Consider the following 57,671-nt stretch of genomic DNA (forward strand, 5'->3'; position numbering starts at 1 on the left):
GCAATTATGAATGGGACGTCTAAAGCTTGGCTGACGCTCATTCTTCGCTAATTTTAGCCAAGCTTAATACGCCCCATATTGCGGCGTATTTTGCTAAGGAGAGTTCTTATATGACTCAGTATTTTCCTGTGATATTCGGCATACTTATGGTACTTGTTGTAGCTTGGTTTGTTTTGATTTTATCCATATTTAGTATCCTTAAAACTAACCATGCATCTGTGTTCGAATCATTAAAAAGCCCAAGCCTATTTTCGAATAAAGACCCGAAATCCATGCTTCTGTTTGCCGGATTTTTACTTAGAAGGAACTATCGAGGACTAGATGACGCTCGGCTAGTGAGGCTATGTAATGTTACTTTGGTGGTTGGGGCGGTGTATTTTGTTCTATTTTCCACAATGTTTGCTTCAGTTGTATTGAGTTCAATTTGAATTTGAATTACGCAATATAACCAGTTACATCAGCGGACGGCAGCTAGCTGTCACAAATTTTGTTCCAAAATTACCGCCAGCCGTGCCGCGGCTGTGCAAAGCGTTACGAATGACAGCTAATGGCACAAAGCGGAAGTAACCCTCTGAATTTAATTATGTATCCAGCAGTAATGAGCGATGAACGGTCGTTGATAAAACTTGAATCAGCATGCAAAATGCATGAACAAACCGCTTTAATTTTTGTAACGGATTACCTAATGATGACATTTGATACCACCCCGTGGCGTAACTTAACTGAGCAACAAAAACAAACACGAGACGAAAAGTGGCCGCTGTTTGAAGCTTGGTATTACGAACTTACTAAAGATGGTGAAACGGATGTTAATGTAAGAATTGCAGCGTTTAAAAAATTTTATGATACAGGGGTGGTAGATGAAGAATATCATCACTTTGCTTATTTGACCCTTTTGCATGCAAGTGACGATGTTAGTGCTATGCAAGAAGTGGTTAAGTTTATACAACAGGATAAACACTTTGATTTAAACTTTATAACAGCATATCGTCATATTCTCACGTATTATCATTTTGTTGAAAATGGCTTTGTCACGCGTGAACGCTTATATAATTTTATTGTGGCAGTACACGGTGAGGATTACCTCGAACATACTAAAATTTGGGATGCAGATCTTTATGATAAAGCGGGTCAAGTGGTTTCAGCTGCAGTGAATGCGCTGGGTAAATGGCGCCCATGCTATGATCCTGACCTAATACCCTATCAACTAGTATTTAAACACTTATTGACAGCGTTACCCTACTACAAGGCAAGTATTGACTCTGTAGGTGCTGAAGCGAATATCAGACCCCTTTGCCGGGTGTATTCTTGGTTGCCAAATCGCCACCGTAACCCTGAACTTGCGCTGCCCTATTACCAACAAGTGATTGATCTATTACTGAGCGATAACGTTGACCCAGAAGTAAAACGCTGGACCAGTGATTTTTTAAAAAAGCTAGAAGCTGAAAAAGAATAAGGAAATTAAATATGTCGAGTACCGTTTTTGACGCAACCATTACTAATATGGATAACAAAACCGTTGCAAACAGCATAGAACAATTACGAAGTACCACACAGCTTCACAGTGTATTACAAAACACGCACTTAACACCGCAAGCCCTAGCGCTAAGCGTGAATGACAATTTTGCAACACTCAGTGCTGAGGTTGGCTCTGAAGTAGATGTGATGGTATTTGACAACATTATCGAATATTTACAGCAAAATGGCGCTGAGGTTGAGCGTGCAGAGGTGTTTTTATCATCCACTGGCACTAACCACATTATTTGTTCCCCCATTGCTGACGATGAGGTGATTGAATTCAGTGAACAAGTCATCGGTTTTTATCAATTAGAAGAAGATGAGATGGAAGAAGTCAAAGCACAACTTGAAGATGATGGAACGCAATTCACTGATAACATTGATAATACAACAACTTTAATTATCATTGGTGAAGATACACCAAGTGACACAGAGGCATTAAACGCTTACAAAGCAAAAGGCATGAAAGTAATTGATTACGATGCGTTCTGGGATTATTTGGATATGTACTCTATCTAAAAGGAAGTTAAAAGCATGTTTGGAATAAAAATTGTGCAGTGAAGGATGGAGCGCTGAAGGTCAGCTAATGGCACAAAACGGAAGTAACCCTCTGAATTTAATTATGTATCTGACAGCAATGAGCGAGGAGCGGTCATTAGATTTTTTAAACCCTTACTTTTCAGCCTCTGAATTTAAACCTTTCCCCCATATTCAAGAAAATGCGCAAATTGCGCATTTTTATCTTTCTCAAAAATTAACCACATGTATTTTTAATAATACTGGCAACTAGTTATCAACTTTGTTAAAACTAAAGCATTCAGAAAAGTGCGCGATTGCAAATCAGAAATATGCGCAATTTGCGCACTATTAAATTGTTAGGTGTCAGGGATGAAACCGATACTACTATCATTTATTTTCATTGTATTATCTGGGTGCTCGTCAGTCACCAAAACTACTATCCATCTCCATTCCAACGGAGTTAGCGAAGCAAAGCTAACTAACCTAAGAGTCAAGTTAGAAAAAAGTGGATACACCGTAGTAATTGGCAATCAAGACTTCTCACATTTCTTAATTACGCCACTCATAATTGTTCCAAAGAAATCAAAATTCAATACCCCAGAGCTTCAACAACAAATAACTAATATTTTAGGCTCTATCCCAATTGTAAAACAAGGTAACTTTAAAAATCATAAGTATCTGGGTAATCATATTGGTGTATATATTCGGGGCGACACTACCACCTAACAAAAATAAAGTCGTTCCCGTCGGCAACTGGGACGAATAGACATGAGCTGTTTCGCATTTTAGCCTACACGCCTGCGACCTTATTTAAAAGTTACGAATGACAGATTCTGGCACTAACTTGCCATTGAGTTAGGTGTTTAGATTCACTCCTTCACCCATTAAATCAAACCTGAAAACCTAATTTAAATGAATAATGCGAGACAGGGAGCGAAGCGGTCGAGCAAGCCATGTTCAACAAGGACGTTGCTTCATGGCGTTTATGTTCACATTTAAATTTTGTTTGAAGAATAGTTTGATTTTGGGGCGTCGGGGGAATCCAAAGGGGGGCCGGCGCTTTTAAATATGTGTTAAAATTCATCCATGAAGCTGGGTTACATCGGTCATCCTTGACCTCATTTCAAAGTACTGCGAAACTCCGTTTCGGTTACTTTTCATCTTTTACTGCTGTCGCCAGCGCGACAAACATGATTTGCTAGTGCAGGATAGCTACAAAAAACTCCCAAACTACCGTTTTTGTTTTTGAGAACTTTCAAAAGCTAAGAAGTCATTAAACTGTCACTATCCCCAGCGGCTCTGCCGTCTGCCATGCACCACGAGTAAAGTCAGGAATATCTACTGACTTCGCACGGTTGTTCAGCGACTCAGCACTTAGTGGACTAATCACCGACCAGGCTGCACCATCGTAAACATCTTGGTCCAGTGGTTCGCCATTACGTAGGCAGTAAATCATACGCCAGAACATTAAGAAATCCATGCCGCCATGACCGCCATTGCGCTCGGCTTCTTTACCCATTTTAACCCACAGTGGATGGTCATATTTGTTATACCAAGACTGCATATCGTAATCCCACTCGTGGAAATTACCGCTACCGCCCTCTTCCAACGCAATGCGATTTGGGAAGCCTGCAAAAACACCGTTTGTGCCTTGAATAAGATTATGGCGAGAATATGGACGAGGCGTTGTGGTATCGTGTTGTACCATAATAGTGCGGCCTTGCACCGTTTTTATCAGCGTAGTGCTGATATCGCCATTAATGTAGTTTAACTGGTTACGCTGATGATCCGCTGGAAATTCTTTTTGTGCATACAGGGCGCGACCAAGTGCCGGTGAGCTCATTGAAGTAAGATAATCAAAACGGTCGCCACGGTTAATATTCATATATTGTGACACAGGGCCTAAACCGTGAGTTGGGTATAAATTACCATTACGTTTTGCATGCCAGCCCGTACGCCACGAACCTGTTTTAGTTTCAAGCTCTTTCATTTGCCAACGCAGCTCATGAATATAAGCCGCTTCACCGTGTAATAACTCACCGAAGACTCCTTGACGAACCATGTTCAGCACCATTAACTCGTCGCGGCCATAGTTCACGTTTTCCATCATCATACAGTTCTTTTGCGTGCGCTCAGCAGTATTAACAATGTCCCACATTTCTTCTACAGTGGTCGCAAGCGGCACTTCAACAAACGCGTGTTTACCGCTTTCCATCGACTCGATTGCCATGGGTGCATGCCATTTCCAATGGTGTAGAAATAATCACGATATCAATATCTTGACGGTTCAGCATTTCACGGTAGGCATATTCGCCATTACCGTAAAGTGCCGGCTGTTTATGACCATTCTCAGTTAGAAATTTCGCTGAGCGCTCAAGCACTTCTTGGTGGTTATCACAAATCGCAACAATTTCAGCGCCTTCAATATGGCTCATGCGTTTAACATGGCCATAGCCGCGCTGACCCACACCAATAAAACCAACACGTACCACATCCATTTTGGGCGCAATTAAGCCAATTACACTTTTGCCCTGCTGTTTTGCTGGTGTAAATTGATTATTTGACGTTGCACAAGCAGCGGTTAAACCCGCAGCTGTAGTGACAGTTGCGGCTTTTAAAAAACCACGACGATCCATATTTTTCATGTGTATTTCCTTTGAACGAACTATTTTTATTATTCAGTATTAATATCTGATTGCTTATTTCAGGGCAAAACAATGCGATTAATAAAAGCGTTAACTTTAAAAACAAAAAAGGCAGCTAGGCTGCCTTTTATCAATACAAGTTTATTTGAACAAAATTTCTTTCAGTGTTTGCTCTTTTTTAAGTAAGTCTTTATACAGTGCAAACTGATTACGCGCGCGGTCTAGATTATGATTGTCGCGGTGAATGGTAAAGTAATTATCGCCGTCTAAATAATCTGTTAAAAAGCGCACACCAATCATAAAGCTCATCACCTTAGCGCCAAGCCAAAAGCTTTGTTTTTCTTTTTCAGACAACACATTTTTAAGCGGCTCTACATAGCCCTCAACGATTGACGCAAAAATATGCTCACGTACTTTTACTTTATCTAAATTGGTTGAGTCTTCCGCCTCTGGCGAGCAAAAAGTACGTACCATATCGCCAAAATCAAACATCCAATAACCTGGCATACAGGTATCTAAATCAATAACAGCCTTTGCTTGATCTGACTTTTTACAAAACAGCATATTGTTGATTTTAGTATCATTGTGGCATGCGCGTACGGGTAAATCTGGCACTATTTCAGCTATTTCGTCGAGCAGCTGACGTTGCTGTTGGCAAAATTCAATTTCTGCTGCACAAGCATTCACACGTGCCACTTTATCGGCCGAAACCGCCTCTTCTAACGCATTAATTCGCATAGCAAGATTATGAAAATCTGGGATCACGGTTTTAAGGGAGTCGGCTTCAAAATCATTCAGTGCTTTTGCAAACTGACCAAAAGCACCGGCAGCAATTTTTGCTTTTTCACTCGATTCAACCACGTCTTCACTGTAGCTGCCGCCTATAAATTCAAGCGCGCGCCACGTATCGCCATTAAGGCGCACTAAATGCGTTTCATCTTGGGTTGCTACATGCTTAATTACATCGAGATCATACGCGTTTTTTTGCGCTTTTTTGGTCAAGTGCTTTTCAATTTTGCGCGCATTTGATACCAAGGCCTGTGAATCCGGAAACACTTGGGTATTTAGCTTTTGCACCACTAAATGCTTTTCTGGTGAACTTAAAAGTAGCGTGGTATTGATATGACCACTGCCAATTGGCTTAATTGAAATGCCTGTTTGCCCCAACCCATATTGGTTAGATAAGGCCAAGGCTTGCTCTTGATACGTCATTGTAATCTCTTGCAACTGCTCATATTTACTCATTTAATTGCTGAGCAACGCGCGCCAAATCATCGCTATAGGTTACACCCAGCCAGCAGTCCTTGGCAGGTAATAACTCGACAACTTGCGCGTGTTGCGCAACTAAATACTGGATTTGGTCTGGTAGAAAAAACTCGCTATTGATAGCGCTGTCATACTGTTCTAAAAACGCGATAAAGCCATCTTCTAATTGGTTGAATATCTCAAACCCCAGTGCCCAAATGGTCATTGATGCGTAGGTGTTTGGTGACAGGCTAATCTGCTCACCAGAAACGGTTTCACCACGAAGATCCGCATCAATATTTAAAACTTCAGTAATATTGTTTAGCTGTGAGCCTGAAAGCTCACAAATCCCACGATTTACACCGCCTTGCTCTGTCAGTGTGCTCGCTAATGGATAACCTAATAAACGCCATGCGCCATTATTTTGCCAATTTGCAAGTAAGGTACTAAAGGCTGATTTTCCATAATAATCATCTGCGGTGATCACCACGCAATGTGCTGTTACAAATTGTTTCGCAGCGAGTAATGCATGACCTGTTCCCCATGGCTTTTCACGCTCAGAAAACATGCCTTTGTAATGTGGCGGTACATCCGAAATCGATTGCACGGCAATATCAACCGTTAACTCTGGATGCAAACGAGGCAGTATTTGAGCCTCAACGGTTTGCTTAATTGCAGCATTAACAACTAACACCACATGACGTATTCCGGCATTAAATGCATCCGAAATACTGAGTTCAAGCAGTGTTTTTTCAATACCCGGTACAACGGCAAGCTGTTTATTGCCACCAAAACGTCGGCCGAGACCGCCTGCGAGAATCACTAAGCTGACATCTTTTGGAGAAATAGGCGAGTTTGATGCGATATTACCGCGACTTCCATGCATCATGAATATTACAGAACGACTAATCTAAACAAAAAATAAATTCTACAAGGCTTTTTACGCAATTGCATTAACTAATTTCACCCGCTAAGTCACGGGGGTTTTATGCTTGCTCCAACCAAACTAATGCATCGTGATGGTTATTGAATGACTCAATTTCGCCCGGCATAAACCAATTTGAAACATGCATCACCCCTTTTTGCCAACGATGTGAGCAAATAACAGCGATTTTTTCGAATTCTCGACGGTGTTTCATACCAAACTTAAAATCATCCCACGCGGCATTCATGGTCCAGCCATCCAGCTCGGTAATATCAATTAAAACATTCAGTTTTGGCTGTGTTACTTCACTAAGCGCTGATTCAATGGTGGGCACCATGTACTGATAGTCATCATGTTGCAGTGTGCCAAATGCGCGAATATGAATAAAGAATGTCGATTTAACGCGACTTAAACCAATGCTGATCCCATGTGGTTTCATAAACTTTCCCGCTCTTAATTATACTTTTAGATTAAACAAAACAGATTCAAGCATCTTTGATATTAGACAAATTTCAGGCAATAAAAAAGCGCTCTAAGAGCGCTTTTCTAAAACATTAATCACTGTGTAATTAGTGTTCCTCGTTTACAATATTCAAATTGTACTTTGGAATTTCTACGACTAGGTCTTCATCTGCGATAATAGCCTGACAGCCAAGGCGTGATTCAGGCTCTAAACCCCATGCTTTATCCAGCATATCATCTTCAAGTTCATCACTTTCTTCAAGCGAATCGAAACCTTCACGCACAATTAAATGACATGTAGTACATGCACATGACTTTTCACACGCATGCGGAATTGAAATACCATTTTTAAGCGCAACATCAAGCACCGTTTCACCAGTAGGTGCTTCAATTGCCGCGCCTTCTGGACAAAGTTCTTCATGTGGTAAGAAAATAATTTGTGGCATATTAAACCTCATCTACCGACTGGCCAGTTAAAGCCTGTTTAATTGAATCATCCATACGGCGCGATGCAAACTCACTGCTTGCTTTATCAATGGCTTCAATGGCTGATTTTAGTTGGTCTGGCGTTGTCGCCGTTTCGCGAAGTACCGCTAACTTGCTGATTTCGCTTTCTAATTCGCTTTTTTCATCAGTTGAAAGTAAGTGACCACTTTGTTCAAGCGATGCATTTAATGCTTCAATCACTCGTAGCGCTTCAACTTGTTGCTCTTTTAGCATACGTGCTTGCATATCGTTTTTAGCATTAACCAACGACGATTTAATCATATCAGCAACTTGGTTATCTGATAAACCAAATGACGGTTTAACTTGAACTTCAGACTGCACACCTGTGGATTTTTCCATTGCGCTTACGCTTAGAAGACCGTCCGCATCCACTTTAAAGGTTACACGAATATGCGCTGCACCCGCCGCCATTGGTGGAATGCCTTTTAAGCTAAATTTAGCCAGTGAGCGGCAACCATCTACCAGTTCACGCTCGCCTTGCAGCACATGCAGCGACATTGCCGTTTGGCCATCTTTGAACGTAGTAAACTCTTGTGCACGAGCAACAGGAATAGTGGTGTTGCGAGGAATGATTTTCTCAACCAAGCCACCCATAGTTTCTAAACCGAGTGAAAGCGGTAATACATCAAGCAGCAACATATCTGAATCAGGTTTATTACCTACTAATATGTCGGCTTGAATTGCCGCACCCAAAGCAACAACTTGGTCTGGGTCAATTGAAGTAAGTGGTTCTTTACCAAAAAACTCACCTACTTGCTCACGTACAATTGGCATGCGTGTAGAGCCACCAACCATTACAACTTCAAGCACGTCTTCTTTTTCAACACCGGCATCTTTCAAGGCTCGGCGCGATGCACGTAATGTCTTTTTCACAAGGCCTTGTGCTAATTCATTAAAGAACTCTTTCGTTACTTCAATTTTAAACTGCTGTTCGCCTAAATCTAAACCAACGTTTACCAGATTGTAATTAGTAAGCGCTTCTTTACATGCGCGCGCTTTTTCCATAAATAAACGAAGCGTGTCTGCGTTCGGTGCGTTAATGCCTGTTTGCTCTTTAAAGTAATTCACCAACAGTGCGTCAAAGTCATCGCCGCCAAGTGCCGAGTCACCACCCGTCGCCAACACTTCAAATACGCCTTTATTCAAACGCAGAATTGACACATCAAAGGTACCGCCACCTAAGTCATAAACCGCGATAACACCTTCTTTACCTGAATCTAAACCGTAAGCAACCGCAGCGGCTGTTGGTTCGTTAAGTAAACGCAGTACATTTAAGCCAGCTAGTTCTGCAGCATCTTTCGTGCCCTGACGCTGTGCATCATCAAAATACGCCGGAACAGTGATCACTGCGCCGGTAATTTCTTCGCCGCCGAAGCTGTCCGTTGCACGCGCTTTTAGCGCTTTTAGAATCTCGCTCGACGCTTGAATTGGATTAATGTTGCCCTGACGCGTTTGAATTGCTAATACGTCATCGTCGTTGCTAAATTGGTATGGTAGTTGGTCGGCAATCTGACTGATTTCTTGGAATGATTTGCCAAGAAAACGTTTTACCGAAATAAGCGTATTGGCAGCGTCTAGCGGTGCATCTACCTTGGCTTTTTCGCCAACAGTAATTGTGTTTTCACCATAGTGAATGGCTGATGGCAAAATTGTTTTGCCCATTAAGTCTGGCAGTACTTTGGTTTCGCCACTTTGTACTGTTGCAACCAGCGAGTTTGTGGTTCCTAAGTCAATGCCAACTGCTAATTTGTGCTCATGTGGTGATGCACTTTGGCCTGGTTCTGCTATTTGGAGTAACATGTTTCTCGCGTCCTAATTAGTCGTCGAAAAGCGAATCTTCAATGCGCTCTAATTCTTCTCGTAACTTATAAATAAATTTAAGCTTGCGTACTATATCTGCGGCAATTTTAAGCTGCTCTTGGTCGTCACTATCAATGTGCTTTTTGAGCTCTGCGTAATAATCTTTATGAAGTTCTTTTACGTGATTTTCAAACTGTGCAATTGCTGCTTCAGGGTCTGCAGCGTCAGTAATTTCGCTTAGCTCTTCTCGCAGCTCCATCTGCTGCATTAAAAACTCAGGATCTTGCAAAGTTTGTTGCTCAGCACGAATATCAATATGCTTTTCTGCTAGCATGTATTCTGCGCGTTTTAGCGGCTGCTTGAGAACCTGTAATGCGTCGTTTAATTCTGCCGTTTTTTGTACCGCAAGCAGTTGTTGCTGTGCGCCTAAACTAGCATGACGATCAGGGTGAAGAATTTTTTGCAGTTCGAGATAGCGTGCGTTAACAGTGTTGAGATCAACATCAAATTGAACAGGGATTGCAAATAACTCAAAGTATTTCATAGTAACGAAAAAATCCTCGCTCTTAATTGCACACAAGCCCCGCAATTGCAGGGCTCAATAAATTAGATCAAATAGTAAAGGTTATACGGTAAAGCTTTCGCCGCAACCACACTCACCATTTTGATTCGGGTTGTTAAATTTAAACCCTTCATTTAGGCCTTCTTTAACAAAGTCCAGCTCGGTGCCGTCGATATACACTAGGCTTTTACCATCAACAATAACGGTTACACCGTTATGCTCAAAGGTTTCATCGCCTTCCGCTAACTCATCAACAAACTCTAGTACATAGGCAAGGCCTGAGCACCCTGTTGTTTTAACACCAACGCGTAGGCCAAGACCTTTGCCGCGATTGGTTAAAAATGAGCGTACGCGATCAGCGGCTGCATCTGTTAAAGTAATCGCCATAAATTATTCACCGTGCTTTTTTTTGTAATCCGCAATCGCTGCTTGGATTGCATCTTCCGCTAAAATTGAACAGTGAATTTTAACTGGCGGTAATTCTAGCTCCGCTGTGATATCAGTGTTTTTGATTTCACCTGCTTCGTCTAGGCTTTTACCTTTAACCCATTCAGTTACTAGTGATGACGATGCAATCGCGCTACCACAACCATAGGTTTTAAATTTTGCATCTTCGATGATGCCATCGTCAGATACCTTAATTTGCAACTTCATTACGTCACCACATGCTGGTGCGCCAACCATACCCGTTGCAACACTTGGGTCATTCTTGTCGAGAGAACCTACGTTACGTGGATTCTCTACATGGTCAATTACTTTGTCACTATATGCCATTGCTTGTTACCTCAATACCCAATTCATTTAATTAGTGGTGTGTCCACTCAACAGACTCTAAATCAACGCCTTCTTTATACATTTCCCATAAAGGAGACATTTCGCGCAAACGGCCAATTGAGTCTTTGATTAGCTGAACAGTGTAATCAATCTCTTCTTCAGTCGTGAAACGACCAATACTGAAACGAATTGAGCTATGTGCTAATTCGTCGTTACGGCCTAGCGCACGTAATACGTAAGATGGTTCTAAACTTGCCGAAGTACATGCAGAACCTGAAGATACCGCGATATCTTTAAGTGCCATTAGTAATGACTCACCTTCAACATAGTTGAATGAAATATTTACGATACCTGGTACTGATTGCTCTGGTGTACCGTTAAAGTAAACTTCTTCGATATCCGACATAATGCCATCAATCAAGCGCTTACGTAGTGCACTGATGTGTGCGTGATCTTTATCAAAATCTTCATTTGCAACTTTGAACGCCTGACCCATACCTACGATTTGGTGTGTTGCCAGTGTACCTGAGCGCATACCACGCTCATGACCACCACCGTGCATTTGTGCTTCTAAACGCGCACGTGGCTTACGACGAACATAAAGTGCACCAATACCTTTCGGGCCATACACTTTGTGACCAGAGAAAGACATGAAATCTACTTTAAGTGCTTGCATGTCGATTTTTACTTTACCTGCGCTTTGCGCACCATCAACATGGAACATGATTTTGCGTTCGCGACACATTTCGCCAATGGTTGCGATATCTTGTACTACACCTAGCTCGTTATTTACGTGCATTACGCTCACAAGCACAGTGTCATCACGCATTGTTGCTTCAAGCTTCTTAAGGTCTAGTAAGCCGTTTTCTTCAACGTCCATATAAGTAACTTCAAAGCCTTGACGCTCAAGTTCACGACACGTGTCTAATACGGCTTTGTGTTCTGTTTTAACTGTGATTACGTGCTTGCCTTTTTTCGCGTAGAAATTAGCAGCACCTTTAATTGCCAAGTTATTTGATTCTGTAGCACCTGATGTGAAAACGATTTCACGCGGGTCTGCATTGATTAATTCAGCAATATCGTGACGCGCTTGATCAACTGCTTCTTCTGCTTGCCAACCAAAACGGTGAGAACGCGATGCTGGGTTACCAAAATTGCCATCCATTGTTAGACACTGCATCATAGCGTCAGCTACACGCGGATCGACAGGTGTTGTGGCGGCATAATCTAAATAAATTGGTAACTTCATATTTACTTGCTCCGAATTGCTACATTTGGCAACTAATGTTGATATTTTCAAGCTGACTGAGTGAATTTTCAACGGCTTTTTCAACCGTCTGGTCTTGGCGACCTGCAACTTGTTGCACATCTTTTTTGGCAACTAACTCAGCTAACGTAATACTGTTTAAAAATTCTTCGATGCGCTGGCTCAATTCACTCCAAAGTGAGTGTGTTAAGCAGCGAACACCATTTTGGCAATCGCCTTCACCACCACAACGTGTGGCATCTACCGATTCATTGACTGCAGAAATGATATCGCCAACTGAAATCTCTGAGGCTTCCTTACCTAGTAAGTAACCACCGCCAGGACCACGAACAGAGCGTACTAAATCTTGCTTGCGCAAACGCGAAAATAACTGCTCAAGGTATGAGAGTGAAATGTCTTGTCGTTCTGAAATTTCAGCGAGGGGAACTGGGCCAATTTTAGTATGAAGCGCCACGTCTAATAATGCAGTTACTGCATATCGACCTTTCGACGTTAATTTCATGCTAAGCCCCCATCATCAATAAGAGTGCGAATTTTAATTACCTGACTAAGATAGTCAAGTATTTATTGTTCACACTTAGGTTATTCTTTAGTCTTGCTATATATAAGCTAGAACAGAATAACCTAGTAATTTACTCAAGTATTATTTTAATTACCTGAGTAAATTAGTCAAGTATTATCTTTAAGCTATTCGCTGTCTTTTTTCATAACCGATTTATCAATCGAGGTTAAAATTCCGCGAAGAATGTTAAGCTCTTGCTCTTCTGGGCGTGCACGATTAAATAAACGACGTAGCTTAGTCATTACTTGACCTGGATGTTGCTTAATAATAAAGCCCGTGTCTGACAAGGTTTTTTCTAAATGTTGATAGAAAAGCTCCATCTGTTCAGAACTTGGGTAAACCGCATCATCTTGCTCTATTTGTTGTTCGTCTTTGGCAAGGTAGCGCATGCGTGTTTCATAACACAGGGTTTGCACAGCCATAGCAAGATTCAGTGACGAGTATTCAGGGTTAGCTGCAATACATACATGGAAATTACACAGTTGCAGCTCTTCATTAGTTAAGCCGCTATTTTCACGACCAAAAACAAGCGCTACATCACCTTCTTGCTCTGTACCAGCAAGCAGTTTTTCGCCGCACTCAACTGGGTTAACCATTGGCCAAGATAAAGTACGTGAGCGCGCACTGGTGCCAATCACGGTATTACAATCAGCAATCGCCTCTTGCAAGGTATCAACAACTACCGCATTACCTAGTACATCGGTTGCTCCCGCTGCAAGTGCACTTGCATGGCTATCGACAGGGTTAACAGGATCAACTAAATAAAGCTTGCTAAAGCCCATTGTTTTCATTGCACGTGCAACTGAACCAATGTTACCTGTGTGCGAAGTATTAACCAGTACAATACGAATTTTATCTAGCGTCATGTTACGTTCTAAACTCTGAAATTTTATCTGGCGCGGATTTTAGCCTACTCATCATTAAATTTCGACTATTACGCCGCTATTAGCGATTTTTTAGCACATCAGTTTGATTAATTGTTAACCAGAGATTAAATTTATTATTTTGGTTTACAACCGCAAAAAAGTCGCTAAAATAGCGCGGCTGAACTGAGGGGTGACCAAATTAAGGCACAACTTAGTAGTTAATGAGTTCTTTTAAAACCTAAAGGTAAAGCTATGCATCCAATGTTAAACATTGCGGTTCGCGCTGCGCGAAATGCAGGTAAAGTTATTCTTCAAAAATTTGAAGAGAAAGATAAAGTTGAAGTACTTCAAAAAGGTAGCAACGACTTTGTAACTAACGTAGACAAAGACGCGGAAGCGATGATTCGCGACACTATTTTGAAGTCTTACCCTAAGCATAGCATTGTAGGCGAAGAGCTAGGTCAACAACTTGGCAGCGACGCTGATTACCTTTGGGTTATCGATCCACTTGATGGCACGACTAACTTCATCAAGGGCATTCCACACTTCGCAGTATCTATTGCATTAAAAGTTAAAGGCCGTACAGAGCAAGCGGTTGTTTACGATCCAATTCGTGGTGAATTATTCACAGCTACACGCGGTCAAGGCGCACAGCTTAACAGCAAGCGTATTCGTGTAAATAAGGCAACTGACCTTTCAGGTACTGTGCTAGCAACCGGCTTCCCATTCAAGCAAAAGCATCATATGGAAGAATACATGAACGCATTCAGTGCATTATTCGTTCATACAGCAGATATGCGCCGCGCAGGTTCTGCAGCGCTAGATTTAGCTTATGTTGCAGCGGGTCGTGTTGATGGTTTCTTCGAAATTGGTTTAAAGCCATGGGATACTGCAGCAGGTCAACTACTTGTTAAAGAAGCAGGTGGCTTAGTAACTGATTTTGCTGGCGGCAACAACCAAGATAAGTCAGGCAATATTGTATGTGGCGCACCAAAACTTGCACAAGCGATTGTGAAAGAGCTTCGTCCACATTTAAGCGATGCATTACTTAAATAATCGCATGCTTTAACTAGGTTTTATAAATAAGGAAGCACATTGCTTCCTTATTTTTTGTACCAAAGCGCCTTATTTTGCAACAGCGCTGTATTTGTAAAATAATCATTTTCTAAATAATGTATTTCGCGCTTCGCTAAGTTTAATTGGCTCAGCCCTTCAGCAAAATAATCATCAAACAACTTATCAAATCGACCATCAGCAATCATTTCTGTTAATCCTGCTTGCAGTGCATTGGCTAACGCCGTTTTTTCTTTATTTACAAAAAAGTAGAATGCCGCAGGATAATTTATTAAATGTGCGGTCTCTATCGCTAAACCAAGTGGCTTAAACTCCAAAAGTTCATCTTGAATTTCAATGACAGAGCGGGGGAAATAGTCCACCTGCCCACGAGAGACTAAAGTGAACATGGCTTTATAATGTGCAAATGCTTTTACTCGGTAGCCATTTTGCGCAAGAATTTTAGTATCGGGCCAATCATGTTCCCTGAACCGCTGTAAACTGCTTTAGCTTGTCGCTATCAATCGCAGTAAAGTCACTTTGCCGATCGTCTTTTATCAATGCAATACGTTTACCAATCAACCCTTTAAAAATAGGAATTGGAATTGCGGTAGCAATGGCTTCGCGGTCAGGACTCGTCATACCCCAATGGATATCTACATCACCTTGGCTGAGTTTTAGTAAGGTACGCTGCTGGAGTGGGTGAACAGGCACATGTTGCAATTGGTAAGGCTGATTGGCCAGTGCCAACTCTAATAGGCTAACAATGTAATCATCTCTTGGGTATAGCTTGTGCTGCTCTTTGGCAACTTTCACGATTTCTGTTGCTGCGACTGAGCAGGTTGAAAGTGAAATAAGCGCTATAAAACAATATGGTACATTTATTCTCATATTACTTGCCCCAAACATAGCTCAAGTAATAGTAAGTTAAAAAAATTATTGCTTAGGTAAAGCGATTGTTTTTCAATCGCTACGAATAGATTATTTTGCTACCGGTAGTCTGACTATCGCCATGGTCGGGCGACGGCGTTTGCAAATGAACAAGTGACTGGTTACAAAACGCTTCGCTTCCTTTTTAGCATCGGTTGCCAACGCTGCCACTTGATGGCTGTTTTCGCAGTGCTCAATATCAGGATTAACTAAGCCAATAGACAAGGTTAACAAGGGCACAAACTTCTTTTCACCCTCGCGGTTAGTTGCCCAATACCCCCCAGCTGCGACGTGCTCTGGCGTAAAGTAGGCTCTAACGGCAGTTTCAAACTCCGATATTATTTTACGACACAGTGCTTCACCTAAGTCACTAGGACACACCAGCATAAAATCATCGCCACCAATATGACCAATAAAGCAGTCTTTTTGATTGCACACTTGGCGGCAAATTTCAGCAAGCAATTTAATTACCATGTCACCACTGGCATAACCATAGAGATCGTTAAATTGCTTAAAGTGATTTAAATCGATATAGGCCAGTTCAAAATCTTGTCGCGCATTTAAGCGCCGTTCAATATTATCATTAATTGCCACATTACCCGGCAACATAGTTAACGGGTTGGCATGCTGCGCGTTTTTAATTTTCTCGTCAGTAATATGCTTTAGAATATCGCGAATAGCAACAACACCAACGTATTGCCCTTCTTGTGTCACAATAATATAGCGGCGTATATCAAAATCAGAGTCAGTAATTTTTTGACTCACCGAGTCCAACGCTGTCAATCTATCAACCACTAAAGGCTGGTGATCCATAACCTCATCGACTGATCGCTTAGAGTGTAGCGCCGCCCCATAGGTTGACGAAAATATTTCGGCAAGTTGATCTCGGTGTAATATGCCAACGGGTCGATTATCTTGATTAAGCACCACCAGGCTTTGCAATAACTTATCTTGCTCGAAATACTTCTTCGCCACACCACAATTGGTCGTGACAAAAATAGACTGCTGGCTTAGTAATAAATTGCCAATAAAAGGGGAATCGTCTTTCGTATTGCGTGGCATATCCACTAATTTTTGCGCTGCAATGCATTCATCAAAACTCTGACACGGCGAAAGTACTGGGCGTTCAAGCAAAAAGCCTTGTGCTAGTTCAACTCCCAGATTTTTTAACAGTGTTAATTCTTGCGTGCGTTCTATACCTTCAGCTATTACTCGCGTATTAGTGATTTTTGCCAGCTCTAATATCGAACGTAAAAACTCTTTTTTCACCACACTTTTATCGCAGTGGTCGATAAAGTAACGATCAATTTTAACGATATCAGGTTTTAGTTCAGACCACTGTTTTAGGCCGCTGTAACCCGAACCAAAGTCATCAATCGCAATATGCAAACCTAAATCACGGTAATGTTTAATCGCTTCGAATAATAAGTCGCTTTGTGCCAGCGGCTCCCGCTCAGTAATCTCAATCACAACCCGTGATGTGGCTAAGCCGTGTTTAGCGAGCAGTTGTAAAGTTTCACCTTTTGGGTGTGCGGCTTCTAGTAATGCAGACGGACTTACATTGATAAACAATTTCCCAGGTAACCCTTGAGCAACAAAGTTTTCAATGGCTTTTTCACGACAAAGAAGCTCTAGTTCTGAAAGACAGGCATCTTTTTCAGCTTGGGCAAAGAGTTCGACAGGACTGAACAAACTTGAATTTTCAGGGCCTCGCGATAAAGCTTCGTAGCCGAGCACCGTTTCTTTTTCAATATCAAGAATGGGTTGAAACAGCGTTGTGATTTGTCGCTTTGACAGAATCGCTTTAAGGCTGATTGATTGTTTCAAGTTTTGCATAATTCACCTCTTTACGGATGGCGAATATAACAAGAGATAATGACAGAATTATTTCAGTAGCTAAGCATCAGAAAAGGTTGCAATTATTTCAATTTATAATCACAACCTTTTGAAATTTAGGTTAGTTTAATGCTTTTTCAACCTGAGAAAAGTGCGCAATAACTTCAATAATTTCCATTTCTGCACTTTCACGCATTTCTGCAGTGGTAATCCCCATTGTTGCCATTGCTTGTACCGTTGCAGGATGCACTAGTAAGTCCTTCGCATGATAACAGTTAGGGTCGTCAAACTTAGGCAGTTTACCGTCTTCATGATAGCCTGACTCGATCTCTTCTAGCGGTAAGGTTGGAATGATATCCGCCGCATTATTAAGCGCTGTTAAATACTCAGTACACTTTGGGTGTTTATTTATAAACTGCGTAATGATTGTTTTAGAACCCGCAACTAACTCAGCTGACTTTGCAGAGATTTCAGTATCTGGTTTAGCTTCTTTAATCATTGTTACTAGTGTTTTAGCACCCTCTTTGTAGTCTGCTAACGCTTGATTAGCTGTAGGTGCTTTTGCTACCGCTTCGGCGTTAGTTTGTTGTTTATCACCACATGCTGTTAAAAGTGTCATTGCTGCAAAACTAGCAAGTACAGTTAGCTTTTTCATTTTAATGCCTTTGAGAATGTTTATCATTTTCAGTATCATACTAAAGACAAAAAAAAAGGCCAGTATTAACACCGGCCTTTTTCAGAATTATTACAAAATTACCAAATAATTATGGCATATTGTCAAATTCAGCACCTTCTTTCTCAACTTCTTCAGGGATCAGATCTTCTTTGCTGATGCCCATCATTACTGCAACAGAACTTGCTACGTATACAGATGAGTAAGTACCAATAAATACACCAAATAGTAATGCAGTTGCGAAGCCATGAATGGTTTCACCACCCCATACGAAAAGCGCCACAAGTACTAAGATGGTTGTAATTGATGTTACTAACGTACGGTTTAACGTTTGCGTTAGTGAAATATCAACAATTTCAATAGTATCGTCGATACGGATTTTACGGAAGTTCTCACGAATACGGTCCGATACAACAATGGTATCGTTGAGTGAGTAACCTATAACCGCAAGTACCGCTGCTAATACAGTTAAATCAAACGGTAAACCTAATACTGAGAATAAACCCACTGTTAATAGCACATCGTGTGCAAGTGCCGCTACTGCACCAATTGCAAAACGCCATTCAAAACGCAGCGCAACGTAAAGCAAAATACAGATTAGCGCTGTTAACATTGCTAAACCGCCTTGCTCTTTCAGGTCTTCACCAACACTTGGACCAACAAACTCAATCGAGCGGATCTCAACTTTTTGGCCTGTTTGTTCAAGAATCTCGAGTACTTGGTTACTGATCATGTCGGCTTTTTCACCTTCACGTGGCTCAAGACGAATTTTTACGTCCTTACTTGAACCAAATAACTGTACCTGTGCATCAGGGAAGCCATTTTCGTGCAGTGATGAACGCACAACTTTAAGGTCAGCGGCTTGTTCAAAGCCAACTTCAACCGTTGTACCACCGGTAAAATCCAAACCAAAGTTCATACCTTTGGTAAAAAACGAAACAAATGAAGCGATAATCAGCAGAGTTGAAATTGTCATTGCGATTTTACGCAATGACATAAACTTAAGTGTTTCATTTAACTTTAATAATTGCATCACACTCTCCTAGATAGATAACTTCTCAATGCGCTTACCGCCGATTAACGCGTTAACAATCGCACGCGTACCAACAATCGCAGTGAACATTGACGTTACAATACCGATAGCAAGAGTGATTGCGAAGCCTTGAATAGGACCTGTACCAATTGCGTACAAGATCACGGCTGCAATTAACGTTGTGATATTGGCATCAAAAATGGTGCTAAATGCACTGTCGTAACCGTGGTGAATTGCTTGTTGAGGACTACGACCTTCAGCTAATTCTTCACGAATACGTTCAAAAATAAGTACGTTCGCATCTACCGCCATACCAACCGTTAGTACGATACCGGCAATACCTGGCAAGGTAAGTGTTGCACCCGCAAGTACTGACATTGCACCAACAATTAATACTAGGTTTAAGCCAAGTGCAATATTCGCAATCAAGCCAAAGCCTTTGTAGTAAAGCAGCATAAATACCAGTACGAAAACAAAACCAAGCACTACCGCGGTAATACCTTTTTCAACGTTTTCTGCACCCATGCTTGGACCTATCGTACTTTCAGCAACAATTTGAATTGGCGCAACAAGCGCACCTGCACGTAGCATTTCAGATAAATGCTGCGCTTTTGCTGGCGTATCAATACCTGTAATTTGGAAACGACGACCTAAGCGCTCATTAATAGTTGCTTGGTTAATCACTTCTTCGTGTTTGATTGGTGGTAACGCTTTACCGTTTTCATCTACCTTGCCCGACGGACGGTATTCGATGAACACAATCGCCATTAAATTACCAACTTCGTCTTTAGTAAACGCAGCCATTTTTGAGCCACCTTTACTATCAAGCTGTAAACTAACTTGCGGACGCTGGTATTGGTCATAACCCGCTTGAGCACCGGTAATATGAGAACCTTCAAGCATTACGCGCTTTTTCAGAAGTACTGGACGACCAAACTGATCGTTGATTACTTCTGAGCCTGGCGGCATACGACCTGCTAATGCATCACGTACGTCGTTATCTTGGTCAACCATGCGAAGTTCAAGCGTTGCTGCTGAACCTAAAATCTCTTTCGCACGTGCAGGGTCTTGAATACCCGGTAATTGCACCAAAATACGCTCTTGTCCTTGGCGCTGAACATTTGGTTCTGCAACACCAATTTGGTTAATACGCTTACGAATAATGATTAAGTTTTGTGAAATCGCGTAATCACGGATTTCTTTTAACTTAGCTTCAGTTAAACGCGCAGTGAACGCTAGCTCATTACTGCGGTCATCGCGAAACTCAAGGCTAGGGTTGCTCTTTTGTAAATAACTTTCAGCGGCGTCTTTGTCTTCTTCATTACGGAAAACTAACTGCACGCGATCTGCGTTTGCTACTTCACGAATGCTGCGGTAGCGAATTTTCTGCTCACGTAAGTCAGAGCGGAAATCTTGCTGCATCTGCTTTAATTGGTTATTGATAGCAGTACGCATATCAACTTCCATCGTAAACTCAACACCACCACGTAAATCTAAGCCTAACTTCATCGGCGCACCGCCCAAGTTTTCAAGCCATGCTGGCGTTGAAGGAGCTGAGTTTATAGCAGCGATATAGTTAGCGCCTAGACTGTCGCTTAGTTGGTCTTTCGCTTTTAACTGTGTTTCTACATCATTAAAACGAATTAAGATTTGCTCATTTTCTAGTTTGATTGATTTAGCATCAAATCCATCGTTCGTTAAAATTGTTTTTACTTTGTCGAGATCTGCTGTTTCAATCACAGCACCTCGCGCACCTGAAATTTGTACGGCAGGGTCACTACCGTACATATTTGGTGCAGCGTAAAGCATACCAAGCAATACAACTGCTACCACCATCAAGTACTTCCATAACGGGTACTTATTAATCACAACTTATTCCTTTGATTAAAGTGCTTTCATTGTGCCTTTAGGCAGCACAGCTGAAATTGAACCTTTTTGCACTGTTACGTTAGCTTGGTCGTTAAGCGCAACAACAACAAAATCTTTGTCGTCAGATACTTTCACGATTTTACCTACTAAACCACCCGCAGTAAGTACTTCATCACCTTTTGCCAATGCTGACATTAGGCTCTTGTGCTCTTTAACGCGCTTTGCTTGTGGACGGTAAATTAGGAAATAAAATACCAAACCAAAAATACCTAGCATGATTAGCATTTCCATGCCGCCACCAGCAGGTGGAGCACCCGCACTTGCATGCGCACTTGAGATAAATAAACTCATGGTTAATTCCTCTTAAATTTTATTAGTCTTCAATTTGTTTTAATTCAGGTACCGGCATACCGCGACGCGCATAGAAGTCTGCAACAAACTCTTCTAGTTTGTTCTCAGCAATGGCATTGCGAAGCCCTTCCATAACGCGTTGGTAATAACGTAAGTTGTGGATCGTGTTTAAACGAGCCCCTAAAATTTCATTACACTTATCTAAGTGGTGTAAATAAGCGCGTGAGAAGTTCTCACAAGTATGGCAATCACATTCTGGATCAAGTGGGCCTGTATCCGTTTTATGCACTGCGTTACGGATTTTAATTACGCCACCGGTAATAAATAAGTGACCGTTACGCGCGTTACGTGTTGGCATTACACAATCAAACATATCAATACCACGACGAACCGCTTCAACTAAATCTTCCGGCTTGCCTACGCCCATAAGATAACGTGGCTTATCTTCGGGCATTTTGTAAGCGCAGTGGTCAAGAATGTTAATCATGTCTTCTTTTGGTTCACCTACTGATAAACCACCAAGTGCATAACCATCAAAACCGATTTCTTCTAAACCTTTTTGCGAAATTTCACGCAGTTCAGGGTACATACCACCCTGAATAATACCGAATAATGCTGATGGGTTATCACCGTGACCTTCTTTCGAACGTTTTGCCCAGCGCAGCGATAACTCCATCGAGTCACGCGCTTCTTTTTCTGTTGCAGGATACGGTGTACATTCGTCAAAAATCATCACAATATCTGAGCCCAAGTCGCGCTGCACTTGCATTGCTTTTTCTGGCGATAGCATGATTTTTTCGCCGTTTACCGGTGAGCGGAACATTACACCTTCTTCCGAAATTTTACGCATTTCGCCTAAGCTGAATACTTGGAAACCGCCTGAATCGGTAAGAATTGGTTTATCCCAGCCCATAAAGTCATGTAAGTCACCGTGTTGTTTGATGATTTCAGTGCCTGGGCGAAGCATTAAGTGAAAGGTATTACCAAGGCAAATTTCTGCACCTGTGCCTTTTAACTCTTCAGGAGTCATACCTTTAACGGTACCGTAAGTACCTACAGGCATAAATGCAGGTGTCTCTACTACACCACGGTCAAAAATCAAACGGCCGCGACGCGCTTTGCCATCTGTATTGTCTAATTCAAATTTCATAAAAACCTCAAATGCCGGAAAAACAGTCCAACTTTTACTCAACTTCATCAATTGAGCGTAAAATAATCGGTCGATTTTACCTGCTTTGACAGCACAATACTATGGATATAGGGATGAGATAACAGAAATAAAAGTGGAAAGTGAGATTTACGTGTAAAGCGATGTAACAGAGTTACATCGCATCATGTTTTTAAGTGGTGTACTAAATGTCTTTTTTGGTTAAGAACATTGCATCACCGTATGAGAAAAAGCGGTATTTTTCTTCAATTGCAGTGTTGTAAGCATTCATAATATTCTCTTGTCCAGCAAAGGCACTCACAAGCATTATTAGTGTCGATTCAGGAAGGTGAAAGTTAGTGATCATCGCATCTACCACCTGAAATTCGTATCCCGGAAAGATGAAAATATCCGTGTCACCGTAAAACGGTGCAAGCTCACCTTCCGATTTCATTGCTGCCGACTCTAATGAGCGCATTGACGTTGTGCCCACAGCAACTACACGGCCTCCACGTTCACGACACGCTTTAATTTGTGCAACCACTTGCTCTGGCACTTCAATGTACTCAGAATGCATATGGTGATCTTCAATTTTATCAACGCGCACTGGCTGGAACGTACCCGCCCCTACATGCAGCGTTACAAAACCTAAATCAACACCCTTGTCTTTTAACTTTGCTAATAACGCATCGTCAAAATGAAGACCCGCTGTTGGCGCTGCTACTGCGCCCGGTTTTTCACCGTAAACAGTTTGATAGCGATTACGGTCTTTTTCATTATCAGGGCGGTCAATATATGGCGGCAGTGGCATATGACCAATACGGTCTAAAATATCAAGTACGCCCTCTTCACCTTCGAACTTCAGCTCAAATAATTCGCCTTGACGACCTTGCATTACCGCTGTTGCCGTTTCTTCTAAAATAAGCTCGTTGCCAACCTTAGGTGATTTATTTGCGCGTACGTGTGCAAGTACCGTGTGTTTATCAACTACACGCTCAACGAGCACCTCAACCTTACCGCCCGATGCTTTTTGACCAAACATACGCGCAGGAATTACTTTAGTATTATTAAAGATAATCAGGTCGTTTGGATTTATAAAATCTAATACATCAGCAAACGTATGGTGTGTGATTTCGCCACTATTACCTACTAGCTTTAATAAGCGACTTGCTGTGCGATCTTCCATAGGAAATCGAGCAATTAATTCATCGGGTAATTCAAAGTTAAAATCAGCAACACGCATTTGTCTGTCTCACTTGGTTATTAGTACTCAGGGTATACTTGGTTAAAGTCGCGCCGATTCTAGTGTTAGTGATGATTTAAATCAAGGAAAACAGGCCGCGCAAAATATAACCTACTGAATGTTAAAGTTTAAGGATCTACAGGTGAGTAAAATATCAAATTTACTTGAGTTAACTATCTAAACTAGGTATCTTTTGGCATTTGAAAATCGAACTTACCAAGGAGTGGTGAACTGATTTAGAGGTGCAGTTTAAATGCCGAATAAGCTTAAGTTGCTGGTAGTGACACCAGACATTAAGCTATCAACTCAGCTAGTTGATGCATTAAAAAATGTCGATGTATTTGATATTGAGCTAAAGGGTAATAGTTTAGAGGCACTCGATTTACTGAAGAAGCACTCTTTCAACCTGATAATCACCGATCTTGCTATTGGCGAAATTGATGGTTGGCGCTTTTCACGCATGGTACGCTCAGGCTTGCTGGCAACTGCAAAAAATACACCTATCGTATTGATACCTCCTACCTATTGTGAACGCATTGCTGAATCAACCGCTCGCGCGTATGGTATTGATGCCATTTTACAGCACGACAAATTAAACAAACTTCCGCATTTACTCGCTAATATTTTATCTGAGCACACCGATAAAAGTAGCCGTTTACCGCTATTACTGGTTGAATCTAACGAACAACGCGCTGCGCAAATTCACCATGATTTAGAGCTTGGTTTTGCCATCAGCACCACCGATAACTGCGCCGATGCGCAAACCTTAATCCAACAATATAACTACGCCATCGTCCTTGTTGATGCTACCCATGGCAGCTTTGAGCGCGTAAATAACTTTTTGCAGCAATTACGTATTCATAAACCGAATCAAGCTGTTGTAACCATTATCGATAGCCAAGATGCTGATTTTGCTGAACAACTGCTGCTATTAGGTGTTACCGACTTTATTCGCTTGCCGTTTAATCACAACATTATTAATAAAGTATGTGAACAAGCTGCACGACGCGAAGATTTTATGGTGAGCTATGATGAATTCGCTGAAAAAGTAGAACTACTTAGTAAAAGCCAACAGGGTTATAAAGACTTATTCTCTGCTCACCAACGTATTTTAATGCACTTAAATACCTCGGTAATTGAAATTGACCAAGCCCATAATATTTGTTTTTTGAATCCTGCTTGGGAAGCCCTAACCGGGAATCGATTGCAATCTAGCCTAGGCAAACCGCTAGCCAGCTTTTTCCCTCAGCATGAAGCTGAAAAGCTCGAAAAGTTAATTTCCGCAATTAATATGAAGCCTGGCAGCAAAGACAAACTAGAACTACAAATAAACCATAAACTTGGTCACCAAATTTGGATTGAGTGCAAGTTGCAATCAATTAAAGAGCGCCAAGCTAAAAGTAATATCACGCTTAGTATCGATAACATTGATGAACGAAAACAAGCTGAATTTAGCCTACAACATTTAGCCCATCACGATACACTGACCAATTTGCACAACCGCTATTTCTTTGACCAACAGCTCAACCTATTTTGCCAAAACGTATCAAACTGCCAACAACACGCACTGCTATATATCGATCTAGACCATTTCAAAATTATTAATGACTCGCAAGGCCACCAACAAGGCGACAAAGTACTGCAAAAAGTTGCAGAGTTATTCGAGCAATGTGTGTCTGGCGATGCCTTGGTATGTCGTTTAGGCGGCGATGAGTTTGCCATTATTTTAGAAAATACCGATTTACTTGATGCCCATATGATTGGTGAGAGCTTATGTCAAACCATTGAGAATCAGAGCTTTCGCTTTGGTGAACAAAGCTATTCAATTAGCTGCTCAATCGGTTTAACGCAAATTGACAATAAAAACAGCGATGCCAGCGAATGTTTAAAGCAAGCGGATATTGCGCTGTACGTTGCTAAAAGCCGTGGCCGTAATATCGTTCATTGTTATTCAGATTCAGATGCAAAAAGTAAGCAGTTACTATCAGGAATAACATGGGCTCACAGTGTAAAAGAAGCGCTTAAAGCACAAAGCCTTACCATGCACTTTCAGCCAATTTGGTGCTACAAAGAGCAAAAAGTGAGTTATTATGAAGCGCTTGTTCGTTTAATTGTAAATGATGAAATTATTTATCCGAACCAGTTTATTCCGTCATTAGAGCTGGTGACTGATATCGATTTACTCGACCAAAATGTAATAGAAAAAACTATCGCGTTATTAGGTGAATACCCTGAGTTAAACAAAGTCGCAATCAACCTTTCTGCACAAGCCTTTAACAACGCCAACCTGTTAAACACCATAGCGCAAAGTTTGAAGCTGCATAATGTAAGCCCAGATAGACTCACTTTTGAAATTACAGAATCAGCGAGTATTAGTAATCTAGTCGCGACCACGGCGATGATCACCCAGCTGCAAAAAATTGGGTGTCAGTTCTCGATTGATGACTTTGGCACAGGTTTTAGTACCTTTAGCTACCTAAAACAATTGCCTGCGAATCAAGTAAAAATTGATGGTTCATTTGTTAAAGATATGACCCAAGATAACATTGATAAAGCGCTAGTTAACGCTATTAAAGACATTAGCCATTCACTCGGTAAAACCTGTGTTGCCGAATACGTGGAAGACCAAGAAACCTTTGAATTGCTTAAAGAAATTGGTGTTGACTACGCACAAGGTTACTTTATTGGTAAACCGATGCCGGCGATTGAAATTAAAAAGCTAAAAAACACTTCTGGAAACTCAATCGCTTAACAATTTTTACAAATCAAATTAACAAAACAATAGGAATTCGCCCAAAGATTAAGCTAAACTGGTTTTATATGGAGATACAGAAAAATCATTTCATTTGAGAGTGATTTTGCATAAAAACGGGAGGGACGATGGCTCTGTTTATTATTTTACTGCTAATTGCGAATGTCCTGATTTGCTACTTTTGTTACTTTAAAGCCAGTGAAAAAGGCTACCCTAAAGCAATTTTTGCTGGGTTAGGTGCGATTCCTTACTTTAACCTTGTAGTGTTAGTGTATTTACTATTTTTACCTAACGTAAAAGCTGAAAGCTTATTAAATTCTAAAGCCGCTAGTTAAGCGGCTTTTTTGTTTTTTCTTACTGTGAATTGATTGCATTCAGTTAAAATTAAAACGTATAACTTTGCGCACTCGCTAGTAGTTTTTCCGCATCAATATCACCCACAACACACTGATTAATCTTCGCTTTGCTATAAACAAAAACAAGATCTTCTTTATTACCCGTCGCGTTATCAATAATAAAGTTAACATAGTGATTTTTACTTAAGCTTTTCAGCCCAGCACCGTAATCACATAAGGTTTGCGCCAGAGTTTGGCTCGCAACACGAATATTTTGCTTTCTAGTTTCAGCAACTTTTTTGTGTTTTTCTTTAGTCGTCGATTTCATTTTATCTTTAGCATCGTCACGTTTGCCACGCACCTGCTCTTTTTCTTTTTCAAGTTTGGCTATCTTAGCTTCGAGCTTTTCGATTTCTTTTTTAACCGACTTTTCTTCTTTATCTTTCAGTGCGTGTCTGCGCTCTAAATCTAAATCTCGACGAGCACGCTCTACTTCTCGTAACTGAAATTCAATTTCACGCTCTTGCTGGGCAAACTCACGGATTTTTTCAGAAGACTCTCGTAGTGCCTCCATCGCTACATGATAGGCTTCGTTAGCCGCTTCAATGCGCATCTCTTCTGCACGAATCATCACGTCCTCATCGTGAAACTCGATATCAGGTTCAAGAAAAAAACGTTTCCAGCTTCCGAAGCCACCAGATAACCCCGATGCACTAATACTAAAGACATAACCTTGGTCAGCAAGATAAGCACCATTGATTTGGCGCACCTTAATACCTGGTTCCGCGTTAAGTGATGCCTTTAAGATATTATTCATAATGGTGATTTCTTTTTGGCTTTTAGCGACCATATTGTTTGCTGGTGTATTGGCAGCAACATGACCAGAAAGTAATGCGAGTGAAATCAATAAGCTTGCTTTCGTTTTCATGATTAATTCTCCCATGAGTGGTTTTTGGCAATTGATGACTGTGGTTGTTGCTCAACCTGTTGTGCCAATTCGTTTAATTGCAGGCGAATCAGCGCCTGATCTTGTTGACGTACTCGGTTTAAATCGGCAACCAAGGCGCCAATATCTTCTTTGCGCTCCACACGCCCCTGCTCTATGGCCTCTTTAACCAGCGCATAGGTCGCCTGTGCGGTATTTGTCTGCTGCTCAGCCAAAAGGGTTTGCAGCTGCTCATAAGTGACTGTTGGAGCTTGCTTTTGTTGCTCTGCAAAATTAATCGCAAAGCCACTATCTGAAACGCTTACTTCTGCACGCATAATAACCAGCGAGCACATTAAAACTGAACAAGCTAAAGCAGCTGGTGCAAACCAAGCAGCAAAACGATTACTCTTTGCACCACCGCTCGTTTTATCAAACCAAGTGGCTTCTCGATTCCACTGTGGAACGGGCGTTTCTTGATACTTTGCCGAAAGCGACTGCCAAGTCTCACTGTTTTCGAGCATTTCTGCATAAACAGAATCTTGTTCAAGCAATTGACGATCACTTGGTGTAAGTTCACCTGTTTCCAGCCATTTTTCAAAAATACACTCTAAATTAGCCATTTAACACCTCCAGTTCTTGGCGCAATTTGGACAGCGCTGTGTACAACCGCGATTTTACCGTATTGGTTGATACGTCAAGTTGCTGCGCAATTTGTTCAAACGTAAAGTGCTGAAAAAACTTTAATTCCACCACTTCTTTTTGCATCCAAGGTAAGCCATTTAATAACTGTAAAACTTGCTTATTTTGCTGCGCCATAAACAACATAAAATCAGCAGATTCGGGTTCTTGCATATCAGCTATCAGCATTTCTTGCTTTTCTTCATCGAGTACCTTTTTAGCACGATAAAATTCCACGCATCGGCGATTGGTAATTGCGATTGCCCACGTTTTAAAACTCGACTCAAAACGGTAGTTATCGAGCGACCGATAAATACTCATAAAGCTTTCTTGCATGATTTCGAGTGCGTCATCTGGGTTACTCACCATACGCAAACAAGTGTGATAAATCGGCTTTTCGTATTGTTTTACTAAATTAAGCCATGCGCGTTTATCACCTTGCTGTGCTTTTTTGATTAACCCTTTTTCACTTTGAAAGAACACATATTCCCCAAGAGTTTTGTTTCTCTGTTTATGTAGTCGAGCGAGTGCTAAAAATAGTTTTAAAAATTTAAAATTATTTTATCGTGCACATTTTTCAGCAAAGAACGGCTTTAATTTATCGCACAGCAAGCGGAAGTCGCGTATGCGACCTGAGGTCTTGCGCCATAAAATACCAATATCACGATAAGCAGTATCTTGCGCCGCGCTAAACACCATAGGTTTATGAGATAAAATGCCCGCATTAATTGCCATTTGTGGTAGAAAAGTCACACCAAGTTGACGCTCAACCATACTTAGTAAGGTATGCAAACTTGCAGCTTCAAAGGGATTTATACACTCACTTTTACTCAAGTGACACGCACTCAGTGCATGATCGGTAAGGCAATGTTCGCGCTCTAGCAAAAACACCGATGACGGTGGCAACAAGTTAAAATCAACCACACCTTCTGCCGCTTGATAATCCTTGTGCCTTACAATATTAAATGGGTCTTGTGCTAAAATATGGGTATGAAACTTGTTGGTATTATAAGGCAATGCCAATAGCGCTACATCAACTTGACCTTTTTCTAATTTGTCCAATAAGTTATCGCTAGTATCTTCAATTAAAACCAACTCAAGTTCAGGAAACTCTTTTGCACATAAGTGGTATAAATCAGCCGCAATAAAACTTGCAACCGTAGGAATAATACCTATGGTTAAATGCCCTTGGAGTGGGTTTAAAAAGCTTTTTGTAAGCTCTTTTACACTAATTGTGTCGTCGATTATCTTGCGCGCTCGCTCAACCACTTCTTCACCAATCGAGGTAAACATAATGCTGCGGTTTTCACGCTCAATTAGCTGACAACCGAGTGTTTCTTCAAGATTTTGAATTGCACTACTCAAGGTAGATTGACCAATAAAACAGGCTTCTGCAGCGCGGCCGAAGTGCTGATGCTGATGTACTGCAAGTAAGTATTGCAGCTGCTTAATGCTAGGAAGGTTTTTCATCGTAATAACCGATTAATATTCAAATTAATAACGATAAAAACAAATTAACAATGGAAAATCAATTATGTCACTGAGATTTAATCAATTAATTGCGAGTGCTAATAACTCTGTTAAATAAATGAGCGAATAGAGCCTAGTGAAATGAAGCCAAACAGGGTTTAATTTATCTTTTAACGCTATGTTACAACGGTAAAATTACAGCGCTGTAAGCGCGCTATGTGACCCGCTAAATTGATTAGCAAACTGCTACATACAAATTTAAGACAAAAAAAGACCCCATTGCGTATCGCATATGGGGTCTTTTCAAGCTAAAAGTCTTTACACTTGAAGGCCAAAAATAGCCGCCAATACATAGTAGATAACAATAGCTAATACCGCGCCTACTGGCAAGGTAATAACCCAAGAAACAACGATATTTCTTACAACACCTAAATTAAGTGCCGCAATACCGCGGGCCATACCAACACCTAGTACCGCACCTACTAACGTTTGTGTCGTTGAAATTGGTAAGCCTGTACCTGATGCAATAACAACCGTTGATGCAGCCGCAAGCTCTGCAGCAAAACCACGGCTTGGTGTTAAGTGCGTAATACCTTCACCAATGGTTTTAATTACTTTCTTACCAAGAATCGCAAGACCGATAACAATACCTAAACCACCAAGTGGTAAAATCCACCAAACGAGTGACGATTTCTTAACGATTTCACCGTTGTGCTCAACAATGCTCACTACCGCAGCAAGTGGACCAATCGCATTTGCTACATCGTTTGAGCCGTGTGCAAACGCCATACAACATGCAGTTACAATCATTAAGATAGCGAATACTTTCTCAACATTGTTAAATTGCATTTCTTTGTCAGCTGCAGGGTCCATTTTAAGACGAGCGATCAATACTTTACCTAACAGCGCGACTAAAACAGCAGCACCGATTGCGATACCGTAACCCATTACTGTACCAAGGTCTAAACCGATATGCTTTAAGCCTTTTTTGATTGTTACTAACGCCATAACAAACGCTGCAAGACCCATGTACATAGGCACGAAGCGCTTTGCATTGTTAAGTGGTGAGTCAGTATCAAAAATTAGTTTCTGTGCACTCATAAAGATAAGGTAAGCAATAAAGCCTGAAATAGCAGGTGTAACAATCCAACTACCTACGATACCCGCTACTTTACCCCATTGAATCGCTTCAGAGCCTACCGCAACCAATGCGAAACCAACAATTGCACCAATAATTGAGTGTGTTGTTGATACAGGCCAACCTAAATAAGACGCAACAAGTAACCATACACCAGCAGCTAATAGCGCTGAAATCATACCGATCACTAATGACTCTGGTATGGCAACAAATGCCGACGAGTCGATAATACCTTTACGTATCGTTGATGTAACCTCACCACCGGCAAGATATGCACCAGCGAATTCAAAAATCATTGCGATAATAATCGCTTGCTTAATTGTTAGCGCTTTTGAGCCAACTGACGTACCCATTGCATTGGCAACGTCGTTTGCACCAATACCATACGCCATGATAAATCCCACTACGGCAGCAATCATCACCAAAGTGGTGCCGTAATTTGCAATAATATCCATCAAGTAACCTTTAACTTAATTTTTATATTAATTTAATTAACGTGCTAGCATCAGCTCTAAACGTGAACCAACACGTTCAGCGATATCTGCTAAGTCACCTACCCACTCGAGAATTTTGTATAAGAACATTACATCGATTGGATTTAATTCATTTTCGATTTCACGTAACTGACGACGCAAAGTGATTTGCATTTCATCGGTGTCACGCTCAATTGCGTCGAGCTCTTCTAGCATGTTTTCAACTAACGTCACTTCACGACCACGGAAACCCGTTTCTAATAGCTCATCAAGTTCATTGATAGCTTTAGAAGCTTGTTTTGTCGCGTCGATGCAGCGGTTTAGGTAAGTAATAAAATCAGCTTGGATTTGCTCAGGGATTTCCATTTCGCGGCCAAGTACACGACCAGCTATGTCCTTAGCCTTATTAGCAATTTTGTCTTGTTGAGTGATCAGTTCAAGAAGATCTGTACGCTCAACTGGCAGGAATAATCCACGAGGAAGTTGCAACCGAATGTCACGCTTAAGTACATCCGCTTTGCGTTCTAAATCGCGAATATTAATGCGGATCTCAGATGCTTGTTCCCATTCTTTATTAAACGCATGTTGAAAAAAAGTCGTTAACAAAGCACTGGCTTGATGAACAATTTTTATGTGTTCTTCAATTGGTTTGATAGGAGATTTCGCAAAAACCCCTAAAAATGCATTACTAGCCATAATTGACCCTTAAATGTTAAAAGCGCGCAAATTTTACAGGAATCAGCCAAGCGAGGAAAGGCTTTAACATACAAGTATTACAGTAAGTTGAAATTCCTTAACTTAGATTATCAAACAATTAAATTTACGCTAGTTAATAGACTAAAAAAGTTATCAATACCAAAGCAAAAAAGGGTAAAAGCGAAACCGCTTTTACCCTTTTAAAATAGTTACTTAACTTATTTACCAATAATATCTCGCTCGATATCGTCTTGCGAGGTATGACGAATGTCCTTGCCTTTTACAAAATAAATTACGTACTCAGCAATATTCTGACAACGGTCACCGATGCGCTCTAATGAGCGTACGGACCACACTAAATCCATAACCTTTGGAATTGAGCGCGGATCTTCCATCATATACGTCATGATTTGACGTGTTAACGCTTCATATTCGCGGTCAACTTTGGCATCTTCTTTGTGCACACGGAACGCTGCTTCGGCATCCATTCGGGCAAATGCATCCAGAACATCGTGCAACATTTGTGATACGTGACGACCCATATTGTCGATATTACCCAGCAAGCCTTGCTGCTCTTTCGCGGTTGATTCAAGTGCTACTTTCGCAATACGACGCGCTTCATCACCGATGCGCTCTAAATCTGCAATGGTTTTTGCAATCGCCACAACTAAACGTAAATCACTTGCCGCTGGCTGACGCTTCGCAATAATGCGTGTACATTCTTCGTCAATGCTCACTTCCATTGCATTTACCTTGTAATCGCCGTGCTCAACTTTTTTCGCAAGCTCCGCATTACTGTCATTTACCGCATCAAGCGCAGAGTTTAATTGCTGCTCTACCAATCCGCCCATAGCTAAAACATGGTTGCGAACGTTTTCAAGTTCTTGGTTAAAGTTACCTGAAATATGCTTTGAAATATTATGATCCATAACTTTAATCCTTACCCGTAACGACCTGTAATGTAATCTTCAGTTTTCTTTTTCTTCGGCGTGGTGAATAGCGTATTTGTATCAGAGTATTCAATTAGTTCACCCATATACATAAACGCTGTTTGGTCAGACACACGTGCCGCTTGTTGCATGTTATGCGTAACAATTACAACGGTGTACTTATTTTTTAAATCGTTGATTAGCTCTTCGATTACCAATGTTGAAATTGGATCAAGTGCCGATGTTGGTTCATCTAACAGTAGTACTTCAGGTTCAATTGCAATTGCGCGAGCAATAACCAAACGCTGTTGCTGACCACCTGATAAACCAAATGCGCTGTCGTGCAAACGGTCTTTTACTTCGTCCCAAAGTGCAGCGCCACGTAGTGACGATTCAACTACTTCGTCTAGTTTACGTTTATCTTTTACACCTTGTAAGCGTAGGCCATAAACCACATTCTCATAAATTGATTTAGGGAATGGGTTTGGGCGCTGGAATACCATACCAACGTTACGACGAAGCGCTGCAACATCAACACTTTTGTCATAAATATTCTGGTTATGTAGCAAGATTTGACCATCGATACGACAGGTATCAACCAAGTCATTCATGCGGTTAATACAACGTAATAACGTTGACTTACCACAACCTGAAGGACCGATAAATGCAGTTACCTGACCCTTTGGAATTTTCATGCTGATATTGCTCAGCGCTTGTTTGTCACCGTAGTAAAGGTCTAAGTCTTTAATTTCAAGAGCAGTTTGTTCTGCCGATAAGTTTTCTAAATCAAGCTGTAAGCCAGTTGCAGATTGATTCATTTCTGGAGCAACAGTAATCATTTTTACTAAACCTATTAAACTTTTATCACCGCAGAACAATTAGTGTTCTAACGACCTAAATTTTTCGCGTAAGTGGTTACGAATACCAATTGCTGTGATATTCAGTGCCACAATTACCGCCACAAGTAAAAACGCTGTGGCATAAACTAGCGGACGAGCCGCTTCAACATTCGGGCTTTGGAAACCAACATCATAGATGTGGAAACCTAAGTGCATAAACTTTCTATCTAAATGTACAAACGGGAAGTTCATATCAACTGGCAGTGTTGGCGCCATTTTTACCACACCCACTAACATCAGTGGTGCTACTTCACCTGCTGCACGTGCAACCGCAAGAATCAAACCTGTCATAATTGCAGGGCTTGCCATTGGTACAATAATACGCCAAATAGTTTCAGCTTTGGTGGCCCCAAGTGCTAATGAGCCTTGACGAACTGAACTTGGAATACGTGATAAACCTTCTTCTGTTGATACAATTACAACCGGTAAAGTTAAAATTGCTAATGTCAGTGCTGACCAAATTACACCTGGCGTACCAAACGTTGGGCCTGGTAATGCTTCAGGGTAGAATAATTGGTCAATGCTACCACCTAGCATGTAAACAAAGAAACCTAAGCCAAATACACCGTAAACAATCGATGGTACACCAGCAAGGTTAATTACCGCGATACGAATCATTTTAGTGATAGAATTTTTCGCTGCATATTCGTGTAAGTAAATCGCAGCGATAACACCAAACGGGGTTACGATTACCGCCATTAACATAACCATAAATACGGTACCGAAAATCGCTGGGAATACACCGCCTTCGGTATTCGCTTCACGTGGGTCATCGCTAACAAACTTACCAATTTGCTTGAAGTAATGACCTAATTTAGCCATTAAGCCCATATCATTTGGTAGTGTTACGTCCAGCACTTGGTAAAGCGGAATCGTTACTAACTCACCACGCATATCTTTTACAATAACTTGGTCGCGCTTTGCCGCATCACGAAACTTAAACAGCTCTTTTTCAAGCACCAAGTATTGCTCACGATAGTCTTTACGCTGAGCTTCAAACTCCGCCACTTTTTCGTGTGTTAATTCGCCTTTAAGGTCGAGCGCTTTTTCTTTTAAACGCAAACGTTCTAGGTCGTAGTTAATATGACCAATAGGGCCGTTTTGTAAATCAAGTGCTGACTCATTAAGTTCAACTGCGCGCTCTACAAGTTGCTCTAGCTCAATTAACTTTTGCGCTTCGGCAACAACTTTACCGTCTTTGACCACACTTTCAATGTAACCGTAAAAGTTACCGTTTTTACTACGCTCAAATACCGCTAATTGGCTCGGAGTAGATTGCTCAATAATATCCGTTGCTAAAATCCAACGGAAATCTAGGTCTACGTATTCACGGTTACCTGTTTTAATCAGTAAACGTTCTACTTCTTCACCCGTAAAACCGTGTAAATCAACATTCGCTGCTTTTAAGCGCTCAACAGGCACCATTTCACGGTCGTAAATTTCACCGATAACGGTTTCTTTAACGTCGCCACGGTGCATTTCAAATTGCGTTACTTCTGACGGCCAAAAGAACCCTAAACCGCGACCTGCAATCATTGCCAGTAGGCCAATTACCGAGATTAAGCTGATACTTACTGCACCACCTGTCATCCAGATCCAAGGTGAGCCAGATTTAAACCACTGCTTCATTTATTAAATCTCCTAACCTTACAGTGAACTATACTTTTCACGTAAACGCTGACGAACAAATTCAGCAATCGTGTTAAAGATAAAGGTGAATATAAACAGTACAAACGCTGCTAAGAATAAGATGCGGTAGTGCGTGCTGCCTACTTCTGATTCTGGCATTTCTACCGCAATGTTTGCTGCAAGCGTACGCATACCTTGGAAAATACTCCAATCCATAATCGGCGTATTACCTGTTGCCATCAATACAATCATGGTTTCACCAACCGCACGACCTAGCCCCATCATCACTGCCGAGAAAATACCAGGGCTTGCTGTTAGTAATACTACGCGAACAAGCGTTTGCCACTGCGTTGCACCAAGTGCAAGCGAGCCATTCGATAAGTGCTTAGGTACACTAAACACCGCATCTTCAGCAATTGAGAAAATCGTTGGAATAACCGCAAAGCCCATCGCAATACCCACAACTAACGAGTTGCGCTGGTCAAAATCAATGCCTAACTCGTTGGTAATATAACGACGTACATCACCATCAAATACCCAAAGCTCTACCGCGGGGCTCAGTGCAAACGAAATATAACCTGCCAGTAATACCACTGGAATGAGTAAGATAGAGTGGCTACCGTCTGGCACTTTGTGGCGAATCGATTCTGGTAAGTTTTGCCAGAAGAATGCTGTGAGTATTATTGCCAATGGCGTTAATACTAAAATCAGCATAATTGCAGGTAAGTGAGATTCAATCAGAGGCGCTAACCAAAGACCCGCTAAGAAACCTAAAATTACGGTTGGTAATGCTTCCATAATTTCAACCGTTGGCTTAACAATTCGACGCTGTTCAGGCGACATAAAGTAGGCTGTGTAGATAGCAGCAGAAAGCGCAATGGGAACCGCAAATAGCATCGCATACATTGCCGCTTTAATTGTACCGAATGAGATTGGTACTAAAGATAACTTAGCTTCGAAATCATCACTTGCCGATGTAGACTGCCAAATGTAAGCAGGTTCAGGGTAGCCCTCGTACCATACTTCTTGCCATAATGCCGACCAAGATACTTCAGGATGCTCATTTTCAATATCAACAACAATCAGTTGATTACCCGACAGCATTAATGCAGCGTTTGAACGTGGTGACACCGCAAATAAATCAATTCCCGCGTCTGCTACTTTACCCGACCATAGCTTATTTTCACTGGTAGTGTAGTAAAGCGACACATCACCTTGGTTATTAGTGCTAAAGAATGTACGGCGATAGTATTCACTGTACAATCCTGAAATTTCTTTATCACCACTTGCAAAAGCACGGATTTTGGCGAACTTACGACCCGAATCACCATTAATTTCAAACCACTGTGAAATTTCACCGTTGTCGTTAACTAACATTAATGAGTTAGCACCTGACAATAATTGCATTTTAACTAGGTTGGCATTCTCTTGATTCGCGGCAAGCACTTGAATGCGTGTAATATCTTCAATGTCACGCGTATTGTAGATATAAACTTTATTAGCAACACGCACAAATGCACGGCTAAAGTCAGGTGAAATTAACAATTCATCCACTTTGCCTTCAACAGGAATTTCCGCGGTTTCACTTGACCATTCCATTTCACCAGAGAACATATTTTCTTCTGCTGCTAGCATGCTAAACAGCAAGCGTTGATCACCGGTTAATGCAAGTACACCAAGTTGATTATCATCGGCAACATAGCTAAACGCGAATTTACGAATTGATGCACCTTCGTCATCAATCATCACTTCACTTTCACCTAGTGGGTACGCAATACTTGGCTTAATGGTACGGCTATTGTTAGCAAATCCTACTTCAAATTTCGGGTTCACAACTTTAATTGCGCCATTTTCAAGACCATAAGCATACATCGCCTGGTGCGGTGCAGTGCGTGCAAAGCTGGTTACCGGTGCATCAAATTCCACATTAAAGCTTGTTAGCTTAGTGCCGAATTTATCACCTTTAATGGTGTAGTAACTTAGCTCGCCAGCTGGTGTGAACAAGTAAGCGATTTCACCTTGCTCTTCCATACCTGCCGCAACGTACTCTTGCGTTTCAGGTAAAGCAAATTGATTTCTCACTTCAACATGTGATGACGCGAAAATAGGCTGTACTACATACAACAGATAAAAGAAGATCAACAATAAGGCAACCAGTACTAATGTACCACCTGCCGTAATACTGTATTTGGCGACTTTATCTTTGATCAGTCTGTTTCTATTAGTATTGAATTCAACACTTGGCGGATTGGAACTCATCCATTGGCCCTTACAAATAGAATTAGGATTTAGTTGGCGTGCATTATATTTTGTCAAGATGACAGAAATGTTACAGAGAGTGAAATATTTCGTTTTTATGACCAAAAAATTACACCGATTATTTAACAAAATTTGACAAAATAAATTGGACAAAAGGCAGGCAATCATCAATACTTAAACTGCTCTACACCTCCATTTAATCCTTTGAATTAGCTAACAATTATTTCTTAATTTGTGTAGAGAGGGTTGCGCTAATTACATTAAGAGACATAAATATGAAGCAGTTAGTATTAACAATTATTGGTCCTGACCGCTCAGGTCTAGTAGATGAACTATCCTCAGCGGTTTTAGCTAACCATGGCAATTGGTTAGCCAGTAATTTAAGCCACCTTTGTGGCCACTTTGCCGGAATTTTGCAGTTAGAAGTACCTGAAGAACATTTATCGGCACTCGAGGGCGCAATTCACGCCATTCCCGATCTCGAAGTAAAAATTGAAGCAGGGCAAGAACAAGTAACCGACACAAGTCAACAGCTTAACTTTGTTATTACCAGCAATGACAGACCGGGTATAGTACAAGAGCTTTCAAGTGTGCTACGCCATAAAGGCGCCTCAATTATTCACTTTAACTCTAAGCAACAAAGCGCTCCTAATTGGGGTGTGCCTCTATTTAACGCAGAAGCCCGGGTAGAATTGCCTGCCGGTTTAAGTAAAGATGATGTAGTTGAAGCGCTCGAGTCTATTACGTCTGACTTGATTGTGGATATTGAAACCGAAGCTTAGCGTTTACGATTATCTCATCCGAGTTAAGGTTAAATAAAAACGTAAAAAAGGGAGCAAATGCTCCCTTTTTCATAAAAAATTCACAGCGCTAAATTATAAATATTTCGCTAAATACTTTTTAAATATTGGATCTTTACCAGCCAACTCTCGCTGCTCCGCTAAAATATCATGCAATATTTGATTTGATGTAAGCGGGTTTGCTAATACAACGCGAAATACCACTGTCGGTAAATTATCGTACTGATATGGTGTTAAACGTGTACGCGATACAAATGAGCGCCCAGCTTCACGCTGACGTTTTTGCATGCTCGCAGTAAAACGATTAAGTGCTGCGTAAATATCTAACTTAGTTTGTTCATCTGCCGTTTTAAGTACTTCTTTAATTTTTTCCGGTACATAGCGATAGGTTAATAAGCAAAGTTCTGGTTCAGTAACCAGTTCAAAGTCATCTGTTTGCTTAATAAGTTCGGCAAAATAACGCGCTTTTTCGAGGCTTTTATCAATTAACATTTCATAGCCTTTGCGACCAATAATTGATAAACACGCATGCACTAACATAGCCATACCAGGACGACTCCCTTCAAGGGTGTGTGAGCCTAAATCTTTCGAGCCTTTACGTAAGATATATTCAGCGTGGTGTTCTACCACATTGACTGTATCTGGCTCTTTGAAAAGCACAATACCTGCGCCCATTGGTACATACATTTGCTTATGTGCGTCAATGGTAATTGAATCGGCACGTTCGCAACCAGCTAATAACCCACGCGCATTATTAGACAGCATGGTTGCACCACCCCAAGCGGCATCAATATGAAAGTGACAATTGATTTCTTCGGCTAGGTCTGCCATTTCATTAAGCGGGTCAATATTGCCTGTTTCAGTTGTGCCTGCAACACCCACAATTGCCATCACCTTAATACCTTTTTCAGCCAATTCGTTAGCCTTTTCACGCATTTTAGCAACATCAACACGGTTATTATGATCTGTTTCGATAGATACAATATTGCTGCGACCGATGCCTAACACATCAGCAGCTTTACCAAGTGAGTAGTGACCACGCTCTGAAACTAAAATAGCTAATCCTTTGTAGCCATAATGCATCATAGCCGCAACTAAACCATCGCTATTTATGCCATTAAAATCGCCATCTGGTTTAAGCAGTTTATTGCGCGCAACCCAAAGCGCTGAAATATTGGCAACCGTGCCGCCTGAACAAAATGCACCTAGCGCATTTTTAGCGTTATGCATCCACTTACGGTAAAAAGCATCATCTTTGCCGTAAACCATGTGGTGCATCATACCCAATACTTGACGTTCTAATGGTGTAAATGCTTTAGATGTTTCAATTTTTACCAGATTTTGGTTTAACCCCACCATCAACTTTGACAGAGGTAAAACAAAATGCGGTAAGGCCGAAGTCATATGACCAATAAAGCTCGGTGCGGACGTGTGTACTGAATGCGCCACCAGCTTTTCCATTAACTCTTGGGCGTGCTCAGATACAAAACGAGGTTCTTCAGGGATATTTGCAGCTTGGAAATCTTTTTCAATTTCATGCAAAGGCTTTTCAACCGCTGCAATATTTTCGTTAAGAAAGCCTGCTAAGTTACTAGATATTTCTTGCTCAATTTTAGCCAAAGTCGAGCCCGGCGCCTCTGGCACCGTAAAAATTCGCATTAAGCTTTCTTCAGACGCTATTGCTGGGCGCACTGCTTGACGTGTTTCATCAACCATACTACTCACTTTACCCAAAAAGTGTTCAAACATATTCATAAAAAAAGGCTGTCAACTCTACTTCAATTACAAGAAAAAGTCTCGCAATTTGCACAATATCTCCATCTACTGCTGTAAAAAACACACTAAATTGACTATTATAAGGTGTTTCAAAACAACATAACCCTTTGCTTGCTATACAGTAAAGCAGTATTTTTCAATTGCGGCAAAATTAGTTTTTGGCAAGGATGCGCATGTATTATTCAAATCAAGGAATTCGTTGGCTTTTTTTTGCGGGCGTACTGTTTTTAGCAAGCCTTGGCGGCTATGTTTATTACGTTTATTCACACACCTACAACGACATTTTAAAGGATGTTGATGCTAAACTCTTAAACGCAGCACAAAGTGTTAAATTCATTCTCGGTGACGAATACCACGACAATATTACCGGCCCCGACCACATTGATGAAAAAAGCTACCTATTAAAAAGCAAACAACTCTCTGAGTTTGCCAGCAAGCTCGAACTCGAATACGTATACGCGATGATAAAAGAAGGCGATCAAGTTTACTTCTCTGCATCTAGTTATACTAACGAGGATATTAAAAACAATAAGCTTACTTATTTTTATGATCTTTACCCTGAAGCAACACAATTAAACGTTAAAGCATTTTATTCAACAGAGCCTTTATTCGAGCATTCAGAAGATCAGTGGGGCCATTTCCGCACCATATTTTTACCGTTTCAAACAAAAGATGGGCGCACCTATTTAACTGGCGCCGACATCACCATTAAAGATTTAAATGAACAGCTTGCAGCAAGTGTTAGCCAAGCGGTAATCACCGCAAGTTTCTTTTTCTTTATCGCAACTTTAGTGGGCAGCGCTTACATTTACCTACTAAAACAAAACTTAACCCGCGATCCTGTTACGGGCTACCCAAACCATATTGCACTGGAAAGAAAACTGCAAAGCCATTCACCACTGCACATGCAGTTGGCCATAGTATTAATTAGCAACCTTGAAGATATTAACGGTTTTTACGGCTCCCACATTGGTGATGAGGTAATGCAAAAACTGCTGGCACGTTTAAATAAGTTAAAAAGCACAGAATGTCACCTGTATCGCTTATCTAGCAATAAAATAGCATTGCTATCGCCCAACTTAGACGGCAATGCCTGTTTAAAACTTGTCGAAAATCTAAATAAAAATGCGCCTTTATTATATGACCCGTTTATCTACGTGACCTTATGTGCCGGTATTGCCACTGGCAATAAAACACTGTTAGTTGAGAATGCACGTATTGCGGTTGAGCAAGCTAAGCGTAGTCGTGAGCTTGTGGTGTTTTACTCCGATGCGATGAGCATTATTAAAAATCAATATCAGCACAACTTAAAAATTGCCAAAGATGTTCGAGAAGCGTTTAAAAATGGTCAAGTTGAAGCACATTTTCAGCCAATACTCACTATCGACGGTAACGAAACCTTAATGTACGAAGGCTTAGCACGCATTAAGATTAACGATGTTTTACATGAGCCGGATTACTTTATGTCTGTCGTAAATCGCAGCCGCATGGATGGGCAATTAACTCGAATGGTTTTTCTTGATTGCGTAAAGCGCTTTCGCCAAACTAATTTATGCTGGAGCATGAATTTAACCGCGCAAGATATGTTAGACCCAAGTCTGGCGCAGTTTCTTGATGATGAATTAAAGCGCTACCCTACACCGCACCATATTTCATTTGAGCTTATCGAAACCGAAGCGATTGCCAACCTAACGGAAATCAAAGGCTTTGTAGAAATGGTAAGAAGACACGGTGCTAAGGTCTTTATCGATGACTTTGGAACTGGCTATTCTAATATTTCGAATATTCTTAAACTAGAAGTCGATGGCTTGAAAATCGATCGCTCTTTAGTCTCACAAATTACCAAAGACGATGAAGTGTTTTTATTTATTCAACACATTGCCAATTTTGCTAAGGAAGTGAACTTAACCTTGATTGCAGAAGGCGTTGAAAACAAACTCGTTGCAGATAAACTCGCAAAAGCGGGCATTAAATACGTGCAGGGCTTTTACTACGCAAAGCCAGCTCGAGAGCTGGCTCACATATCACAAACTGCTAAAGCGAGTTAAGGTCAATTTTCAGTCGGTGGCTTTGTTGACCACTGGCCCAGTATTTTCGCTCAAATGGCGTAATTGCTGTGTCTGCACTATATGGAGTTACAGACACATCCACGCCAGCTAAACCAAGGGCAAACGCAAACTCATCTACATACGTTTGCCAATTACTTCTTAGCTCAAGTTGACCACCAATTTTCACAATATAAGGAAATACCGGTGCACCATGCCAACGGCGCCCTAAATGTTTAGCTTTAGGCCACGGATTTGGATACAACAAGTAGTGATGTGTCACTTGCCATTGATGCTCAACCACTAAGCGCCAAAAGTCATTTAAATCTGCACGTACTAATAAGTACTGACCGTTTTCAGTTTGCTTGTATTCAACATCATGTTTTTCAATACGATGTGCCGACTTATCAATACCTATAACTAATGCATCTGGGTGCTTGCGCGCTAAATTAGCTGTACTTTCACCTACACCGCAGCATGAATCGAGAATAATCGGCCCAGCAAATTGCTGTACCTTCTTATCTACCTCATCAAAAGCCGTTTGCGTATGCGCTGCAATCGGCTTTTTAAACTCAGAACTTAGGTGCTTACGTACCACTTCTTCTAACTTTTCATTTAGTCCTTGTTGATTCGAACTAATACTTCTTGAATTTGCGTCAGACATAATTTTAGTGGCGAATGCCAACCCCTTTATCAATTAAACGGTATGCAACAGCAAATAACGCACTGATAAACCCAATAATTACTGCAAATGCCGTTGTGATATCTACATCAGATACCCCTAAAAAGCCGTACCTAAATGCATTAACCATATAAATAATTGGATTAAATTGTGACACTCCTTCCCAAAAATCAGGTAACAAGGTGATTGAATAAAACACGCCACCTAAATAGGTTAGCGGCGTTAAAACAAAGGTGGGAATAATGCTGATATCGTCAAAGCTATTAGCGTATACCGCATTAATTAAACCACCAAGCGCAAACACGGCCGCGGTCAGTAATACAGTGGCAAAAATAACAGCAACGTTATGAATTTGAATATCAACAAAAAACAGCGACAAAATAGTTACGATAATGCCAACACATAGGCCGCGCGCCATACCGCCGCCCATATAGCCTAGTACAATAATGTAAGTGGGCACTGGTGAAACTAGCAGCTCCTCAATGCTTTTTTGAAATTTCGTTGAATAGAAGCTCGATGCCACATTGGAATAAGAGTTGGTAATCACCGACATCATAATCAGACCCGGTACAATAAACTCCATATAGTTAAAGCCACCCATATCACCAATACGTGAGCCAATTAGGTTGCCAAAAATAACAAAATACAACGACATGGTAATGGCTGGTGGCACTAAGGTTTGTACCCAAATCCGGGTAAAACGAATACACTCTTTTATCCAAATGGTTTTTAACGCAGTAAATTGACTACTCATAATTATTGCTCGCGCCCCTTTTCAACAATCGCAACAAACAGCTCTTCTAATCGATTCGCTTTATTACGCATACTTAGCACCGTGTTGCCTGACGCACTTAACGCATCGAATACACCATTTAACCCTTGTGATTTCTCCACATCGACTTCGATGGTATGGTCGTCAATTTCACGAGTTGTGTAACCATCGAGTGAAAATGCCGATGTTGGTTGCTTTAAATCAAGAATAAAGGTTTCTTTATCAAGCTTTGCCAATAACGACTTCATATTGGTGTCTTCAATAATTTGGCCTTTATCGATAATCGCAATGTTTTTACACAACATTTCCGCTTCTTCAAGGTAATGAGTAGTGAGAATAATGGTAACGCCTTGCTGATTTATCTCTTTTAAAAATTCCCACATCGAACGGCGCAGTTCAATATCAACACCTGCCGTGGGTTCATCTAAAATCAGCAGCTGTGGTTTATGCATTAACGCACGTGCAATCATTAAACGGCGCTTCATACCACCTGATAAGGTACGCGCTTGCTTATCTTTTTTATCTGCAAGGCCAAGTTGTGCCAGTAACTCATCAGCACGCTTATGTGCTTCTGCGCGTGGCACGCCATAGTAACCGGCTTGGTTCACTAAAATTTGGTTAAGTGTTTCAAACTGACTAAAGTTAAATTCCTGTGGTACTAACCCTAAATTAGTTTTAGCCTTGCCAAGGTCAGTATCAATATCATGACCAAATACTTTTACCGTACCTTTGGTTTTATTAACAAGTGAAGAAATCACGCCAATTGTGGTTGATTTGCCAGCACCATTAGCACCTAACAGTGCAAAAAAGTCGCCTTTTTCAACCGTTAAATCAATTCCTTTAACAGCTTGAACACCGTTACTGTAGGTTTTTTCTAAACCAACAATTTCGAGAGCTTTTGTCATTGTATTTTGCGTTCCAATTTTGGATGGATTAATTAGCAGCCGTAGCCCCAACGTTTAGCTAACGTATGCTCAATAGAAAGATGATCTAAAATGCGCGCCACCATAAAGTTAACCAAGTCTTCAATTGAACTTGGGTTATGATAAAACCCAGGTGCTGCAGGCATAATAGTTACACCTAGTTGCGCCAGCTTATGCATGTTTTCAAGGTGAATCGCACTAAGCGGTGTTTCGCGCACCACCAGCATTAGTTGGCCCTTTTCTTTAATCACCACGTCCGCGGCACGCTCTAATAAGTTGTCAGATGCGCCATGGCTAATTGCCGATACAGTACCTGCGCTGCATGGGCAGACAATCATCTTTTTAGGTGCAGCACTACCGGATGCTACAGGGCTAAACCAGTTATCTTTACCAAAGGCTTTAAGTTGATTTGGCTTAGCATTGAATAAATTAGATAGTTGCTCAGTTGCCTTTTCTTCATTGCCCGATAATTTCACATCTGATTCCGTATCAAGCACAACACGGGCAGCACTTGATACCAAAACGAATACTTGGTGATTTAACGAAATTAGCGTTTCAATTAATTTTAAACCATACGGCATGCCTGAAGCACCGCTAAGTGCAACAGTTATGGTTTCATTAAATTCATGGTTTTGCGTCATAAAAAGCCTATTTGTTGGCGAGCGCATCTAAAATACGATTATGAATATTCTCAAAGCCACCGTTACTCATTACCAATATATGGTCGCCGACAGTTGCTTTTTCAAGTAGCGTTTTAATGATCTCATCTGTGCTGTTAAAACATAGAGCACCAGCGTTATTGGCAGCCTCTTTGAGTGACCAGCTTAGGTTCTCTGGCTCAAATAAAATCACATCGTCGGCATTTTCAAGCGACGCTAATAATGTATTTTGATGTACGCCCATTTTCATTGTATTAGAACGTGGTTCTAATACGGCAAAAATTCTCGCTTGGCCCACTTTTGCTCTGAGACCTGCCAAAGTCGTTTTAATAGCAGTTGGGTGATGGGCGAAATCATCGTAGAGCTTAATGCCCGCAACCTCGCCTTTTAATTCCATACGACGCTTTGGTGAAATAAACTCAGCCAGGGCCGCAATTGATGTTTCAACAGGAATACCTACATGACGTGCTGCTGCAATCGTCATTAAAGCGTTTTTAACATTATGTTCGCCAATTGCTTGCCAACTCACACGGCCAACGATATCGCCACCAAGCAGTACATCAAACTCACTGCCATCTGCGTTTATAAGTTGATAATCCCAGTCATTGCCAAGTTGTTCTTGCTCACTCCAACAACCTTTATCTATCACTTGCTGAATATTCGTATCATCACTTGGCCAAATTACTTTACCTTGCCCAGGTACAATGCGTAATAAGTGGTGGAACTGCTTTTGAATTGCCGCTAAATTTTCAAAAATATCAGCGTGGTCAAATTCAAGGTTATTCAAAATTAAGGTGCGCGGCAGATAGTGCACAAACTTGCTGCGCTTATCAAAAAACGCGGTGTCGTATTCGTCAGCTTCAATGACAAAAAATGGTGTTTTACCTATGCGCGCCGACAGGCCAAAATTTTGTACTACGCCACCAATTAAAAAGCTTGGGTCAAGACCTGCGTATTCTAATACCCATGCAAGCATACTGGCTGTGGTGGTTTTACCATGAGTACCTGAAACTGCTAGCACCCATGCATCTTGCAATACATTATGTTTTAACCACTCAGGGCCGGAAGTATATGGAATACGATTTTCAAGCACATATTCAACACATGGATTACCACGGCTCATGGCATTACCAATCACTACAATATCTGGTTGTGGCTTTAACTGTGCAACATCGTAACCTTGAATAAGCTCAATGCCTAACGACTCAAGCTGAGTACTCATTGGTGGGTAAACATTTTGATCTGAGCCAGTAACTTTATGGCCCAAGGATTTTGCAATGGCTGCGATGCCCCCCATAAAGGTGCCGCAAATACCTAAAATATGAATATGCATTGTTGTTAATTCTTGTCGTATAAATTCGATATGAGCTTTAAAAAATTTAACAGTTCAATAAAAAAGCCCATTAGATTTCGCTAATGGGCTTAGTATGCCATAACTTACCAATTAGGTGTTAAATAGGTGAGCCTGGTGGTATTGGTAATGGTTTGAAGTTACCCTGCCAGCTTCCCTTTTCTATCGACTTGGTTAACACATTGGCGATGTGTTTTTTGAAGTTATCGTTAGTACGTGCATATTTACTACTAATAAAGGTAATTTGACCAACTAACTCAGCCTGTACCTCTGGGTCGGTTTTATCACTAAGCGCAGCATTGACTAAATGATATGCCGTCACCATTTGAATGCGCTGTGCAACTTGATGCAACATGCCTTGCTTTTGGTTACTGAAAAACACTTGCTCACAAAGTTGAAATAACACATTACGCGCACTTAGCTGTTTGCTGTCTCGCATCGCTTGGAAATGAAGGCGATTAAGACGCTGTGAGTTTAACAATAAAGAAAGTGAATGATTTGCAGAAACCTCCGGTAATGCTAACGGATCAAGTGTTAAACCTGTACGGCCAACTAGACTTTCACGAGTTTTGTATTCTCCGTACGCTTTTGGTGTAATCACATCAAGTACGTGCTCAGGTACCACTAACTGGTCAGCATCAAGCGTTGTTAATAACGCGCTTAGTGCTTCTTTTTGCTTAGCAACATCAACAAGCTTGTTGCCTTTAAAAGTATCACCACTACGTAATTCGTAGTCGTAATCAACACCCGCAATCAATTTAACTGCTGCTTCTGTTTGATAACGATGGAATAAATAAAGTGGAATAAACACCTCTTCTAGCTGCGAGAGCGCCGTGCCATTTTTAATATTATGAATGCCAAACTTCGACATCGCCTTTTCGCGAATTGAAAGCACTCGTTGTAGCTCAACGCTTGGGTTTTCACCGTTATCCCATAAATGTGCCGTTGGATGGGCACCACCTTTCGCGCGTGCATCACTATCGGAAATAAACTCAAGGCCCAATGATTTATTTTCCGCTAAAATTTTTTCAAGCTCTTTTGCTTCACTCAAAATCGGAAAATCTGAGTAACCATATTTCACAACTTGAATATCCCACACACCTAAGCCTTTGCCATAGCCGTTTTCAGTATTAAAGCTGCCATCATCATTAAAGCTCACTAACGGATGCGGATAATCCATCACCGATGCGCGGTCTTTTACTGACGCAGAGAAATTATGCGCAATACCTAAAGTGTGACCTACTTCATGGGCACTTAACTGGCGAATACGGTCAAGGGCCATCGCATGTAATTTTTCGACTGTTTCATCACCTTTTAAGTAAGGCGCTGCGAGTGCTTCTGCAATCAAAATATCTTGGCGTACACGCAGTGAACCAAGAGTTACATGACCTTTAATAATTTCGCCTGTGCGCGGGTCGATAACACTTGAACCATATGACCAACCACGGGTTGCACGATGCACCCATTGGATTACGTTATAACGAATATCCATCGGATCTGCATTTTCAGGTAGCATTTTTACTTGGTACGCGTTTTTATAACCCGCCGCTTCAAAGGCTGCCTGCCACCACTTAGCGCCATCAAGTAAAGCTGTTTTTACTGGGTCTGGCACACCAGGATCGAGGTAGTAAACAATCGGTTTAACGGCTTCTGAAATTTCAGCTGTTGGGTCTTTTTTCGCTAAGCGATGTTTTGGAATATAACGCACATACATCGGCTCTGATAAAGGCGCTGCATAGTCTTTGTATTCTTCACTCCAAAAGCCCGATTGCGGGTGGAATTTTCGTGGTTTAAAGCCATCGTCCGGTAGCTCTATAAACGAGTGGTGTAAGTGGACTGAAATTGAATACGGATCGGGTGCAACCTGTTTTACATATTTACCCGGCTTTGTGCCATTAAAGCTAACAATCGCTTCTAACTCAGTATTTTTAGCAAACGACTTAGAACGCGGCATGTAAACAGCACTTTTACTTTTATCTAAACTAAAGCTTCCTTGATTTCGACTTGCTAACGTTCTTGAAACACCATGCACATCGGATAATAAATAAGGTGTGTAGTCAATTAAAGCACGCTCATTGCTCGCAGCTTTAATTTCAAAACCATGCAATACGCTTGATGCAAATGCTTCACGAATACTTTGCAGCTCAGCTTTGTTAGTACTGTTTGCACGGTAGTAAGTATTATTTTGTTTTAATAAGAGTTTGTTACCATATTTTTCGAACTGCACAATTTTAGTATCACCTAACTGACCGCGATCAAGACCAATATCATTCGACCCTAGGCCGTAAGGCATGCTTAGTTGCAACAAAAATTCATGGTTTAATTTATCTACTTCTAAATAAACCTTGCCCGAAGCATTATCATAATAGAAGGTAAAATAACCGGGATAACGATTCATTTCACGAGTAAATGATTCAATGGGTTTCAGGGTTGCCTGCGCTTTTGGTATACTTAACAGTAACAAAGCACAGATCAGCAGAAATGGTTGTACTAATCTTTGCATCTTTCTTTGTTATTTCATTATCAATGGTGCATGGTGCTTAAATCATACACAAGCTAATGCACAATTGTATACAAATTTAACTGAGCGCTGCCGAAAGGTTGCCTGTTGCCACCCTCTCACTTTATGTGGCAATAAGCTATTAGTCAGGAATATAAAATGCGTAGACTTCCACCAGTATTGATCGAAGACGGCTGTCCTCGTGATCTTTTATCATTGATCAGAACGATTCTTGCTGCTTGTAAAGAAATTTCATTCCGCGTAAGCCAAGGTGAATTATCAGGTGTTTTAGGTTCGACCTTAGACGAAAACATTCAAGGTGAAACGCAAAAGAAGCTTGATGTTTTATCGAACCAATTACTTAAAGATATTCTACTTGAGTCTGGCTACGTAAAAGCCATCGCATCTGAAGAAGAAGATTATACTGTTGCTGGCAACCCAGATGCTGAATATATCGTTGCATTTGATCCACTTGATGGTTCATCAAATACCGATATTAACTCGTTAGTTGGCACTATCTTCTCAATTATGAAAGCGCCAAAAGATAAAGCCGCCGATGATCAAAGCATTTTCATGCAGGCAGGCAAGCACCAAGTGGCTGCAGGTTATGTACTGTATGGACCATCTACTATGTTAGCGCTCACCATTGGTAAAGGTACGCGTTTATTCACATTAGATAGAACGCACGGCAGTTTCTTACTTACTGAAGATAAAGTAGCTATTCCTGAAGATACTAAAGAATTCGCAATTAATGCATCAAATCAGCGCCATTGGCTAGCACCAATGCAAAACTATATTGCTGATTGCCTTGCTGGCGAAGAAGGCCCACGCAAGAAAAACTTCAATATGCGTTGGATTGCCTGCATGGTAGGTGATGTGCACCGTTTATTATGTCGCGGCGGTTTATTTACTTACCCTGAAGACACGAAAAACCCGGAAAAGCCATTCAAACTACGCTTACTTTATGAAGCAAATCCAATGGCAATGCTAGTAGAACAAGCTGGCGGCGTTGCATATGCAGGCCTTGATCGTATTTTAGATATTGAACCGCAAGAAATTCACCAGCGCGTTGCGGTTACTATGGGTTCAAAAAATGAAGTGGAAATTTGCTTGGATTATCACAAGTAAACAGACTTTATTTTGAGTAATAAAAAACCGCGATTTACGCGGTTTTTTTAATTTAGAAATCTCATATTTTGAATTAAGCCACTTTTTGGCAGCTGGTGTAATCAACACTCACTTTAATAGCTAATTCTTGCTGCGACTGTGTAATTACATCTTTTGCATGACACACACATTTACCGCATTGGCTACCTACACCTAAACAGCCACGCACATCACGCATCGAATCCATACCATCGGTTACGGCCTGCTTAATCTGTTTTTCAGTAACTGCATGACAAATACAAACGTACATAATAAGTGAGTGCTTTCAAAATTAATTACACTACAAATTTTAATGCTATTGAGAATAATTTTCAATAATATTAATAACTGTAAAAACAGCTATTTACAAAAAAGCATTAATAAACTCACTTTTTTCCCTTTAAATTTGACCATGCTCAGCAAACGAATGAGTATTACCGGCAGCAATTATAATGTGATCTAAAATACTCACATCAATCAAAGCAAGTGCGTCTGCTAGGCGCTTAGTTATTAATTTATCCGCCTCTGAAGGTTCAGCGATGCCGCTTGGATGGTTATGGGCCAAAATCACATTTGCCGCGTTGTATTTTAATACCGTAGTAACAACTTCTCGTGGGTAGACCGATGCGGCATTAATGGTGCCTTGAAATAGATTAACCGATTTAATTAGCCTATTTTGGCTATCGAGTAACAGTAGATAAAAACATTCTTTATGCTCTTTTTGTAGTTCGCACTTTAAATAATTTATTACCGAATAAGGCGAATCAAATACGGCTTCACGCTGAAGTTGCTCAGCAAAAAAGCGTTTACTTAATTCAAGCACAGCTTGCAGCTGCACATATTTTGCGGGCCCCAGCCCTAGTTGTTGGCAGAATGAATCACATTCCAATGAAAAGAGCTGACCAATTGAGCCTTGTTGTTTGAGTAATGTATCGGCTAACTCAATGGCATTCAGCCCTTTAATGCCAGTACGTAAAAAAATCGCCAATAACTCAGCGTCAGTTAAACTACTAGCGCCTTTACTTAATAACTTTTCTCTTGGTCTTGCCTCTATGGGCATTTGATTTATTTGCATTTAACGGTCCATGTTAACGTTTGAAATAATTTTATTAGTATAGCCAGCCTCGCCAAAAATTATGGAAAATGGTATGGTTTAGTTAATTTAAAACATGCCATTAAATATTATGTCGAAGAAAATTGTATTGGGAATTACGGGCGGTATTGCTGCTTATAAATGTGCTGAATTAACAAGGCGTTTAACCGAAAACGGGGCGCAAGTTAAAGTGGTAATGACCGACTCAGCGCAACAGTTTATAACCCCACTTACCATGCAAGCCGTATCAGGTAACCCTGTTTCGACATCCTTACTAGACCCAGCTGCAGAAGCGGCAATGGGGCATATTGAATTTGCTAAATGGGCTGACCTTATTTTAATTGCCCCAGCCAGTGCCAATACCATCGCTAAAATGGCGCATGGTATGGCCGACGATCTGTTAACTACCTTGGTACTCGCAACACCTGCTAAAGTAGCGATTGCACCGGCAATGAATCAGCAAATGTACGCCCACCCTGCAACCCAGCAAAACTTACACAAATTGAGTGAATATGGTGTGTCTATTTGGGGACCAGCCAGTGGCGAGCAAGCGTGTGGCGATATCGGCAAAGGGCGAATGCTTGAGCCAAACGAACTGGTTGAGCTGTGTTTAATGCGTGAAGATACCCCACTGCTTGCAGGCAAAACTGTGACTATCACTGCTGGCCCTACCCGTGAAGCGCTTGATCCTGTGCGTTTTATCTCTAATCACAGCTCAGGAAAGATGGGCTTTTCACTAGCGCGTGCAGCAAAAGCACTAGGAGCCAATGTAAACTTAATTAGTGGCCCAGTGAATTTGACAACACCGAGTGAAGTAAATCGTTTTGATGTAGAAAGTGCACAACAAATGCATGATGCTGCCATGGAGCTCGCTGTTAATTCCGACGTATTTATTGGTTGCGCTGCAGTTGCTGATTACAAGGCAACAACTACTGCAAATAATAAAATTAAAAAACAGGGCGATACCATGACCATTGAGCTCAGCAAAAACCCTGACATTATTGCCTCAGTTGCTGCACTTAAAGTAAACCGACCGTTTACCGTAGGCTTTGCAGCCGAAACTAACGATGTTGCTAACTATGCCAAAGGCAAACTAAAAAATAAAAATCTCGATATGATTTGCGCTAACGATGTGTCTGATTCTAGCATTGGTTTTAATAGTGAAAACAATGCGATGACGCTGTTTTGGCCGGAGGGTGAACGCCATTTATCACTGCAATCGAAACAACAAATTAGCCATTTAATATTGAAAGAAATCGCGTCAAAACTCGCGGCTAAAAAGTAAAAAAACTGGCATCTAAAATCATAAGTAATTAAGATATGCGCCTCTTGAGGTTGATAATAATGATAAGAAGTAAGGGATAAAAATGCCTGCCACAAAACGTAGTAATCGCAAGGAAGAAATCTTACAAGCACTTGCGCAAATGCTTGAAACCAGTCCAGGACAGCGTATCACCACGGCTAAACTAGCCACTGAGGTAGGTGTTTCAGAAGCGGCGCTTTACCGCCACTTTCCAAGTAAAGCACGTATGTTTGAAGGCTTAATTGAGTTTATTGAAAATGCCCTGCTTTCCAATATCAATCTTATCTTAGAAAAAGAAAAAGACACCCATAGCCGTATTCATAATATTTTATTGTTACTTCTGAGCTTTGCTGAAAAAAATCCAGGCATTACGCGTATTCTTACCGGAGATGCATTGCAAGGTGAACAAGAGCGTTTACGTGAACGTATTCAAGGTTTATTTGAAAAGCTAGAAACGCAACTAAAGCAAGTATTGCGCGAGCGAAAATTACGCGAAGGTAAAACATTTACCCTTGCAGAAGAACAGTTAGCAAATCTACTTCTAGCCTACGTTGAAGGTAAAATGAACCAGTTTGTGCGTTCTGACTTTAAAGCAAAACCAACCGCGCAATTTGACGCGCAGTGGTCACTTTTCACCTTAGCTTGGCACTAAATCCCTCGCGTTGAAGTAAATGTTTTACTTCAACGCGCTATTTTGCGACTTATCGCATTCTCTTTCTTCTTTTTGGTTTCTGTTTACACTAGAGCTAATAATTAGCACTAGGTAATCATTAATGAAACTCGCGTTTACACTTTCAAGCTTAGCGTTAGCAACCAGTTTTGCATTAAGCGCCAGCGAACCTCTTCAATTTAAAGACGTATTTGATTTTAAATACGCAAAGTCGACCCAACTTTCTGAGCAAGGAAATTTACTTGCATTTAGCGCAAGCCCTTATCGCGGTAATAGTGAAGGACAGGTTTACACGCTAAATAACAAAGCACTGCTTGCGACTGTTGAACGCGGCACATCTCCAGTTATTAATAAAAATGAGAAATGGGTCGCATTTACTGTTAAACCTGACTTACTAGCCAGTGAAAGTGCATCAAAAGATAAAAAGAAAAAGCTAAAAAATGATTTATCGTTAGTAAATAACGAAACCGGCAAGGTTATCACCTTTGAGCGTGTTGAAGACTTTGTTATTTCAAATGATGGAAACTGGTTGGCTTACCGCACCGAAGTTAAGAAAAAAGACGAAGCCGAAAGTGATAAAAAAGCAGATAAAAATTCAAAAGACAAAGACGATAAAGACGCGAAATTAAAAGCGGATAAAAAAGATAAAGTTTACACCCTTAACATTGTGAACTTAGCAAACGATAAAACGCATTCAATTGAAAACGTGCTTACTTACGCCATTGCACCAAGTAGCACGCAGCTTGTTGTGAGCCAAGTAAGCAAAGAAGGCGATAAAAACGCCATTAGCCAAATTGCTTTACCAAACTTTGAAATGAGCAGCTTATTTACTGAGCCTGGCGTTGTAGCTAACAAACTCATTTGGCATCCAACCAATGATGTTTTAGCGCTTTCGGTAGGTAATTACGTTAATGATGATAAACGTCGTCGTGAGCATTCACTTTACTTATGGCAAAGTGAAAACAACCAATTAAAACAAATCGAAACGCCTATCGAAAATTGGTTTATCGGTAAAACGGCTAAATTAAAATGGTCTGAAACTGGCGAGCGCCTTTATTTTGAGACGCGCCCAATGCTTTCGGCCAAAATTGAAAAGAAAAAATACAAAGCGCAAAACGACCTTTATGATTACGATGTAATTCGTGACCAAAAAGGTTTAAAAGTATGGCACCACAAAGATGCCGAAATAAAGCCGCGTGAAATTAAGCAATGGAATGAAAAGAATAAAAATCGCCATTACCAAGCGGTATTTCATTTAAACAGCGATAAAGCCGTACAGCTCGAAACTGAGATTGTAAGGGATGTAAGCCTGCATACAGAAAAGCAATTTTTACTTGGATACAGTAATAAACCGCATCTTCACAAAATTATGTATGACGGTTTCTTTGCGGATTACTATGCAGTAGATACTAAAACCGGCAACAGCGTTAAAATTAACGAAAATACCCGCGCACGTCCGACGCTTTCGCCTAACGGTCAATTTGCCGCATACTTCGATAAAGGCCAAGTTCAGCTTAAATCCCTTAAAGACGCCAAGCTTAACGCTATCACCAAAGGCATTCGTGCAACGTTTGGCGACGACCAACACGATTATCCAAGTGAACAACCTGGCTATGGTTTTGCAGGCTGGAGCAGCGATAGCAATACCCTGTATGTATATGACAAATATGATATTTGGGCATTTGATGTAAACACGCGGCAAGGCGCACGTTTAACTCATGGTTATAAAACCGAAACACGTTATCGCGTTAAAAACTTAGATAAAAACAAACTATCTTTTGATTTAAACGATACGTTATTACTTTCAAGCTTTAATCTAGATAACAAACAAACCGGCGTTGCAAAACTTAATTTAGCTAACAACCAGCTTGAACAGGTTTTAGCTGGCGAAGCACGTTTTGACCTAATAAAAAAAGCGAAACATGCCGATACGTTAATTTATACGCGTCAAAGCTATCATGAGTTTCCTGATTTTTGGGTAAGCAATACGTCGCTTTCCACCTCAACAAAATTAACTGACCTGAACCCACAAAAAAAGAATTTTGCATGGGCAAGTAAACCTGAACTTGTAAAGTACAAAGGGTTTGACGGTGAAGATTTACAAGGTGTGCTAATTAAACCAGCAGGCTATAAAAAAGGCGATAAAGTACCAGTGGTCATATATTTCTACCGCTACATGAGCCAACGCATGTATGGCTTCCCGAAAATGGAGCTAAACCACAGACCGAACTTCCCAATGTTTACTTCAAACGGTTACGCTATTTTCTTACCGGATATCCGTTTTGAGATTGGTCACCCAGGTAAATCATCAACTCAGACCATGATCAACGCAGCACAAAAATTGATTGATATCGGTGTAGCTGACAAAGACAAAATTGGTTTACAAGGTCACTCGTGGGCCGGTTATCAAAGTGCCTTTATGGTAACGCAAACAGATATGTTTAAAGCGGTTGTATCGGGTGCACCAGTGTCAAACATGACCAGTGCATACAGTGGCATTCGTTTAAAATCAGGTCTTGCACGTCAATTCCAGTACGAAACAGGACAAAGCCGCATTGGCAAAGACTTGTTTGAAGGCTTAGATCTCTATATTGAAAACTCACCGGTTTTTTTCGCCGATAAAGTGAATACACCAATTATGATTATGTTTGGTGATAAAGATGGCGCAGTGCCTTGGCAGGAAGGTATTCAATACTACCTTGCGCTTCGCCGCGCAGGTAAAGATGTAATTTTCTTACAATACGAAGGTGAACCCCATCACTTGAAGAAGTTTCCAAACCAAGTGGATTTCTCTATTCGTATGATGGAATACTTTGATCACCACCTTAAAGGCAAGCCTGCACCTAATTGGATGCAAAATGGCGTTCCATTTAAGAAAGAGTAATCACAACCAACTGATGCTAAAAACTAATACCAATTCTGTTAAGTATGTGATCAGGGATAGCGCTGGATAAATGAAATGGTAACAAGGCGGAATTTTTCTTATGTAGTTGTTCTACATTGATAAATTCTAACGCAGTTAGCATGATATTTAGCCCGCTAGGATGATCAGCTGCTTAAGTGAATTGGTATAAAATGGCGAGTTTGTAACTCGCCATTTTATTTCGCTCACTCATTCAGTTTAGCTTAAGCTACAAACCGTATAGTTGCTTTCAGGAAGGGAATTCCGATTGAGTAAAGTAACATTCAAAAGCCAACTCTTACGAGCTGGCTTTTTTTCTGCTCTTACTAAAGTTTGCAGATTTACCACCTCGTGACTTATTGCCACCCACCTTAGGCTTTGTATTTGCTTTATTAAACTGACCAAAGCCCGTATGGCGAGAAAGTGCTGGCCTACCACCTTTACTCTGACCAGACTTACGTTGCTCGCCTCTTGATTCTGCAGGCACTAAACAATTTGGACCATTACCAATAAGGTTCGCTTTGCCCATTTTCTTCAATGCTTCACGGATCATTGGCCAACCAGCAGGATCGTGATAGCGCAGAATCGCCTTATGCAAGCGACGCTGACGCGCGCCTTTTGGCACACTAACAACTTCCGTGTTGTTCTTAATATTCTTAAGTGAATTCATCTCGGTATGGTAAATGGTGGTTGCATTTGCCATTGGCGACGGGTAAAAATTTTGCACTTGATCTAATTTGAAATCATAGCGTTTCAACCATAATGCCATATTGACCATATCCAAATCTGTTGTACCTGGATGTGCTGAAATAAAATACGGTATTAAATACTGTTTTTTACCTGCTTCTTTTGAGTACTTTTCAAAAAGCTCTTTAAAGCGATCATACGTGCCCATGCCCGGTTTCATCATTTTAGATAAAGGACCATTTTCGGTATGCTCTGGGGCAATCTTTAAGTAGCCGCCAACATGGTGTGTCACTAACTCTTTAACATAGTTAGGATCTTCAATTGCTAAGTCATAACGCACACCGGATGCAATTAATACCTTCTTCACACCTTCAACTTCACGCGCTTTG

Annotated in this window: 52 protein-coding genes and 1 pseudogene (1 of these 53 running past the window's edge); 12 read left to right on the top strand and 41 right to left on the bottom strand. The window is 41.0% G+C overall.

Annotated features, from left to right (window positions below):
• The first annotated feature begins 547 nt into the window (after nt 1–547).
• From L1068_RS14685 to L1068_RS14695, 3 genes are all read left to right on the top strand, one after another.
• Nucleotides 548–1,456, top strand: coding sequence for a hypothetical protein (locus L1068_RS14685; RefSeq protein WP_237130868.1), 909 nt, complete (start codon nt 548–550; stop codon nt 1,454–1,456).
• 11 nt (nt 1,457–1,467) lie between these two features.
• Complete coding sequence (locus L1068_RS14690; protein ID WP_237130869.1) at nt 1,468–2,037, top strand: BRCT domain-containing protein; 570 nt, start codon at nt 1,468–1,470, stop codon at nt 2,035–2,037.
• A gap of 67 nt (nt 2,038–2,104) precedes the next feature.
• The gene (locus L1068_RS14695) at nt 2,105–2,308 is read left to right on the top strand and encodes a hypothetical protein (protein WP_237130870.1); all 204 of its coding nucleotides are present in this window, start codon (nt 2,105–2,107) and stop codon (nt 2,306–2,308) included.
• Nucleotides 2,309–3,310: 1,002 nt separating this feature from the next.
• Here the strand turns inward: L1068_RS14695 and L1068_RS14700 are convergent.
• The 12 genes and pseudogenes from L1068_RS14700 to trmJ form a co-directional block, all read right to left on the bottom strand.
• Nucleotides 3,311–4,682 (bottom strand): annotated as a pseudogene (locus L1068_RS14700) (Gfo/Idh/MocA family oxidoreductase).
• A gap of 141 nt (nt 4,683–4,823) precedes the next feature.
• Nucleotides 4,824–5,927 (bottom strand): aminoglycoside phosphotransferase family protein, encoded by a 1,104-nt coding sequence (locus L1068_RS14705; RefSeq protein WP_237130871.1) that lies wholly within the window; start codon nt 5,925–5,927, stop codon nt 4,824–4,826.
• Nucleotides 5,920–6,816, bottom strand: a complete 897-nt coding sequence (locus L1068_RS14710; RefSeq protein WP_237130872.1) for an NTP transferase domain-containing protein — start codon at nt 6,814–6,816, stop codon at nt 5,920–5,922. The genes L1068_RS14705 and L1068_RS14710 overlap by 8 nt, the downstream gene beginning before the upstream one ends.
• 97 nt (nt 6,817–6,913) lie before the next feature.
• Nucleotides 6,914–7,291 (bottom strand): STAS/SEC14 domain-containing protein, encoded by a 378-nt coding sequence (locus tag L1068_RS14715; RefSeq protein ID WP_010561884.1) that lies wholly within the window; start codon nt 7,289–7,291, stop codon nt 6,914–6,916.
• A 130-nt stretch (nt 7,292–7,421) separates the two neighbouring features.
• Nucleotides 7,422–7,760: an ISC system 2Fe-2S type ferredoxin gene (fdx, locus tag L1068_RS14720; RefSeq protein WP_054979581.1), complete on the bottom strand. Its 339-nt coding sequence runs from the start codon at nt 7,758–7,760 to the stop codon at nt 7,422–7,424.
• 1 nt (nt 7,761) lies between these two features.
• Nucleotides 7,762–9,621, bottom strand: coding sequence for a Fe-S protein assembly chaperone HscA (hscA, locus tag L1068_RS14725; RefSeq protein ID WP_237130873.1), 1,860 nt, complete (start codon nt 9,619–9,621; stop codon nt 7,762–7,764).
• Nucleotides 9,622–9,637: 16 nt separating this feature from the next.
• The gene (gene hscB, locus L1068_RS14730; protein ID WP_237130874.1) at nt 9,638–10,165 is read right to left on the bottom strand and encodes a co-chaperone HscB; all 528 of its coding nucleotides are present in this window, start codon (nt 10,163–10,165) and stop codon (nt 9,638–9,640) included.
• An 81-nt stretch (nt 10,166–10,246) separates the two neighbouring features.
• On the bottom strand, nt 10,247–10,570 hold the full coding sequence (gene iscA / locus L1068_RS14735; protein WP_010561888.1) for an iron-sulfur cluster assembly protein IscA: 324 nt from the start codon (nt 10,568–10,570) through the stop codon (nt 10,247–10,249).
• Nucleotides 10,571–10,573: 3 nt separating this feature from the next.
• A complete protein-coding gene (gene iscU / locus L1068_RS14740; RefSeq protein WP_054979579.1) occupies nt 10,574–10,957 on the bottom strand; it encodes a Fe-S cluster assembly scaffold IscU in 384 nt (127 codons plus the stop codon).
• Nucleotides 10,958–10,988: 31 nt separating this feature from the next.
• Complete coding sequence (locus L1068_RS14745) at nt 10,989–12,206, bottom strand: IscS subfamily cysteine desulfurase (protein WP_010561890.1); 1,218 nt, start codon at nt 12,204–12,206, stop codon at nt 10,989–10,991.
• A 19-nt stretch (nt 12,207–12,225) separates the two neighbouring features.
• Complete coding sequence (iscR, locus tag L1068_RS14750; protein ID WP_010561891.1) at nt 12,226–12,726, bottom strand: Fe-S cluster assembly transcriptional regulator IscR; 501 nt, start codon at nt 12,724–12,726, stop codon at nt 12,226–12,228.
• Nucleotides 12,727–12,911: 185 nt separating this feature from the next.
• Nucleotides 12,912–13,652 carry a tRNA (cytosine(32)/uridine(32)-2'-O)-methyltransferase TrmJ gene (trmJ, locus tag L1068_RS14755; protein ID WP_237130875.1) on the bottom strand — a complete coding sequence of 247 codons (741 nt, stop codon included), beginning with the start codon at nt 13,650–13,652 and terminating at the stop codon, nt 12,912–12,914.
• Between the two features lie 252 nt (nt 13,653–13,904).
• Here trmJ and suhB point away from each other — a divergent pair, with 252 nt between their 5' ends.
• On the top strand, nt 13,905–14,708 hold the full coding sequence (gene suhB / locus L1068_RS14760) for an inositol-1-monophosphatase (RefSeq protein ID WP_010561893.1): 804 nt from the start codon (nt 13,905–13,907) through the stop codon (nt 14,706–14,708).
• Nucleotides 14,709–14,755: 47 nt separating this feature from the next.
• Here the strand turns inward: suhB and L1068_RS14765 are convergent, their stop codons facing one another.
• The 9 genes from L1068_RS14765 to queA all read right to left on the bottom strand — a co-directional run bounded on the left by L1068_RS14765 (nt 14,756) and on the right by queA (nt 23,787).
• A complete protein-coding gene (locus tag L1068_RS14765) occupies nt 14,756–15,115 on the bottom strand; it encodes a transporter substrate-binding domain-containing protein (RefSeq protein WP_237130876.1) in 360 nt (119 codons plus the stop codon).
• A gap of 67 nt (nt 15,116–15,182) precedes the next feature.
• Nucleotides 15,183–15,596, bottom strand: coding sequence for a hypothetical protein (locus tag L1068_RS14770; RefSeq protein WP_237130877.1), 414 nt, complete (start codon nt 15,594–15,596; stop codon nt 15,183–15,185).
• Nucleotides 15,597–15,686: 90 nt separating this feature from the next.
• Nucleotides 15,687–17,471: a bifunctional diguanylate cyclase/phosphodiesterase gene (locus tag L1068_RS14775; protein WP_237130878.1), complete on the bottom strand. Its 1,785-nt coding sequence runs from the start codon at nt 17,469–17,471 to the stop codon at nt 15,687–15,689.
• A 121-nt stretch (nt 17,472–17,592) separates the two neighbouring features.
• The gene (locus L1068_RS14780; protein ID WP_237130879.1) at nt 17,593–18,126 is read right to left on the bottom strand and encodes a hypothetical protein; all 534 of its coding nucleotides are present in this window, start codon (nt 18,124–18,126) and stop codon (nt 17,593–17,595) included.
• Nucleotides 18,127–18,235: 109 nt separating this feature from the next.
• Complete coding sequence (secF, locus tag L1068_RS14785; protein ID WP_237130880.1) at nt 18,236–19,177, bottom strand: protein translocase subunit SecF; 942 nt, start codon at nt 19,175–19,177, stop codon at nt 18,236–18,238.
• A 9-nt stretch (nt 19,178–19,186) separates the two neighbouring features.
• On the bottom strand, nt 19,187–21,046 hold the full coding sequence (secD, locus tag L1068_RS14790; RefSeq protein ID WP_237130881.1) for a protein translocase subunit SecD: 1,860 nt from the start codon (nt 21,044–21,046) through the stop codon (nt 19,187–19,189).
• A 15-nt stretch (nt 21,047–21,061) separates the two neighbouring features.
• Nucleotides 21,062–21,397 (bottom strand): preprotein translocase subunit YajC, encoded by a 336-nt coding sequence (yajC, locus tag L1068_RS14795; protein WP_054979570.1) that lies wholly within the window; start codon nt 21,395–21,397, stop codon nt 21,062–21,064.
• 22 nt (nt 21,398–21,419) lie between these two features.
• Nucleotides 21,420–22,547 carry a tRNA guanosine(34) transglycosylase Tgt gene (tgt, locus tag L1068_RS14800; protein WP_054979588.1) on the bottom strand — a complete coding sequence of 376 codons (1,128 nt, stop codon included), beginning with the start codon at nt 22,545–22,547 and terminating at the stop codon, nt 21,420–21,422.
• Between the two features lie 202 nt (nt 22,548–22,749).
• Nucleotides 22,750–23,787 (bottom strand): tRNA preQ1(34) S-adenosylmethionine ribosyltransferase-isomerase QueA, encoded by a 1,038-nt coding sequence (gene queA / locus L1068_RS14805; RefSeq protein WP_237130882.1) that lies wholly within the window; start codon nt 23,785–23,787, stop codon nt 22,750–22,752.
• Between the two features lie 253 nt (nt 23,788–24,040).
• On the opposite strand from queA, the gene L1068_RS14810 reads away from it, so the two are divergent.
• Together L1068_RS14810 and L1068_RS14815 are read left to right on the top strand one after the other, a co-directional pair.
• Complete coding sequence (locus L1068_RS14810; protein WP_237130883.1) at nt 24,041–26,539, top strand: EAL domain-containing protein; 2,499 nt, start codon at nt 24,041–24,043, stop codon at nt 26,537–26,539.
• 128 nt (nt 26,540–26,667) lie between these two features.
• Nucleotides 26,668–26,874, top strand: a complete 207-nt coding sequence (locus tag L1068_RS14815; RefSeq protein ID WP_010561903.1) for a hypothetical protein — start codon at nt 26,668–26,670, stop codon at nt 26,872–26,874.
• 49 nt (nt 26,875–26,923) lie between these two features.
• Here L1068_RS14815 and L1068_RS14820 read toward each other — a convergent pair whose 3' ends face one another.
• The 10 genes from L1068_RS14820 to L1068_RS14865 all read right to left on the bottom strand — a co-directional run bounded on the left by L1068_RS14820 (nt 26,924) and on the right by L1068_RS14865 (nt 37,973).
• Nucleotides 26,924–27,802 (bottom strand): hypothetical protein, encoded by an 879-nt coding sequence (locus L1068_RS14820; RefSeq protein WP_237130884.1) that lies wholly within the window; start codon nt 27,800–27,802, stop codon nt 26,924–26,926.
• 2 nt (nt 27,803–27,804) lie between these two features.
• Nucleotides 27,805–28,422, bottom strand: coding sequence for a hypothetical protein (locus tag L1068_RS14825; protein WP_237130885.1), 618 nt, complete (start codon nt 28,420–28,422; stop codon nt 27,805–27,807).
• Entirely contained in the window at nt 28,415–28,963 is a 549-nt protein-coding gene (locus L1068_RS14830) for a sigma-70 family RNA polymerase sigma factor (RefSeq protein WP_237130886.1), read from the bottom strand. The genes L1068_RS14825 and L1068_RS14830 overlap by 8 nt, the downstream gene beginning before the upstream one ends.
• Before the next feature lie 78 nt (nt 28,964–29,041).
• Nucleotides 29,042–29,950, bottom strand: a complete 909-nt coding sequence (locus tag L1068_RS14835; protein WP_138630250.1) for a hydrogen peroxide-inducible genes activator — start codon at nt 29,948–29,950, stop codon at nt 29,042–29,044.
• A gap of 318 nt (nt 29,951–30,268) precedes the next feature.
• A complete protein-coding gene (locus tag L1068_RS14840; RefSeq protein WP_237130887.1) occupies nt 30,269–31,543 on the bottom strand; it encodes an inorganic phosphate transporter in 1,275 nt (424 codons plus the stop codon).
• A 36-nt stretch (nt 31,544–31,579) separates the two neighbouring features.
• Nucleotides 31,580–32,257 carry a TIGR00153 family protein gene (locus L1068_RS14845; protein ID WP_010561909.1) on the bottom strand — a complete coding sequence of 226 codons (678 nt, stop codon included), beginning with the start codon at nt 32,255–32,257 and terminating at the stop codon, nt 31,580–31,582.
• Nucleotides 32,258–32,475: 218 nt separating this feature from the next.
• Nucleotides 32,476–33,186 (bottom strand): phosphate signaling complex protein PhoU, encoded by a 711-nt coding sequence (gene phoU / locus L1068_RS14850; RefSeq protein WP_237130888.1) that lies wholly within the window; start codon nt 33,184–33,186, stop codon nt 32,476–32,478.
• 11 nt (nt 33,187–33,197) lie between these two features.
• The gene (gene pstB / locus L1068_RS14855; RefSeq protein ID WP_054979587.1) at nt 33,198–34,025 is read right to left on the bottom strand and encodes a phosphate ABC transporter ATP-binding protein PstB; all 828 of its coding nucleotides are present in this window, start codon (nt 34,023–34,025) and stop codon (nt 33,198–33,200) included.
• A 39-nt stretch (nt 34,026–34,064) separates the two neighbouring features.
• Nucleotides 34,065–35,714, bottom strand: a complete 1,650-nt coding sequence (gene pstA / locus L1068_RS14860; protein WP_237130889.1) for a phosphate ABC transporter permease PstA — start codon at nt 35,712–35,714, stop codon at nt 34,065–34,067.
• Between the two features lie 18 nt (nt 35,715–35,732).
• Nucleotides 35,733–37,973, bottom strand: a complete 2,241-nt coding sequence (locus tag L1068_RS14865) for an ABC transporter permease subunit (protein ID WP_237130890.1) — start codon at nt 37,971–37,973, stop codon at nt 35,733–35,735.
• 275 nt (nt 37,974–38,248) lie between these two features.
• On the opposite strand from L1068_RS14865, the gene L1068_RS14870 reads away from it, so the two are divergent.
• Nucleotides 38,249–38,755, top strand: coding sequence for an ACT domain-containing protein (locus L1068_RS14870; protein WP_054979560.1), 507 nt, complete (start codon nt 38,249–38,251; stop codon nt 38,753–38,755).
• Between the two features lie 93 nt (nt 38,756–38,848).
• On the opposite strand, the gene panP is transcribed toward L1068_RS14870, so the two are convergent.
• A complete protein-coding gene (gene panP / locus L1068_RS14875) occupies nt 38,849–40,489 on the bottom strand; it encodes a pyridoxal-dependent aspartate 1-decarboxylase PanP (RefSeq protein WP_040641394.1) in 1,641 nt (546 codons plus the stop codon).
• Nucleotides 40,490–40,722: 233 nt separating this feature from the next.
• Here panP and L1068_RS14880 point away from each other — a divergent pair, with 233 nt between their 5' ends.
• A complete protein-coding gene (locus L1068_RS14880) occupies nt 40,723–42,597 on the top strand; it encodes an EAL domain-containing protein (RefSeq protein ID WP_237130891.1) in 1,875 nt (624 codons plus the stop codon).
• Here L1068_RS14880 and L1068_RS14885 read toward each other — a convergent pair.
• The 6 genes from L1068_RS14885 to L1068_RS14910 form a co-directional block, all read right to left on the bottom strand.
• Nucleotides 42,584–43,258, bottom strand: coding sequence for an SAM-dependent methyltransferase (locus tag L1068_RS14885; protein WP_237130892.1), 675 nt, complete (start codon nt 43,256–43,258; stop codon nt 42,584–42,586). The two genes, L1068_RS14880 and L1068_RS14885, sit on opposite strands and share 14 nt — an antisense overlap.
• 4 nt (nt 43,259–43,262) lie before the next feature.
• Nucleotides 43,263–44,030, bottom strand: a complete 768-nt coding sequence (locus L1068_RS14890; RefSeq protein ID WP_237130893.1) for an ABC transporter permease — start codon at nt 44,028–44,030, stop codon at nt 43,263–43,265.
• A gap of 2 nt (nt 44,031–44,032) precedes the next feature.
• Nucleotides 44,033–44,953 (bottom strand): ABC transporter ATP-binding protein, encoded by a 921-nt coding sequence (locus L1068_RS14895; RefSeq protein WP_054979556.1) that lies wholly within the window; start codon nt 44,951–44,953, stop codon nt 44,033–44,035.
• 32 nt (nt 44,954–44,985) lie between these two features.
• Entirely contained in the window at nt 44,986–45,612 is a 627-nt protein-coding gene (locus L1068_RS14900; RefSeq protein ID WP_054979555.1) for a flavin prenyltransferase UbiX, read from the bottom strand.
• Between the two features lie 7 nt (nt 45,613–45,619).
• Nucleotides 45,620–46,963 (bottom strand): UDP-N-acetylmuramate:L-alanyl-gamma-D-glutamyl-meso-diaminopimelate ligase, encoded by a 1,344-nt coding sequence (gene mpl / locus L1068_RS14905; protein ID WP_237130894.1) that lies wholly within the window; start codon nt 46,961–46,963, stop codon nt 45,620–45,622.
• A 118-nt stretch (nt 46,964–47,081) separates the two neighbouring features.
• The gene (locus L1068_RS14910; protein ID WP_237130895.1) at nt 47,082–49,484 is read right to left on the bottom strand and encodes a zinc-dependent metalloprotease; all 2,403 of its coding nucleotides are present in this window, start codon (nt 49,482–49,484) and stop codon (nt 47,082–47,084) included.
• A gap of 156 nt (nt 49,485–49,640) precedes the next feature.
• Here L1068_RS14910 and L1068_RS14915 point away from each other — a divergent pair, with 156 nt between their 5' ends.
• A complete protein-coding gene (locus tag L1068_RS14915; RefSeq protein ID WP_237130896.1) occupies nt 49,641–50,609 on the top strand; it encodes a class 1 fructose-bisphosphatase in 969 nt (322 codons plus the stop codon).
• A 73-nt stretch (nt 50,610–50,682) separates the two neighbouring features.
• Here L1068_RS14915 and L1068_RS14920 read toward each other — a convergent pair whose 3' ends face one another.
• Nucleotides 50,683–50,898, bottom strand: coding sequence for a bacterioferritin-associated ferredoxin (locus L1068_RS14920; protein ID WP_010561924.1), 216 nt, complete (start codon nt 50,896–50,898; stop codon nt 50,683–50,685).
• Nucleotides 50,899–51,027: 129 nt separating this feature from the next.
• A complete protein-coding gene (gene radC / locus L1068_RS14925) occupies nt 51,028–51,702 on the bottom strand; it encodes a DNA repair protein RadC (RefSeq protein ID WP_237130897.1) in 675 nt (224 codons plus the stop codon).
• Between the two features lie 94 nt (nt 51,703–51,796).
• On the opposite strand from radC, the gene coaBC reads away from it, so the two are divergent.
• The 3 genes from coaBC (at nt 51,797) to L1068_RS14940 (ending at nt 56,577) form a co-directional block, all read left to right on the top strand.
• Nucleotides 51,797–53,005, top strand: coding sequence for a bifunctional phosphopantothenoylcysteine decarboxylase/phosphopantothenate--cysteine ligase CoaBC (coaBC, locus tag L1068_RS14930; protein ID WP_237130898.1), 1,209 nt, complete (start codon nt 51,797–51,799; stop codon nt 53,003–53,005).
• Nucleotides 53,006–53,087: 82 nt separating this feature from the next.
• Nucleotides 53,088–53,675, top strand: coding sequence for a nucleoid occlusion factor SlmA (slmA, locus tag L1068_RS14935; protein WP_010561927.1), 588 nt, complete (start codon nt 53,088–53,090; stop codon nt 53,673–53,675).
• 121 nt (nt 53,676–53,796) lie between these two features.
• A complete protein-coding gene (locus L1068_RS14940) occupies nt 53,797–56,577 on the top strand; it encodes a prolyl oligopeptidase family serine peptidase (RefSeq protein ID WP_237130899.1) in 2,781 nt (926 codons plus the stop codon).
• 316 nt (nt 56,578–56,893) lie between these two features.
• Here the strand turns inward: L1068_RS14940 and L1068_RS14945 are convergent, their stop codons facing one another.
• On the bottom strand, nt 56,894–57,671 hold the 3' portion of the coding sequence (locus tag L1068_RS14945; protein ID WP_237130900.1) for a YgiQ family radical SAM protein. It continues 1,439 nt past the right edge of the window; only the last 778 of its 2,217 coding nucleotides appear in the window; the start codon falls outside the window, past its right edge; the stop codon is at nt 56,894–56,896.

The sequence above is a fragment of the Pseudoalteromonas sp. MMG024 genome (genome assembly GCF_021654175.1).
Lineage (GTDB): Bacteria > Pseudomonadota > Gammaproteobacteria > Enterobacterales > Alteromonadaceae > Pseudoalteromonas.

Excerpts from the sequence above, each read along its gene's own strand:
- L1068_RS14685 (WP_237130868.1), top strand. The coding sequence starts at position 548 with ATGGCACAAAGCGGAAGTAACCCTCTGAATTTAATTATGTATCCAGCA.
- L1068_RS14690 (WP_237130869.1), top strand. The coding sequence starts at position 1,468 with ATGTCGAGTACCGTTTTTGACGCAACCATTACTAATATGGATAACAAA.
- L1068_RS14695 (WP_237130870.1), top strand. The coding sequence starts at position 2,105 with ATGGCACAAAACGGAAGTAACCCTCTGAATTTAATTATGTATCTGACA.
- L1068_RS14705 (WP_237130871.1), bottom strand. The coding sequence starts at position 5,927 with ATGAGTAAATATGAGCAGTTGCAAGAGATTACAATGACGTATCAAGAG.
- L1068_RS14710 (WP_237130872.1), bottom strand. The coding sequence starts at position 6,816 with ATGATGCATGGAAGTCGCGGTAATATCGCATCAAACTCGCCTATTTCT.
- L1068_RS14715 (WP_010561884.1), bottom strand. The coding sequence starts at position 7,291 with ATGAAACCACATGGGATCAGCATTGGTTTAAGTCGCGTTAAATCGACA.
- fdx (WP_054979581.1), bottom strand. The coding sequence starts at position 7,760 with ATGCCACAAATTATTTTCTTACCACATGAAGAACTTTGTCCAGAAGGC.
- hscA (WP_237130873.1), bottom strand. The coding sequence starts at position 9,621 with ATGTTACTCCAAATAGCAGAACCAGGCCAAAGTGCATCACCACATGAG.
- hscB (WP_237130874.1), bottom strand. The coding sequence starts at position 10,165 with ATGAAATACTTTGAGTTATTTGCAATCCCTGTTCAATTTGATGTTGAT.
- iscA (WP_010561888.1), bottom strand. The coding sequence starts at position 10,570 with ATGGCGATTACTTTAACAGATGCAGCCGCTGATCGCGTACGCTCATTT.
- iscU (WP_054979579.1), bottom strand. The coding sequence starts at position 10,957 with ATGGCATATAGTGACAAAGTAATTGACCATGTAGAGAATCCACGTAAC.
- L1068_RS14745 (WP_010561890.1), bottom strand. The coding sequence starts at position 12,206 with ATGAAGTTACCAATTTATTTAGATTATGCCGCCACAACACCTGTCGAT.
- iscR (WP_010561891.1), bottom strand. The coding sequence starts at position 12,726 with ATGAAATTAACGTCGAAAGGTCGATATGCAGTAACTGCATTATTAGAC.
- trmJ (WP_237130875.1), bottom strand. The coding sequence starts at position 13,652 with ATGACGCTAGATAAAATTCGTATTGTACTGGTTAATACTTCGCACACA.
- suhB (WP_010561893.1), top strand. The coding sequence starts at position 13,905 with ATGCATCCAATGTTAAACATTGCGGTTCGCGCTGCGCGAAATGCAGGT.
- L1068_RS14765 (WP_237130876.1), bottom strand. The coding sequence starts at position 15,115 with ATGTTCACTTTAGTCTCTCGTGGGCAGGTGGACTATTTCCCCCGCTCT.
- L1068_RS14770 (WP_237130877.1), bottom strand. The coding sequence starts at position 15,596 with ATGAGAATAAATGTACCATATTGTTTTATAGCGCTTATTTCACTTTCA.
- L1068_RS14775 (WP_237130878.1), bottom strand. The coding sequence starts at position 17,471 with ATGCAAAACTTGAAACAATCAATCAGCCTTAAAGCGATTCTGTCAAAG.
- L1068_RS14780 (WP_237130879.1), bottom strand. The coding sequence starts at position 18,126 with ATGAAAAAGCTAACTGTACTTGCTAGTTTTGCAGCAATGACACTTTTA.
- secF (WP_237130880.1), bottom strand. The coding sequence starts at position 19,177 with ATGCAATTATTAAAGTTAAATGAAACACTTAAGTTTATGTCATTGCGT.
- yajC (WP_054979570.1), bottom strand. The coding sequence starts at position 21,397 with ATGAGTTTATTTATCTCAAGTGCGCATGCAAGTGCGGGTGCTCCACCT.
- tgt (WP_054979588.1), bottom strand. The coding sequence starts at position 22,547 with ATGAAATTTGAATTAGACAATACAGATGGCAAAGCGCGTCGCGGCCGT.
- queA (WP_237130882.1), bottom strand. The coding sequence starts at position 23,787 with ATGCGTGTTGCTGATTTTAACTTTGAATTACCCGATGAATTAATTGCT.
- L1068_RS14810 (WP_237130883.1), top strand. The coding sequence starts at position 24,041 with ATGCCGAATAAGCTTAAGTTGCTGGTAGTGACACCAGACATTAAGCTA.
- L1068_RS14815 (WP_010561903.1), top strand. The coding sequence starts at position 26,668 with ATGGCTCTGTTTATTATTTTACTGCTAATTGCGAATGTCCTGATTTGC.
- L1068_RS14820 (WP_237130884.1), bottom strand. The coding sequence starts at position 27,802 with ATGAAAACGAAAGCAAGCTTATTGATTTCACTCGCATTACTTTCTGGT.
- L1068_RS14825 (WP_237130885.1), bottom strand. The coding sequence starts at position 28,422 with ATGGCTAATTTAGAGTGTATTTTTGAAAAATGGCTGGAAACAGGTGAA.
- L1068_RS14835 (WP_138630250.1), bottom strand. The coding sequence starts at position 29,950 with ATGAAAAACCTTCCTAGCATTAAGCAGCTGCAATACTTACTTGCAGTA.
- L1068_RS14840 (WP_237130887.1), bottom strand. The coding sequence starts at position 31,543 with ATGGATATTATTGCAAATTACGGCACCACTTTGGTGATGATTGCTGCC.
- L1068_RS14845 (WP_010561909.1), bottom strand. The coding sequence starts at position 32,257 with ATGGCTAGTAATGCATTTTTAGGGGTTTTTGCGAAATCTCCTATCAAA.
- phoU (WP_237130888.1), bottom strand. The coding sequence starts at position 33,186 with ATGGATCATAATATTTCAAAGCATATTTCAGGTAACTTTAACCAAGAA.
- pstB (WP_054979587.1), bottom strand. The coding sequence starts at position 34,025 with ATGATTACTGTTGCTCCAGAAATGAATCAATCTGCAACTGGCTTACAG.
- pstA (WP_237130889.1), bottom strand. The coding sequence starts at position 35,714 with ATGAAGCAGTGGTTTAAATCTGGCTCACCTTGGATCTGGATGACAGGT.
- L1068_RS14865 (WP_237130890.1), bottom strand. The coding sequence starts at position 37,973 with ATGAGTTCCAATCCGCCAAGTGTTGAATTCAATACTAATAGAAACAGA.
- L1068_RS14870 (WP_054979560.1), top strand. The coding sequence starts at position 38,249 with ATGAAGCAGTTAGTATTAACAATTATTGGTCCTGACCGCTCAGGTCTA.
- panP (WP_040641394.1), bottom strand. The coding sequence starts at position 40,489 with ATGGTTGATGAAACACGTCAAGCAGTGCGCCCAGCAATAGCGTCTGAA.
- L1068_RS14880 (WP_237130891.1), top strand. The coding sequence starts at position 40,723 with ATGTATTATTCAAATCAAGGAATTCGTTGGCTTTTTTTTGCGGGCGTA.
- L1068_RS14885 (WP_237130892.1), bottom strand. The coding sequence starts at position 43,258 with ATGTCTGACGCAAATTCAAGAAGTATTAGTTCGAATCAACAAGGACTA.
- L1068_RS14890 (WP_237130893.1), bottom strand. The coding sequence starts at position 44,030 with ATGAGTAGTCAATTTACTGCGTTAAAAACCATTTGGATAAAAGAGTGT.
- L1068_RS14895 (WP_054979556.1), bottom strand. The coding sequence starts at position 44,953 with ATGACAAAAGCTCTCGAAATTGTTGGTTTAGAAAAAACCTACAGTAAC.
- L1068_RS14900 (WP_054979555.1), bottom strand. The coding sequence starts at position 45,612 with ATGACGCAAAACCATGAATTTAATGAAACCATAACTGTTGCACTTAGC.
- mpl (WP_237130894.1), bottom strand. The coding sequence starts at position 46,963 with ATGCATATTCATATTTTAGGTATTTGCGGCACCTTTATGGGGGGCATC.
- L1068_RS14910 (WP_237130895.1), bottom strand. The coding sequence starts at position 49,484 with ATGCAAAGATTAGTACAACCATTTCTGCTGATCTGTGCTTTGTTACTG.
- L1068_RS14915 (WP_237130896.1), top strand. The coding sequence starts at position 49,641 with ATGCGTAGACTTCCACCAGTATTGATCGAAGACGGCTGTCCTCGTGAT.
- L1068_RS14920 (WP_010561924.1), bottom strand. The coding sequence starts at position 50,898 with ATGTACGTTTGTATTTGTCATGCAGTTACTGAAAAACAGATTAAGCAG.
- radC (WP_237130897.1), bottom strand. The coding sequence starts at position 51,702 with ATGCAAATAAATCAAATGCCCATAGAGGCAAGACCAAGAGAAAAGTTA.
- coaBC (WP_237130898.1), top strand. The coding sequence starts at position 51,797 with ATGCCATTAAATATTATGTCGAAGAAAATTGTATTGGGAATTACGGGC.
- slmA (WP_010561927.1), top strand. The coding sequence starts at position 53,088 with ATGCCTGCCACAAAACGTAGTAATCGCAAGGAAGAAATCTTACAAGCA.
- L1068_RS14940 (WP_237130899.1), top strand. The coding sequence starts at position 53,797 with ATGAAACTCGCGTTTACACTTTCAAGCTTAGCGTTAGCAACCAGTTTT.